52 protein-coding genes are annotated in these 55076 nt (G+C 61.1%); 29 read left to right on the top strand and 23 right to left on the bottom strand.

Annotation, left to right across the window (positions count from 1 at the left end):
* Positions 1-1066 (bottom strand): ParB/RepB/Spo0J family partition protein (locus ACWRN3_RS20785; RefSeq protein ID WP_476741770.1); only part of this gene is annotated, 1066 nt, incomplete at its 3' end.
* Positions 1067-1584: 518 nt separating this feature from the next.
* Between ACWRN3_RS20785 and ACWRN3_RS20780 the strand changes: the two genes are divergently transcribed.
* Positions 1585-2802, top strand: coding sequence for an IS110 family RNA-guided transposase (locus ACWRN3_RS20780; protein WP_476741769.1), 1218 nt, complete (start codon positions 1585-1587; stop codon positions 2800-2802).
* Between the two features lie 194 nt (positions 2803-2996).
* On the opposite strand, the gene ACWRN3_RS20775 is transcribed toward ACWRN3_RS20780, so the two are convergent.
* Both ACWRN3_RS20775 and ACWRN3_RS20770 read right to left on the bottom strand, forming a co-directional pair.
* Positions 2997-3749, bottom strand: a complete 753-nt coding sequence (locus ACWRN3_RS20775) for a MerR family transcriptional regulator (protein ID WP_476741768.1) — start codon at positions 3747-3749, stop codon at positions 2997-2999.
* A 510-nt stretch (positions 3750-4259) separates the two neighbouring features.
* Positions 4260-4409 (bottom strand): hypothetical protein, encoded by a 150-nt coding sequence (locus ACWRN3_RS20770; RefSeq protein ID WP_165838024.1) that lies wholly within the window; start codon positions 4407-4409, stop codon positions 4260-4262.
* Positions 4410-4885: 476 nt separating this feature from the next.
* Between ACWRN3_RS20770 and ACWRN3_RS20765 the strand changes: the two genes are divergently transcribed.
* Genes ACWRN3_RS20765 through ACWRN3_RS20745 form a run of 5 tightly spaced genes read left to right on the top strand, consistent with a single transcriptional unit; the run spans position 4886 to position 10044 of the window.
* A complete protein-coding gene (locus ACWRN3_RS20765; protein WP_347886743.1) occupies positions 4886-5218 on the top strand; it encodes a hypothetical protein in 333 nt (110 codons plus the stop codon).
* On the top strand, positions 5199-5468 hold the full coding sequence (locus tag ACWRN3_RS20760) for a hypothetical protein (RefSeq protein ID WP_476741767.1): 270 nt from the start codon (positions 5199-5201) through the stop codon (positions 5466-5468). Before ACWRN3_RS20765 ends, ACWRN3_RS20760 begins: the two co-directional genes overlap by 20 nt.
* A 48-nt stretch (positions 5469-5516) precedes the next feature.
* Entirely contained in the window at positions 5517-6710 is a 1194-nt protein-coding gene (locus tag ACWRN3_RS20755; RefSeq protein ID WP_476741766.1) for a tyrosine-type recombinase/integrase, read from the top strand.
* Complete coding sequence (locus ACWRN3_RS20750) at positions 6707-9418, top strand: tyrosine-type recombinase/integrase (RefSeq protein WP_476741765.1); 2712 nt, start codon at positions 6707-6709, stop codon at positions 9416-9418. The genes ACWRN3_RS20755 and ACWRN3_RS20750 overlap by 4 nt, the downstream gene beginning before the upstream one ends.
* The gene (locus ACWRN3_RS20745; protein ID WP_476741764.1) at positions 9415-10044 is read left to right on the top strand and encodes a hypothetical protein; all 630 of its coding nucleotides are present in this window, start codon (positions 9415-9417) and stop codon (positions 10042-10044) included. The genes ACWRN3_RS20750 and ACWRN3_RS20745 overlap by 4 nt, the downstream gene beginning before the upstream one ends.
* Before the next feature lie 58 nt (positions 10045-10102).
* Here ACWRN3_RS20745 and ACWRN3_RS20740 read toward each other — a convergent pair whose 3' ends face one another.
* Positions 10103-10372 carry a hypothetical protein gene (locus ACWRN3_RS20740; RefSeq protein ID WP_476741763.1) on the bottom strand — a complete coding sequence of 90 codons (270 nt, stop codon included), beginning with the start codon at positions 10370-10372 and terminating at the stop codon, positions 10103-10105.
* A gap of 179 nt (positions 10373-10551) precedes the next feature.
* Between ACWRN3_RS20740 and ACWRN3_RS20735 the strand changes: the two genes are divergently transcribed.
* The 7 genes from ACWRN3_RS20735 to ACWRN3_RS20705 all read left to right on the top strand — a co-directional run bounded on the left by ACWRN3_RS20735 (position 10552) and on the right by ACWRN3_RS20705 (position 15824).
* Positions 10552-10878 carry a DUF6572 domain-containing protein gene (locus ACWRN3_RS20735; RefSeq protein WP_476741762.1) on the top strand — a complete coding sequence of 109 codons (327 nt, stop codon included), beginning with the start codon at positions 10552-10554 and terminating at the stop codon, positions 10876-10878.
* A 120-nt stretch (positions 10879-10998) separates the two neighbouring features.
* The gene (locus tag ACWRN3_RS20730) at positions 10999-11619 is read left to right on the top strand and encodes an RNA polymerase sigma factor (protein ID WP_476741761.1); all 621 of its coding nucleotides are present in this window, start codon (positions 10999-11001) and stop codon (positions 11617-11619) included.
* The gene (locus tag ACWRN3_RS20725; RefSeq protein ID WP_476741760.1) at positions 11616-12293 is read left to right on the top strand and encodes a hypothetical protein; all 678 of its coding nucleotides are present in this window, start codon (positions 11616-11618) and stop codon (positions 12291-12293) included. The genes ACWRN3_RS20730 and ACWRN3_RS20725 overlap by 4 nt, the downstream gene beginning before the upstream one ends.
* Before the next feature lie 479 nt (positions 12294-12772).
* On the top strand, positions 12773-13231 hold the full coding sequence (locus tag ACWRN3_RS20720; RefSeq protein WP_476741759.1) for a hypothetical protein: 459 nt from the start codon (positions 12773-12775) through the stop codon (positions 13229-13231).
* A 51-nt stretch (positions 13232-13282) separates the two neighbouring features.
* Positions 13283-13915, top strand: coding sequence for a hypothetical protein (locus ACWRN3_RS20715; protein WP_476741758.1), 633 nt, complete (start codon positions 13283-13285; stop codon positions 13913-13915).
* 495 nt (positions 13916-14410) lie between these two features.
* On the top strand, positions 14411-14713 hold the full coding sequence (locus tag ACWRN3_RS20710) for a hypothetical protein (RefSeq protein WP_476741757.1): 303 nt from the start codon (positions 14411-14413) through the stop codon (positions 14711-14713).
* 13 nt (positions 14714-14726) lie between these two features.
* Positions 14727-15824 carry a HigA family addiction module antitoxin gene (locus tag ACWRN3_RS20705; RefSeq protein ID WP_476741756.1) on the top strand — a complete coding sequence of 366 codons (1098 nt, stop codon included), beginning with the start codon at positions 14727-14729 and terminating at the stop codon, positions 15822-15824.
* 210 nt (positions 15825-16034) lie between these two features.
* Here ACWRN3_RS20705 and ACWRN3_RS20700 read toward each other — a convergent pair whose 3' ends face one another.
* From ACWRN3_RS20700 to ACWRN3_RS20685, 4 genes are all read right to left on the bottom strand, one after another.
* The gene (locus ACWRN3_RS20700; RefSeq protein ID WP_476741755.1) at positions 16035-19109 is read right to left on the bottom strand and encodes a type I restriction endonuclease subunit R; all 3075 of its coding nucleotides are present in this window, start codon (positions 19107-19109) and stop codon (positions 16035-16037) included.
* Complete coding sequence (locus ACWRN3_RS20695; RefSeq protein ID WP_476741754.1) at positions 19110-20324, bottom strand: restriction endonuclease subunit S; 1215 nt, start codon at positions 20322-20324, stop codon at positions 19110-19112.
* Positions 20317-21831 carry a type I restriction-modification system subunit M gene (locus ACWRN3_RS20690; protein ID WP_476741753.1) on the bottom strand — a complete coding sequence of 505 codons (1515 nt, stop codon included), beginning with the start codon at positions 21829-21831 and terminating at the stop codon, positions 20317-20319. Before ACWRN3_RS20690 ends, ACWRN3_RS20695 begins: the two co-directional genes overlap by 8 nt.
* Before the next feature lie 229 nt (positions 21832-22060).
* Positions 22061-22654: a recombinase family protein gene (locus tag ACWRN3_RS20685; protein WP_476741752.1), complete on the bottom strand. Its 594-nt coding sequence runs from the start codon at positions 22652-22654 to the stop codon at positions 22061-22063.
* Positions 22655-24087: 1433 nt separating this feature from the next.
* Between ACWRN3_RS20685 and ACWRN3_RS20680 the strand changes: the two genes are divergently transcribed.
* A complete protein-coding gene (locus ACWRN3_RS20680; protein WP_476741751.1) occupies positions 24088-24858 on the top strand; it encodes a ParA family protein in 771 nt (256 codons plus the stop codon).
* On the top strand, positions 24855-25370 hold the full coding sequence (locus tag ACWRN3_RS20675) for a hypothetical protein (RefSeq protein WP_476741750.1): 516 nt from the start codon (positions 24855-24857) through the stop codon (positions 25368-25370). The genes ACWRN3_RS20680 and ACWRN3_RS20675 overlap by 4 nt, the downstream gene beginning before the upstream one ends.
* Before the next feature lie 80 nt (positions 25371-25450).
* On the opposite strand, the gene ACWRN3_RS20670 is transcribed toward ACWRN3_RS20675, so the two are convergent.
* Both ACWRN3_RS20670 and ACWRN3_RS20665 read right to left on the bottom strand, forming a co-directional pair.
* Positions 25451-27274 (bottom strand): MarR family transcriptional regulator, encoded by a 1824-nt coding sequence (locus tag ACWRN3_RS20670; protein WP_476741749.1) that lies wholly within the window; start codon positions 27272-27274, stop codon positions 25451-25453.
* 237 nt (positions 27275-27511) lie between these two features.
* Complete coding sequence (locus ACWRN3_RS20665) at positions 27512-27742, bottom strand: hypothetical protein (RefSeq protein WP_476741748.1); 231 nt, start codon at positions 27740-27742, stop codon at positions 27512-27514.
* 634 nt (positions 27743-28376) lie between these two features.
* Between ACWRN3_RS20665 and ACWRN3_RS20660 the strand changes: the two genes are divergently transcribed.
* The 3 genes from ACWRN3_RS20660 to ACWRN3_RS20650 are packed head-to-tail and all read left to right on the top strand — an operon-like array spanning position 28377 to position 30191.
* On the top strand, positions 28377-28829 hold the full coding sequence (locus ACWRN3_RS20660; protein WP_476741747.1) for a hypothetical protein: 453 nt from the start codon (positions 28377-28379) through the stop codon (positions 28827-28829).
* Complete coding sequence (locus ACWRN3_RS20655; RefSeq protein ID WP_476741746.1) at positions 28830-29276, top strand: hypothetical protein; 447 nt, start codon at positions 28830-28832, stop codon at positions 29274-29276. It begins immediately after the preceding gene.
* Between the two features lie 3 nt (positions 29277-29279).
* Complete coding sequence (locus tag ACWRN3_RS20650) at positions 29280-30191, top strand: hypothetical protein (protein ID WP_476741745.1); 912 nt, start codon at positions 29280-29282, stop codon at positions 30189-30191.
* Positions 30192-30199: 8 nt separating this feature from the next.
* Here the strand turns inward: ACWRN3_RS20650 and ACWRN3_RS20645 are convergent, their stop codons facing one another.
* A complete protein-coding gene (locus ACWRN3_RS20645) occupies positions 30200-31345 on the bottom strand; it encodes an alpha/beta hydrolase family protein (RefSeq protein WP_476741744.1) in 1146 nt (381 codons plus the stop codon).
* Positions 31346-31643: 298 nt separating this feature from the next.
* Between ACWRN3_RS20645 and ACWRN3_RS20640 the strand changes: the two genes are divergently transcribed.
* Genes ACWRN3_RS20640 through ACWRN3_RS20620 form a run of 5 tightly spaced genes read left to right on the top strand, consistent with a single transcriptional unit; the run spans position 31644 to position 35520 of the window.
* Positions 31644-32585, top strand: coding sequence for a CHAP domain-containing protein (locus tag ACWRN3_RS20640; protein ID WP_476741743.1), 942 nt, complete (start codon positions 31644-31646; stop codon positions 32583-32585).
* A complete protein-coding gene (locus ACWRN3_RS20635; RefSeq protein ID WP_476741742.1) occupies positions 32582-33094 on the top strand; it encodes a hypothetical protein in 513 nt (170 codons plus the stop codon). The genes ACWRN3_RS20640 and ACWRN3_RS20635 overlap by 4 nt, the downstream gene beginning before the upstream one ends.
* A 44-nt stretch (positions 33095-33138) precedes the next feature.
* A complete protein-coding gene (locus ACWRN3_RS20630) occupies positions 33139-34599 on the top strand; it encodes a MinD/ParA family ATP-binding protein (protein WP_476741741.1) in 1461 nt (486 codons plus the stop codon).
* A gap of 40 nt (positions 34600-34639) precedes the next feature.
* Positions 34640-35239, top strand: a complete 600-nt coding sequence (locus ACWRN3_RS20625) for a DUF6668 family protein (protein ID WP_476741740.1) — start codon at positions 34640-34642, stop codon at positions 35237-35239.
* Between the two features lie 11 nt (positions 35240-35250).
* Positions 35251-35520 carry a hypothetical protein gene (locus tag ACWRN3_RS20620; protein WP_476741739.1) on the top strand — a complete coding sequence of 90 codons (270 nt, stop codon included), beginning with the start codon at positions 35251-35253 and terminating at the stop codon, positions 35518-35520.
* Here the strand turns inward: ACWRN3_RS20620 and ACWRN3_RS20615 are convergent.
* Entirely contained in the window at positions 35517-35654 is a 138-nt protein-coding gene (locus ACWRN3_RS20615) for a hypothetical protein (RefSeq protein WP_476741772.1), read from the bottom strand. The two genes, ACWRN3_RS20620 and ACWRN3_RS20615, sit on opposite strands and share 4 nt — an antisense overlap.
* On the opposite strand from ACWRN3_RS20615, the gene ACWRN3_RS20610 reads away from it, so the two are divergent.
* The 6 genes from ACWRN3_RS20610 to ACWRN3_RS20585 are packed head-to-tail and all read left to right on the top strand — an operon-like array spanning position 35623 to position 42810.
* Positions 35623-36285, top strand: a complete 663-nt coding sequence (locus tag ACWRN3_RS20610) for a DUF8175 domain-containg protein (RefSeq protein WP_476741771.1) — start codon at positions 35623-35625, stop codon at positions 36283-36285. The genes ACWRN3_RS20615 and ACWRN3_RS20610 overlap by 32 nt on opposite strands.
* Positions 36282-37535 (top strand): TrbL/VirB6 family protein, encoded by a 1254-nt coding sequence (locus ACWRN3_RS20605; protein ID WP_476741738.1) that lies wholly within the window; start codon positions 36282-36284, stop codon positions 37533-37535. Before ACWRN3_RS20610 ends, ACWRN3_RS20605 begins: the two co-directional genes overlap by 4 nt.
* Positions 37522-39030: an SCO6880 family protein gene (locus tag ACWRN3_RS20600; RefSeq protein ID WP_476741737.1), complete on the top strand. Its 1509-nt coding sequence runs from the start codon at positions 37522-37524 to the stop codon at positions 39028-39030. The genes ACWRN3_RS20605 and ACWRN3_RS20600 overlap by 14 nt, the downstream gene beginning before the upstream one ends.
* Positions 39030-40595 (top strand): helicase HerA domain-containing protein, encoded by a 1566-nt coding sequence (locus ACWRN3_RS20595; protein WP_476741736.1) that lies wholly within the window; start codon positions 39030-39032, stop codon positions 40593-40595. Before ACWRN3_RS20600 ends, ACWRN3_RS20595 begins: the two co-directional genes overlap by 1 nt.
* Positions 40592-42376 carry a type IV secretory system conjugative DNA transfer family protein gene (locus ACWRN3_RS20590; RefSeq protein ID WP_476741735.1) on the top strand — a complete coding sequence of 595 codons (1785 nt, stop codon included), beginning with the start codon at positions 40592-40594 and terminating at the stop codon, positions 42374-42376. The genes ACWRN3_RS20595 and ACWRN3_RS20590 overlap by 4 nt, the downstream gene beginning before the upstream one ends.
* Positions 42373-42810, top strand: a complete 438-nt coding sequence (locus tag ACWRN3_RS20585; RefSeq protein WP_476741734.1) for a DUF4913 domain-containing protein — start codon at positions 42373-42375, stop codon at positions 42808-42810. The genes ACWRN3_RS20590 and ACWRN3_RS20585 overlap by 4 nt, the downstream gene beginning before the upstream one ends.
* Before the next feature lie 94 nt (positions 42811-42904).
* Here ACWRN3_RS20585 and ACWRN3_RS20580 read toward each other — a convergent pair whose 3' ends face one another.
* From ACWRN3_RS20580 to ACWRN3_RS20530, 11 genes are all read right to left on the bottom strand, one after another.
* Complete coding sequence (locus ACWRN3_RS20580; RefSeq protein WP_476741733.1) at positions 42905-43234, bottom strand: histone-like nucleoid-structuring protein Lsr2; 330 nt, start codon at positions 43232-43234, stop codon at positions 42905-42907.
* Positions 43235-43753: 519 nt separating this feature from the next.
* Complete coding sequence (locus ACWRN3_RS20575) at positions 43754-44587, bottom strand: inositol monophosphatase family protein (protein ID WP_476741732.1); 834 nt, start codon at positions 44585-44587, stop codon at positions 43754-43756.
* Positions 44584-45231 (bottom strand): hypothetical protein, encoded by a 648-nt coding sequence (locus tag ACWRN3_RS20570; protein ID WP_476741731.1) that lies wholly within the window; start codon positions 45229-45231, stop codon positions 44584-44586. The genes ACWRN3_RS20575 and ACWRN3_RS20570 overlap by 4 nt, the downstream gene beginning before the upstream one ends.
* Before the next feature lie 1888 nt (positions 45232-47119).
* Entirely contained in the window at positions 47120-47878 is a 759-nt protein-coding gene (locus ACWRN3_RS20565; RefSeq protein WP_476741730.1) for an SDR family oxidoreductase, read from the bottom strand.
* On the bottom strand, positions 47875-48903 hold the full coding sequence (locus ACWRN3_RS20560; RefSeq protein WP_476741729.1) for a zinc-dependent alcohol dehydrogenase: 1029 nt from the start codon (positions 48901-48903) through the stop codon (positions 47875-47877). Before ACWRN3_RS20560 ends, ACWRN3_RS20565 begins: the two co-directional genes overlap by 4 nt.
* 114 nt (positions 48904-49017) lie before the next feature.
* Positions 49018-49995 carry a substrate-binding domain-containing protein gene (locus ACWRN3_RS20555; protein ID WP_476741728.1) on the bottom strand — a complete coding sequence of 326 codons (978 nt, stop codon included), beginning with the start codon at positions 49993-49995 and terminating at the stop codon, positions 49018-49020.
* Between the two features lie 55 nt (positions 49996-50050).
* Positions 50051-51220, bottom strand: a complete 1170-nt coding sequence (locus ACWRN3_RS20550; protein WP_476741727.1) for a Gfo/Idh/MocA family protein — start codon at positions 51218-51220, stop codon at positions 50051-50053.
* Complete coding sequence (locus ACWRN3_RS20545) at positions 51217-52269, bottom strand: Gfo/Idh/MocA family protein (RefSeq protein ID WP_476741726.1); 1053 nt, start codon at positions 52267-52269, stop codon at positions 51217-51219. The genes ACWRN3_RS20550 and ACWRN3_RS20545 overlap by 4 nt, the downstream gene beginning before the upstream one ends.
* Positions 52270-52516: 247 nt before the next feature.
* Positions 52517-53284, bottom strand: a complete 768-nt coding sequence (locus tag ACWRN3_RS20540; RefSeq protein ID WP_476741725.1) for an HAD hydrolase-like protein — start codon at positions 53282-53284, stop codon at positions 52517-52519.
* Between the two features lie 93 nt (positions 53285-53377).
* Entirely contained in the window at positions 53378-54919 is a 1542-nt protein-coding gene (locus ACWRN3_RS20535; protein WP_476741724.1) for an aldehyde dehydrogenase family protein, read from the bottom strand.
* A gap of 34 nt (positions 54920-54953) precedes the next feature.
* Positions 54954-55076 (bottom strand): integrase core domain-containing protein (locus ACWRN3_RS20530; RefSeq protein WP_275181331.1); only part of this gene is annotated, 123 nt, incomplete at its 5' end.

Raw genomic sequence — 55076 nt, 5'->3', positions numbered from 1 at the left:
GACCACTACGCCTATCGCCATAAGGCCAATCTGTCCCTCGAGTAGTTTGAGCCGCACTTCGTCCACGAGAACCACCTCTCCGGAGAACCCTGATCCAGACTCTACGATGAAGTTCAGTTAACAGGACTGACTGCATCAGCTTGTTGTTCTCGATCAGGGTCTTCCGTTCGGCTTTCTGTTCCTCGGTCATGGGGCCTTTGGGGGCCGAAGAGGTGCCGTAGCCGCCGTAGTAGCGGAGTGTGAAGCCAAGGTCTTTCCAGCCGGTCACGACGGGGACGGCGGAGTGCTCGCCGCGGTAGCCGGTCTCGATGTAGACGGCGTTGCCGTCCTCGTCGGTGGCCGGTTCCCCATCTGCCCTTTTCAGCGAGGTAACGCGGAGGGTTTCGCTGTCCTCCCCGTACCCGCATTCGGGAACCACGATGGTTCCGGCGGCTTCCAGTTCGGCGGTGAGTGCGGCCAGCGCGGCGGCGCGGTCGCGCTTGTCGCGCAGCTGCTGGGTGACGTGCAGGAGCATGTCGGGTTCGTCCATGATGACCGATTCCAGTTCGGCCGTCGCGTCCTCGTCCGCCTCAAATTCGGCCAGAATCAGGGCTTCTTCGATGGTGTATCCCTTGCCCAGGGCGGCGGCTCCGGTCTCGGTGGACTTGGCTTTGAGGGCTGACTCGACGGTGGTCTTGGTCCGTCCGGTCTTTTTGGCGATCGCGGCGGCGGAGACGCCGATCAGGGACAGCTGGTGGTAGGCGTCCGCTTCGTCGGCTTCGGTGAGTTCGGCGCGCTGGATGTTCTCCACTACCTGCGTGACGATGCGTTCGGCTTCCTCGGGGGACTCGATGATCATGACCGGAATCAGGGGCCGGGCGGCTTCGACGGCGGCGCGGGTGCGGCGCTGGCCCATCAGGACGTGGACGGTTCCGTCGTCCTTGCGGTGGGCGATCACGGGTTCCATCACGCCGTGTTCCTTGATGCTGGCGACGAAGTCAGCGGTCAGGGCGGCGTCCTTGCGGACGTTGATGTCCACGGTCAGGGCTGCCGGGTCGAGCATTTCAAGCGTGGGTGTTGCGTTCATGGTGTTGCTCCTTCTTGCCGAGAAGTTGGGTGGGTGGGGCGGCTCAGGTGACCGGCCAGCTCCCCTCTCCCCCCGTTGTTTTTGGCTGCTGGCGAAGCTTGCGGAGCTGTGCACGTGCAGGCCCGTCTACCCGCAGGGCAAGACCCGGGAAATCTTCGAAAGGAAATAAGCGACGAAGGAGCGCCGGAGAAGACTTTCCGGGGCGCAGGCCCCGGGAGGAACGACAGGGGCTAGAGGGGCCCGAACGGGCACGTACAATCCGAAGGACAGCAGCCAAAAACGGTAATACTGGAACAGTCCTTGAGTCGGCGTGACCCAGCCAAAAATTGACGTACCAGGCGGCACTGTCTTCCCGACGATCTGTCCGCCGGCTCAAGGTCCGTTAAGAAGGGGTGTCGAGCCAGGCGGACATGACCTCATAGGAGCCTGATACGACCAGTCCCATTACCGTTTTGTCTGCCCACCTGGCCCGCGCCCGATCAATCAGCATTCGACGCGACTGAGGGGCAATTTCCATCTTGGCAAGCGAACCAACAAACGTCATCGCGGGTATCGACACCCACGCTGACACACACCACGTAGCCGTCATCAATGAACACGGCAAACCCCTTGCGGACAAGGAATTCCTGGCCGTGGGATCGGGATACCGGAAAATCATCGAGTTCATCACCTCCCACGGCACAGCTATAGCCGTCGGTGTCGAAGGAACAGGATCATACGGCGCCGAGCTCGCCAGAACCCTCCGCGGTGAAGGGCTCTCCGTGCTGGAGGTAAACCGCCCGAACCGGGCCGCCCGGCGACTTAAGGGGAAGTCCGACCCGCTGGACGCCTACCAGGCCGCTAAGTCTGTACTCGAGGGGCGGACGAAGGCGATCCCGAAGGCCAAGGACGGCCCCGTCGAATGTCTGCGGATCCTACGTTCGGGGCGTGCATCAGCCATCAAGGCCCGGACCGCGGCCATCAACCAGATCAAGGCGCTCCTCGTTTCGGCCCCTGACAAAGTCCGGGCGAAATACCGGGCGCTACCCACGTCCGCGCTGATTACTGCCCTGCAGCGCACGAGACCTTCGGGACATCTGGCGGACCCCGAGTACGTAACTGTTCTGACGCTCAAGGCGTTGGCAGCCCGGTGCCAGGCCTTAGGAACTGAAATCGAGGCTGCTGACGCGGCATTAAAGGAAGTCCTGGACAGCTATGCTCCGATGCTTTGTGATCTCCCAGGAGTCGGGACCGAAGTAGCCAGCCAGCTGTTGATCACCGTCGGGGACAACCCGGACCGTCTGGGGAACGAAGCCCAGTTCGCTTCGCTTGTCGGGGTCGCCCCGGTACCAGCCTCATCCGGCAAGACAACCCGCCACCGGCTCAGTAGAGGCGGGGACCGTAGCGCCAACAACGCCTTGCACCAGGTAGTCCTGGTCCGCATGGGATCGTGCCAACGGACCAAGGATTACGTGGTCAAACGGACGACCGAGGGAAAGGGCAAGCGCGAAATCATGCGCTGCCTCAAACGCTACGCAGCGAGAGAGATCTACCGCCAGATCACTAACCCCCGGCCGGCGCCCAACAACTCCGACCTCCGCCACATGCGGACAGAACTCGGGCTCACCATCACGACCGTCGCCGGCGAACTCGGCCAATGGGTCTCCATCATTTCGCGTCTGGAACGCGGGCACATCCGTAACGACGACCTGGCGGCGACCTACCGACAATGGCTCATCGAGCAAAAAGTAGCCTAGGCCCATGTCTCCTGGGCTAGCCGCCCCGGCGCTGCCACGCATGCCAGACCATTAGGCCCAGGAACGTCGAGAGTCCAACAAATACTCCCTGCGGGGCAAATGAAAACAGGACGTACGCCATATTCACCCGTCAGCCATTTGAAAAAGACAGCTGGATTTCTAGGACAGATGAATTCCCAGCCAGAGTGCCCGCTCTAGCCAGCGTCCCGGACCCTCTGGAGATACGTCACTAATTCCTGGAGCCGGTCCGCGGGCCATGGCAGCCTGGCGCTCAGCTCTGGGCTGTTGTCCTGCCACATGCTCCGCGCCGCAGTCTTGGTCGCGTCACTGCTGTGGAACTGGGAACCGAGGCCATCCCAACGCCTCGCAAAGTCCCGTGCCGCGGGGTCGTCCACAGGCGTATTTGCCGACAGATAGCCCAGGCCTTCTTCGACCAGGCTTGCAAACGTGGCCTTAGCATCGTCGACGACAGCTGGACCGAGTTCAGCTCGGCGTTGCGCCAGTTCGGTGCGCTGTTCCTCTGTGAAGTACTTCTCGTACATGGTCATCCCTTCCAGAATTGATATGAAGTGATCCACCCCCGGCATGGTGCTGCCCATGTTGTCCAGCAGGGCTCGGATCTGGTGCTGGAGGCGCCGCGCCTGTTCCGCTTGGTCCTGTAGCGCGGACAACTGGGCGGTGAACAATTGCCGCACGGCGCCGACGTCGTTCGGCGATGACGCCAGGACCTCGCGGACCTGCTCCAGAGACAGGCCCAGCGCCCGTAGCGCCCTGATGCGGTAGAGGTGGCGGACATCTTCCTCCGAATACCGCCGGTGCCCGGAGTCGGTTCGCCCTGTCGCGCGTAATAGTCCGATCTGGTCGTAGTGGTGCAAGGTCCGCACAGTGACCCCGCACAACGTGGCCAGTTCGCCAATGCTCCACAACTGCCCACCGGTCTCCAACATGTTTCCCAGCCTAGGACCTGACGCAGCGTCAGGATCAAGCTCCGTGCGCGTTGGGTCCTGATAGAACCGCCAAACCAATTTGACGCCTATAGGAGCATCGTCGTAGACAAGGCAGGTTCAGGGGGTCCGGAGCTCTGCGACGGTGCATCCTGGACCCAACAGCCGGCCGCGCCAGCGGACGCCCAACAAACTGGTTGAAGCGCAGCGGAAACCAGGGCGTCCCCAATAGGGCGCTTTGCTCCCCGCGCCTGGCTTCAGGCGTGCAGTGCCGAGAGGCGGACCCACGGACTGCGGCCCGCCTCTCGCCCGTTTTACGTTTCCTGGTCCTTCCGGGTCTTGGCGGTGGCGCGGTAGGCGGTGATGGAAGCGCCAAGTGCCGCCAGGGAGAGCACGAAGTTGATGATGGTCAGAGGCTCCATTATGGTTTCCTTATCGTTGAACAGGACTTAGTCTGGGAAGGAGCCGGTGGCCGCAGCCTTGCGGTTACGACCACCGGGTTCGTAGCTACACCTACTTCCTTGCTTTACGCTTACGCTTCCGAGTTGCCGCTCGGGAGCGTTTGCTCGTTAAGAGCGCGTTCCGCGTGGAGAGCAGAGCGATGACAGCTGTCATCAAGCTCACGACCGCTGTCGCGAGCTTGATCGCTTCGTCGATGCTCATGTAGCCACCTCCTTCCTGCCCCGCCGTGCGAGGCCCCCGCTGTCGCGGCCGGTCGAGGGTGGGCCGTCAACCCCGAAGAGTGCGCGGGGAAGCCCGCGAAATAAGGGAGCCCTGGCGACCGCGTGGGATTGTCCGTGTACGTGGGTTGATGGGTCGGGCCCCCGGCCGGCTACGATGAGCGGCCTTGTACGGAGAACAACCCAGCCAGATGTAAGGGAAAAACAAGCATTTACAGGCCGGAGCGCAGCGAAGGACCATCTCCTGGGTGCAGCGCAGCGCAAGCCCAGGGCTCTTGGCCTCCGGGTTATGCCCATTGGCGGGCAGGTGGAGCCCTCCGCACAGCTCAAAGCTGTCCCCACTGGGTAAGACCCGGGGCCTCGTTGTCGTACCCCTCGCCCATGATGGGAGCCGGCGGCCAGCACCATGGCCGCCGTTCTTTGGCGTGTCTATTCGAATATATGTCCTAAGGTTGTGCTATGTCCTCCGAGAGTTTTGCGGCCGCGCTGCAGGCGCAGTACGCGCGGCGGGCCGGCCCAATCGGGTTGACCGTGGAAGAGCTCGATTTCGAGCACTTCCCGGTCAAGAACGGATATCCGGGGATCCCGGTGAAGGCGTGGATCCGGTTCCCGAATTGCGCGGAGCTGGTGGACGGCGAGGTCTTTGCCTGGACAGCGAGGGCGGCCGAAGTGACGTGGAAGGACGGGCCGGTCACGTACCGGACCTGGGTGTGGAGTTCGGCGGTCACTCGCCGGGAGGAAATGATGAACAGGAATTTGGGAGAGCGGACCCGTGGCAAGAACAGCAAGTGATAAACCCCTGGACGTCCCGGTGCAGGTCCGGTTTACCGCCAAAGGCATTCCCCTGGCCGTCAGATATGACGACCGGATCTGGGCGGTAGCCGCCGAACCAGTGCGCTGGTTTACACGCTCGGACTGGTGGAACACCGCCAAACGGGCGCCGGTGGGCTGCGGTGACCTGGTCAGCATCGAACACTGGCAGGTCCAGGTCCGCCTTATCTACCCTCCGGTGGGGTTCACAGGGATGTGTGTTCTGAACTAGGGTCGTCTCGGAACGCACGGATTATCTACCCCGACGAGGTACGTCCGCATGGCGCATTCATTGATTACGTTTCCGTCGACCAACCACCCGGACCCCTCGATTCCACGGCACTGGATCGCGTTCAGGGTCATCCACAAGGCCGGGGGCCCGTCGTGGGCAGTTGTGGACACTTCCACCTTCGAACTACATCCTGAATCCAGCTCATACCTTCACTACCTCTTTGGTTCCTCCCGGTCGACGAATACCCTGAGGGCGTACGCGCAACGCCTCGCCGCGTTCTTCACTTGGCTCGGTCCGGCCCGGTTGAACTGGGCCGACGGCGTGCCCGTCGTTTCACGGTTTATCCGGGAACTCGCTGCTTCTCCGTTGCCCGCCACTGAATCGGACATCGAATATCGTGAGCCGCGTTACCGCAGCGGGAAGACAATGAATCAGTACGCTGCGGCCCTGACCCAGTTCTACATGTGGGCCGCCCGCAGTGATCTGATCAGTGAGAAGACGGCGGCCGGCTTCTATGAGACGCGAATCGCGTACGGGTATTCCGGTGACAGGCTCCTGCCGGGCAAGGTATCCAAGGCCAGGGCTGTGAGGGTCAAGGAAGTCGAAGAAGCCCCCAAGCTTCTCGACGAACACTCTGCCCATTCGCTGTTGTCGGCGATGGCCAACCGGCGTGACCGCTTCCTGGTGGCGCTGATGCTCGAAACAGGCCTCCGAATCGGCGAAGCACTGGGCCTGCGGACGGAGGATCTGCATCTCTTCCATGACTCCCGCGGCCTCGGCTGCGCGACCGCCGGCCCTCACATCCATGTCCGTCGGCGCCAGAACCCGAACGCCGCGTTGTCAAAGTCGGCGAATCCGCGCAGCATCCCCGTCACTGAAGCGGCCTGCACCCTGTACCACCTCTACGCTGAGGACCGCATCGACCGTCTGGACGTGGACTCAAGCCCGATGGTTTTCGTCAACTTGTACTCCCGGTCCCACGCCGGGGAGGCGATGAAGTACTCCAATGCCGTCAAGATTTTCTACCGCTCCTCAGGGCGCGCCGGTCTCCGGGTCAACCCGCACATGACACGGCATACAGCGGCGACCCGCTGGAAGCGGGCCGGAGTGCCGGGAGCGGACGTCCAGGAACTGCTCGGGCACCGCAGTCCCTCGTCCCAGCACGTGTATGAGCATGCCAGCGACCAAGATCTTCGCGACGCCATCGAAAGTGTCCGGCCAGGTTCGGAGCGGCACCGATGAGCGGTGCAGGGCAGACCGCGCCTGATGTTGCTCCTGCCCCGGCACGAACGGAACCGGTCGACGCGTCGTTGGACCTCTCCCGGTTCCAGGACATGCTGGTCCAGGAAATCCGGGAGGATTGGCGCCCGAACGAATGGGACAGCAGGACGTGGATCTTCACCGGAGTCCCAGGCCATCTGGGGACCCTCGTCAACGGCTGTAATTTCCCCGGATGCTCCCGTCCCTCATTCACCCGCCGCAGCGGACTGTGCAACATCTGCACTGGCCGCTACATCCGGCACACCAAGCGCATGGGCGCCATGAGCGCCGAGGACTGGGTCAAACAGGCAGCCGAACTGCAGAAGACAAACTGGGCATGCCGCATCGACCCGATCCTGTGCTCAGTGGCAAACTGCACGAACCGCAGTAAAGGCCTAGGCGTGCCCCTCATGGCCGCCACGGACGGAAACCCCCGACGATGGCACCAGAAAAAGGACCGGTTGCCTCCCTTATGCCTGGGCCACCACCCTGTCAGGACAGTGCCAGACATCGCAGCCTGGGTGGCTGCCCAGGAAGCCAAACCGGTTACGGCACCGGAATACTGCGCCGTCCCATGGTGCGGCTACAAACGGCAGGCAGCCAACCGGATCGGGCTCTGCAGGCGCCATTCAAAGCTGATCGCCACCCAGGGAGAGCTGACTTTGCACCTCGAGCGAGAAGCTGTCGTCTCGCTGGAACCCGACGGCTACCGGGAAATCCACGCCCCCTCCCCCACAACAGGCGGATGCGAACTCAACCTCGCTGCATTGCGCCGGCGGCACCCCGGATTGGCCACGGAACTGCTGTGGGCCCTTCAGCACCAGGACGGCATTGGTTTCCCCATCAATATCATTACGACCCGGGCTCTCATCCGTTCGGCCATGGACTTCCCGCAGGCCACGAAATCCTTCCTCAACGCGGACACCCGGGTCCTGTCCGAAAGCAAGGTCATGCGCTCGGTAAATGCCTGGTCGATGTTCCGTGTGGTGCGGGCCAGATTACTCGAACGCTACGTCCCGTGGTCCACCAACGGCGATCTTCTCCGGTCAGACCTCATCCCATTCGGTCTTCTGACGACGTCATCCAACAGATCCGGGTCGGCCCGCTCCTTGGCAGCCCTGGATTTCCGGCCTATACCCCTGGAATGGGCCCGGCAAATGGCCAAGCTATGGATCTTGGAGCGGTCCACCACGGAGACTTCCGCGACGACCCTCATCACTCACGTCGCACGGCTCTGCACGGACTTTGTCGTCCGGTGCGCGGCGCGGAACCTCCCCTCACCCACAAACGCGTCCGACCTCACACGAGAACATGGCAAGGTCCTGGCGCAGGCGCTGGCAGGTCTTGCCCGGCTCGATGGGCACCCCCTGCCCAACAGCTACAAACGGCTCCTTGGATCAACGCTTGCCGGCATGATCGACTACGCCCGGAAAAACTCGGACCTGTTCGAAAACACCACTCTCTCCTTCGCCCTGGACTACGACCTGCAGATCCCCCTCGAAGACAATCCGGGGGCAGACGAAGACGATGAGACCGGACGGGCTGTTCCCGAACCCGTGATCGAGTACCTCTTCGAGCAGCTGCCCACCGCACGAGTCTCCAATCCCGCATCAGCCTCTGCCCCCAACGCCGTCTACAAAGCAGCGTTCACCTGCTACCTGACCCTTTTGCGCGACGCCGGACGCCGACCCAGCGAAACCGCAGGTCTCCGCCGTGACTGCCTCAGCTACGACACGACCGGCCAAGCCACCCTGCTCTGGCACAACGACAAAGGAAGACGCAGGGGCAGGCGCCTTCCTATCTGGGCAGAAACCGCCCAAGCCCTGGAGACCTGGTTTACTGTCCGGGATCAACACATCACCGCGATGCCGCCCGGGCAGCACGACTGGCTTTTTCCCACGTTCCGTCCCAGGGCCCGGGACAAACACCTCAAGACAACGTGGTTCAACAAACGGCTCCGGGACTGGATCGACCTCGATCTTCCGGACCTGCCAGGCCCCAATAACGGCCCCGGCACAGGAACGCCGTTCTGCAAGACCAGTGTTTTCGCCTATGCGTTCCGCCACTCCTACTGCCAACGACTGGCCGACGCAGGCGTCCCACAGGAAACCCTCCGCCGCCTCATGGACCACCGGTCCGCTGACACGACTGCCCAGTACTACACAGTGACCAACGCACGAAAACGCAAAGCCATCGAGTCCGTCAAAAGGCTTTCCTTCGACGCTCTGGGCGCCCACTCCCCCGTTACCGAAGACCTCTACTCCATGGCCGCGGTCGCAGTACCGTTCGGCAACTGCACCGAACCGACCAACATCAAAGCAGCGGGCAAAGCATGCCCCGCACGTTTTCAATGCGGCGGCTGCACTTTCTTCAGATCTGACCCTTCCCATCTCCCAGACCTCAAGGCGCATCGGGAACGGATGAAAGAAGACCTCGCCTGGCAGGTCGCGCAGAACCTTCGACCCTCACTCATCACTGACACCCGGAACGAGATCGAAGCGTTCACCGCCCTCATCGCTGCGCAGGAAACGCGGCTGGCCGAATTGCCCGGCAGCGAAAGGGAGTCCCTCGCGGAAGCCTCCGCCGTACTGCGCCGGCTCCGTTCCAGTGTCCCGACCGCCGTCGAGAAACCCTTCATCCCAGTCGGAAGCCTCAAGGTCAAAACCCGCGTACTCGAGGACGAGGAATGAGAACCCACTCAGGCTCGAAAACGGCTGCAATGGTGCAGCACCGAAAGAAAGTCAGCAAAGCCAAAAGGCAGGCAGTCCTGGCAACAATCGATGCGATGACACGAACAAACACGCCCATCAGCGTGGCCGATGTTGCGCGCCGTGCCGGCGTCAGCCCCTGGCTCGTCCGCCAGAAACCACTCCTGGAGCACGTAAGAAAAGCGCAGTCCGTGCAATTCAGAGGTTCGTCCGAGGAAACAGCGAAATCCACTGCCGGAGTTGGGCCCGTCGAACGTGATCTATTGCGCAAGGAGAACCAACGGCTCCGTCACGAGCTGCAGAAGCACCAGCGCCGCATCTCCGAATTGCTCGGCGACCAGATTGACGGCACCGACGCCCATTCACAGAGCCTTCGGGTTCAAGAACTGACCGATCAGAACATCATCCTTTCCAAGCAAGCCAGTGACGCCATCCAAGAACTGCGTCAGCTTCGACAGAACTCTGAAGCGCTGTCATCCGACCTCGAGGCAGCTCACCGCGTCAATCGTTCCCTCATGGCCGAAATAAACCGGCCGGTACGACCCACAGGTCGGAGCGCCGCGCCTAGTTCCCGATCACTCAGCTCAGAGCCAACCCAAACTCACTAGGTTGCAGGGACGAGAGGCGGCCGGCCGCATCTAGGAAGGTCCTCCAGGAAGACGGCGGCTAGTCAAACTCAACATCGAACCCTCCGAACTGCAGCGCATCTCGGACAAATTCCCGTAGCTGCTCTAACTCATGCACCTCCGCAGCCGCCTTCGCCGCCGAGCTGTTCCGGAAATAGATGGCTATGCTCATAGGAGGAGCCAGCATTTCTGAGTCAATCTCATATTTGTGTCCACGAAAGCTCACAGATAAACCCACGCGAGCGATATGGAGTTCGCCGTCCTTAGACGCGATTGCATTAGGTCCTCTTGCCTCAAAATCGGTACTCATCTTGGGCCCTTTGCGTTCTCCATGAAAGCGAGCGTACGCGACGAAGGAAAGACCGGTCGCCGGCGCAGACCGGCAGGGAGTCGGTCCCGGGCGAGGCTAGCGTTGCCTTCGACTCTCCTGAGTGATGATCAAATGAGCCGATACGCTGTCCTGCCGTCTTCACCCAATAGGAGCCTGCCTTGCCCGGAATCCACGAACCGAACGTGATCGATCTCGTGACGCACGATCCCGTGCAGGATGAATACAAGTTGATCATGGTCGAAGAGCGTCCTTGGACAGGCGCTGCGGAACAGCTAGAACAGCTGAGGGAAAAGATCAACAATTACGCCATGTTCGTCCTCGATGAGGGCCTCCTGCACTCATACCCAGATGCTGCTGGACGTCCTGTATGCATCCAACTTGATTGCGTCAGTACGGCCCCTGCGGAAGTTCAGGAACTCATTGACTTGGCATCCGAAGGACTCCGGCATTACGGCATCCGCTTCGCCGTAAACCGCCTTGGCTGAACAACGCTTCATGGATCGCCCCTCACAGGCAAGGAGACACCGCCCGACCCCCGGGTATCGGGGCTGCGAAAACATTCTCACGACCGGGAACCTTTTCCGGGCCTGCGGACACTACAAGGTATGAGGCATATGGAGGACACCGATGAAGACCTGTGGCGCGCGTGCACAGCAGGCAATGCTGACGCTTTTGGCGTCCTGTTCAACCGGCACGCCGACGCGGTCTTCCGGTACTGTCTCTCCCGCTGCGGATCCTGGCATGACGCCGAGGAGCTCGTCTCGATCACCTTTCTGGAGGCATGGCGGCAACGACACAAGCTCAGACCCGAGAGAGACAGCCTCCTCCCCTGGCTGCTCGGGGTCGCCACAAACGCAGACCGCAACAGGGCAAGAGCATCGGGGCGGTATGCCGATTTCCTGACCAGGCTGCCGCATTCGGATCCCCGGCACGGCGGACATGAAGCAGACCATGCCGAAGCGGTGACGTCCAGGGTGGACGCGGAGCGTGAAGTCCGCGAACTGCTCGACACAACCGCAGGACTGCACGCCGGGGAACGGGACGTGGTGATCCTGTGCCTGATGAACGGGATCAGCCAGGAAGAGGCAGCCAAGGCCCTCGGTATACGGGCCGGGACAGTGAAATCCAGACTGCACCGCGCAAGGTCCAAACTGGGCCTGATGAAGCAAACGCCAGTGCCCGTCGAAGAGTTGGACACCACGATCGTTGAAGCGAGGCTGTCATGAACCTGACCGAAGTGACGTACCCCAAGGACACCAAAGACCGTGTCCGAAACCTGCTCGTCCAGGAAGCACGCCGCACTCCGAGGCGATCACGCAAATGGCTTGCCCTTCCCGTCGTGATCGCTGTTGCCGGCACCGCAATAGCTGGAACCACCGCGGCCGGGGTCTACACGGCCCTTGCCCCGGTGAACGACAAGCGCGACATCCGCTGCTATTATCGCGCCGACCTCACCACTACCTACCCCGTCAAAGCAGATCCCAAAGTCATCATGCCCCCGTACATCACCACGGGGATCTTCGTGACAGGCTTCGACGCGAAGAACAACCCGAGCCCCGGCGATCCGAACGCAGGAATGCAACAGATCACCGACCCCATCCTCCAGTGCGGCCGCAGCTGGGACCTGGGACTGATGAATCCCCAGGGCATCACCGACGACCTCGTCCCTCCGGGTTTCGTCCACACCACGCCGACGGCAGACCCCGGGCAGTCCAGCGCCAACGGCGGCATGCCCACCGACAAGTACGGGAATCCGCTCGGCGGCCCTGCCGGGTCGAACAAGCTCATTGGCCACTACGTCCCGCAATTGACCGCGTGCGTCGTCGATAACAACGTCGCAGTCATCCCTGGCGGACCCGAAATCTGCGCCCACCTCGGCATCCCCACGCTCGAGGAATAGCAGAGTGTTCACGTAAGATTGGCGGCTGTCTGTCCCGCCAGTCATGAGAGTCCTTTGCGAGAGTATTGATCTATGGGATCCTTCACGATCACGAGTCCGCCGTTGTCTATTGCGCGGGAACTGTGGCGGCTAGGCGAGCCTCATCTCGCGGCGCGCGCCGTGGAGTTAACGGCAGAGCAGGCCGTAGACATCGCCTTCAGGGCTGGCGAGCTACACGAGTCCGGGCAAGCACATGCTGTATGGCCTCAGGGCCCGAGCGGCACCACTCCCGCGCTGATGCTCGCAGCTGTGGAATACCTCGCCGGGACCCTGCGTCCCTGCGCCAGGAGCCGCCGCCTTCCGGAAAAGAACTTACCCCCATCCTTGCAGGCCACCGAGGAGGAACGTTGGGCAGCACTGACTCCAGTAGCCCGGGCACTTGATCGGGGGCGCCTGGAGACGCGCGCCTAGCCGCCGTCTTGTCTGGATATAGTTCCATCGTGGATAGTCAGCGGAGGGCACGGGCGATTTTCCTGTGTGAGCAGACAGGGATTACCCCGCCGCATGAGCTGCCTGACTTCGCCACTGAGCTGCTGGTCCTGGGTTACGACAGCCCCTCGCTCCGCGAAGTGGCAGGACTTCCGACGGGAGACAGGGCTGATGCTGCTGATTTGTGGAGCGCAGTCCGCGAAGAACTGGGCATCGAGCGCGAAGAGCCAGAGGAAGCCGCCGGCTTTCTCCTCCGATATTGGGGCGAGGAGACCGCCAAAGGGCGGATCGACGTCCTGGCTGGGTCGAGGCTAATGTACCGGGTTGGCTGGTTTCCGCTGGGACAACCGAGCGAGCTGAATGAGCTCTTGTATCTCTTGATTCTCTGGGATGAGATGCCGGAGCAACGCGAGCAAACGGCCGCGGAGCTTCTCCAGTTCGCACAGCATCTAGTGGACAGCGAAAGATGACGCAGGCCGGGGATCCAAGCAGCCGGCAGGTCCTCTGGAACAATCTTCGTCATGGAAGATGAGTGGTTTCGGTCCCCAGGCTGGAGCGAAGCGGACCGCGCCGCGTTCGAGGCACGCCTCGCCAAGTCCCGCAAATACAACCGTGCGCAGTATCTGCGTATCAAGGGGCTGGCCCTGCGCGACGCCGGCGAAGTCGGCGGGGCCAGAGAGCTCTGGACGCGCGTGCTCTCGGATGACGGAGAGTTCTCCACGATGGAGGGCTTCACAACTCTGGAGCACCTGGGGGACTCGTACGTTGACGATGACCCGACGCTCTCGGAGTATTACTATCGGCGCCTGCTCAATGACAATCCAGCGCTGAAGAGCACAACGATGACGCAGCACATCAAGCTTGCCGAACTCCTGATACGGCGGGGCGATGGGAAGGCCGTCGAAGAAGCCGCGGAGTTACTGGTCCAATGGCCGGAGGTGGCGCGCATTCCATTTCCCAGCGCCCACTTCCGGTGGAACCTCGCAGTGATCGACCTTGCAGACAAGACTGGAGACCGGCAAACCGCAGTCGAGGCTGCACGCCGGGCGCTGGAGTTGGCTGATCGAGGGCCTGTGTTCCCGCGTCACAAAACAGTGGGCGTCGTTGACGCGGAACACCAGATCCTTGCACGACTAAAGCGCCTCGCGAAGTAGTAATGGTGTCCTTGACCCGAGCTGGCGATCTCAGCTGATCCTGCTCCGAGCCGACGTGTCTTGAATCCCTGGGGTTACCAGATGGTCTGCTGCCACGTGAGCATCCGCTTCCTTAGAGGTAGTCATCGTGCGGGGAGGAACTCTCCGCTTTGACATGGCTACCGATCTGCGAGGATCTAAAACATACGTGGCTAACGTGGCTCGGCGACTGTCCCCCGCTGACCAGCACAAATGAACTATGAGGGGAGATAATCCGGCTGACCTCAACCTCCGCGCTGCGCACCTTCGAGCTGCGCAGGGACCCCCTGTCGGAGCAGTGGCTGCTGGCTGGCATCACTGATGCGGGGGTTGCCGCTGCCTGAGTCAGGAGGGGTTGGTGGCAGCTCGGTCTGCACCCAGATTCACAACGAACATCGGGAATCCTGCGCTCCGGCGGGTACGATATTCCTAGTAGATGCGCTAGACTGTAACGAGATCGGTGACACCTGTTTGGAAGTGCTATACGAGGACAAGAAGTTCGAGAAGCTGTGTACGGACGAACGGGAGATGCGTAAGAAGCGCGAAGACGTTGCTGGCAAACTCAAACTGCGCATCAAAGCTCTGGAGACGGCCGAGTCCATCGGAGAGCTACCCATACACGACCCTCTTGGCAACTGGCATCCTCTAGGAGCAAATCTGGACGGCTTGTGGGCGGGAAAGCTGAGCGCAAACTTTCGGCTCCTGGTCCGCCCTGAGGATTCTGAAAATCCGCTGTGCGCAGTGACAGTGACTGTAATCAAAATCGACGACTACCACTGAGAGAGGAGAAGTCATGACCGCCACCAACTATGCCGTTGCTCCAGGCGAGTACCTCGAGGAATGGATCGAAGATCAGGGCTTGTCCCAGCAGAAGGTCGCTGAATTACTGGGATGTAGCCGTAAGCAGGTCAACGAAATAGTTAACGGGCGCGCACCGATCACCAGTGACACCGCCATCCGTTTGGAACGTGTCGTTGGTATCCCAGCCAACTCGTGGCTCCGCTATGAGGCCGCATACCGGGCCGATCTCGCACGCGTCGCCGACCAGGAAAACCTAGCGGATCACGTCGACAAAATCGACCCGAACGCCGTCTCCTATCTCCGGAGCCTCGGGGCAACGAAGGCCACGATACGGACTCCCGGCGCACTCGTCTCTGACTTTCTGGCGTTCCACAGATGCGGGACATGGGAGGCGTACGCCCATCTTCATGAGGCAGCATCCACTGGGGATTACGCCCTTGCCGCATTGAAGGAGTCCGGCTCTAAGATCGACTCGACGGTCCTGACGACCTGGCTGCGCGCGGCGGAGCTCGCCGAGCCGTTCGAACGTGGCCGTGGCTTCGTCTACGATGCGGATCAGCTACGGGAGGCACTCCCACGGCTACGGTCAAGAGCCGCTATGCCCGATTCCATGATGCTAAGGGACATCGCGGACATGCTCGTCGGTGTCGGTGTGGTCTTCATGGTGGTCGAGCCGCCAAAAAAGTTTCCGCTGCTGGGCATGACCCGCTGGATCGACAAGCGAGTGCCGGTCATCCAACAGACGGGACGTTGGGGTAAAGATGGCTTCGTCATCTGGGCGCTCTTCCACGAGCTCGGACACGTACTCAATGATCCCAGAGGCGAGATGCACCTTGAGTACAGCACTGAGAAGAAGCGCAATGGCGCCGCAGAAAAGGCAGCCAACAAGTTCGCCATGGATCTCCTCTTCGGCGAGGCCGGCATTGAACCATTCGTCGGTCTGACCCGCGACCGTGAGATCGCGGACACGGCGAGGCAACTCGGCATCTCGCCGGGCGTGGCAGTACATCAGATGCACCGACGCAGAATGCTGGACTACCGCTTCGGTAATCAACTATGTGTGGATCTCGCCGGCACCTTCACACCCTAGAAAGGGCACGAAGGCGCTGCCCCGCGATGGTAGCAGTCGACCAAGCTACCTGGTGTCTTTTCAGGGTGAGCCCGAGCGCCTGCATAATCTAGACTCGGCAATTGTAGGGCCATGATGTGGGCGTGCACCTCGGCTCGACCAGGAGGCCCTGGTGTCTAGCCAGCCTCGAAAATCGACATACCTACGCGGTTAGTTCGCCGGGAATCGCATTTAGTAGTTCTCACGCACGTACTCATAGGTTTTATCGAAAAGTTGTCCCTTGATAGGGAGGCCGTACTCCTTCAGAGCCGTTCGAAGCTCACGGCGTACACGCTTGTCACCGGCGTCGCTTTCCGTCCATCCGGTGTAGGAAACCTGTACGACTATGGAATCGATTCGACCGACGATATCCGGCACGATCTTATGCAAACCCGGCGGCGTGTTCTCCTCCACGATCTGGGTAAGCGCTCCACTATTCGGATCAGCAAGCCTTTCCAGGCCCTCATCGTTACCTGCCTCGGCAGCCCGGTCTGCCGACACAACAACCTGAGCGATTCGCAATGCTTCCTCGAGAAATGCAAGCGAGTCTTCAACGTTTTCGATCGCCTTGGCGCGCAATTTCTCTATGCGCTCCGCGAGCGACTTGTACACGGCACTGTCCGTGTCAGCGAGACGGCGCTTGAGCCGAGCCTCGATCGAGTCGAGGACGTCCTGATAAATGTCGCCCTCGTTCTGATCCTTCCGCTCTCGTTCCGGGAGCTTCAGTTGCTCTGCGATCTTTTTCACCAGTGCCAGTCCCGCCGCGTCGAGTGTAACGGTCTTCGACGTCATTGATCTCACGCTGACATCACTCATGTGACCGTGGATCAGTTCTGTGGTCTTCGCACCAAGGCGGGCCCATAAGAACGCTTTGTTAACGTCCTTGGGCCGTATCGACTCGTATACCTTCGCGAACCAGAAATACCGTTGCTTGAACGGCAGGAGCATCGGGTGCGGGTCGAGAAATTCCCACACGGTTTGCAGGGCGACGTACGTCTCGACGAACTCACTGCGTTGTGCGCTGGCGCTCGGTATCCGTTCGTGGGCCTCGGCGAGAGACTCGAACGAGGGATCAGTCATATCAATGCCATCGAAGAGATACAGCAGGCGGGTGAGGTCAGTGACGAACTTCCCTGCAAGCTTGGAGGCGTCCGTGACGTTCAGTTCGTCTTCCTCATCGGTCTTCGCTTGCGGGCCCGCGATCGCGAGGCCGATCGCCTTCGCGAGGCCAATATAGTCAACGACGCGACCATAGTCCTTGCGCTGCCCAGTCAAGGGGTTCTTCCACGGTCGGTTGGGCCGAGTGATGGTCTGGAAGAGATTCGCGTCCTTGGCGGGCTTGTCGAGGTATAGCACGCCTTCGATGGGCGCATTGAAGCCAGTCATCCACTTGGCAGTAACTACAATGAAGGACATCGGGTCGTCGACCTTCTTGTACCGCCGTTTCAACGCCTCTTCCTGCTCTGGCGTAATTATGTACTTTCGATACTCCTTCGGAGTGTCCTTTGCGTCAGCGACGTGCATCACGACTCCGACCTCGCGTAACCGTCCGTCCGGCATAAACACAGATCGACGTTTCAGCTCAGCTTGGATGGCTTGTGCATAGGCGATGACGAGTCTCTGGTTGTACGCGACTACCTGAGCCTTCTGCCCGAGCGGCGCAACGTAGGTCAGGTAGTGGTCGACGATGTCGGCGCAGACAGCAGCGACCCGGTCCTGATTGGAAAGGATGGTCTCGAGGTGAGAAGCTTTCCCAGACAGATAAACCTTTTCGTCCTCGTCCAGATTCTCATTCGTCGCGAGTTCATCGAATGCCTCGTCCAGTGTTTCCTTGTCGAGGCTGAATCCGACCGAACGTCCCTCCACGATTACTGGTTTGGTGAAACCGTCGGCGATGGACTGCTCGGGCGTGTAGCGCGACATAACGAAATCGGGATCGGCTGGGTCTCCGAACAGCCTGAAAGTCGAACGGTCTTTGTCTTCTATGGCAGTGCCCGTCGCGCCAAAGAACTTCGCGTTCGGAACGGCTGCACGCCATGCATCGCCGAACTTACCCTCCTGCGAGCGGTGGGCCTCGTCGACCAGGACGACAATGTTCGATCGGTCGTTGAGGTGCCCGGCTTCGGCGAACTTGTGCACGGTCGTGATGATGATCCCAGGTTCGCCACTGCGCAGTAACGTCCGGAGCTCCTGCCTATTGTGGGGCACCGACATGCGAGGCATCCCTGCCGTTTCGAACATCTCGGCGGTCTGCCGGACCAAGTCCTTCCGGTCGGCAATGACAATCACCGTCGGTGCCCCGCCAAATTTCCGGTGTACAGCGTCATCGCGCAGCAACCGCGCGGCTGCGAATGCCATCAGTTCGGTCTTTCCCGAGCCCTGGTGATGCCAGATCAATCCACCCGGCCGGCCTGCGAGTACCTTCGCATGAATCGCAAGAGCAGCCTCGAACTGCGGATAGCGCGGCAAAAACTTCACGTCAACCTCGGATGCGTCCCGCGCGTGCCTGAACATCACCAAGTCCTTGAGGATTGGCAACACCGTTTCTGGCCGGAGTAGAAGCCGCGCGGCACGCTCGACGCGTGCCGGACCTGCAACCTTCTTTGGATCGTCCTGGGTGGAGCCCCATGGTGCCCACAGCTCGGAGTCAGGATCCGGCATTGCGCGGATCGTTGCCATACGGAACTCCAGGCCCTCGGTAGCAACGTTAAAGACGTTGGTAGCAAAGAAGTTCGGATACTCCTCCTCGTAAACGTCGTAGATGTCTTTCGCGGCGTTGACCCACGAGACTGCCTGCTTCACCGGCGTCTTCGTCTCGGCTACGGCCAACGGGAAGCCATTGACGTAGTAGACGACGTCGAATCTGCGCGGTTTGCTCGCACCTGCGATGCTGACCTCATCAGCAACGACGAACCGGTTATTGTCCAGATCCTCAAAGTCAATTAGCCGACGAGGAACGAACTTGCCGTCGATCGTCGTGAACGAGTGGTCGCCGCGGAGCATCACGGTCAGTCGTTCGTTGGCAGCCACGAGGCCGTTGTGAGCGTCCAGAATGGCTTGGTTGATCTCATGAAGGACCAAGTCAGCAGACTCGGAATCGTCAACGAGATCGGGGTTCAAAGCGAGCAGCGCATCACGTGCCCACAGCTCGATGACGACATCGTGCACGTCTCGAGGCAAGTCGTCTCCCAGGATGTGCTCCCAGCCGGCTTCCTCGGCCCACTCAACTAGCGACCGCTGGATGGTGCTCGCCTCTGTCCACCCCACTCAGGGAACCTCCTCAAGAAGCCGGTCGCATAACTCAGGGATCTCAATCTCCTGGCTAAGTAAAGCGGTAAGCAGGGACGATCGGAAGGCGCGTAGAGCGGTGAGCTCTGAATCCAAGCTTTCTGCTTCAAACGCGACAGCATCACAGCGGGCAGTGTAAGCAAACTGTTCTTCTAGCGATGGGATGGGCAGCCGAAGAGAACCCAGCAGGGCCTTATTGATCTTCCTCATCGATGCTGTCCCACGTGCCGATGCTGTGATCATCGCTCGCACCGATGGGGAACACAGCAGATGAGCGAGGAACGTTGATTGGCAGAGGTCGGGTTTCGTCCGAATGCGCCATATGAGGTCGGGCATGTATGTCTGGGGTGGTACGTTCCGTGCGATAGTGGCGTAACCTACACGATCGAATGACCCGCTGGCCCGGGTGATAAGTAGATCGCCCTCAGCCACGGCATGGGCATCGGTATGATGAGCCAGGTCGGCCAGACGCTTTGCCTCAGATGCTACGAATGATCCCATTTGGATCGCGCTTAGCTTCAGAACAGCTGGCTCTCCGGGCAGCGGCCTCTCGTCCGAGGTCTGAACACTCTTTCCACTGTCGATCCCCGCAATTACATCGCTGAGAGGGTGCTCGGTACCTTCCGGATATGCGTTTCGAATGAGCGCGAGCAACGTCGTTGCGGTCCGTCTCTCAGCGTCCAATGCGTCGATCAATGCGTCCACCGCGATCATTACATCGACAATCCGACCCTGCTCGCTAGGCGAAGGAAGGAAGAGTTGAGCACTGAAAAACTCCTTGAGACGAACATTCAGGAGTCCGTGAGCACGCGCTCCTTCACGGAGCATGCCACGAAGCGAGTCGAAGAAAGTTTGACCGTTGCATGCATGGAGTAAGTACTCGGGATCGACTGCCCTGCATGCACGAAAGACAATGTAGAGCGGCGTCACTACCGCTGGTGTCTCGCCGTCATATCGTGCGACGACTCCCCACGGAGCATCCTTCGATGTGCTCTTGTTATAGACGAAGTCGCCGGGCTCGACCACCCAATAGCCAGAGAGATCAGCGCTGGCGACCCGCTTGTTGAAGTATTTTTCCTGATCGACAAGACCGTGTTCAGCGGAAACGGTCAGGACGCGGTCGTAGCCAGCGGTGTTTTTGATCGCAACACGGTTGGCGACATCGGAGAGCGAGACCTTGCTCCATTCAGTCACTGGCCACTTCCAACATACTCATATCGAAACCGGCAGCGGTGAGCCGCTTGAACATGGTCGCTTCGGTCTCGATACGGTGCTGACGCGCGTCGGCATATGCCACGAGCGCCGTCCCGAGATCGGCTAGCTCTTCCGCGGCGACCTTGATATAACGGCCTATATTCAGGTCGAAGCCATTCTCCTCTATCTCAAGGAGCGGCACGAGACGGAGGTTTGCGGCGCCGTTACCGTCCGGATCCTCGCCGGTGCGATACGCCTCAACGAGCGCTGCGACGTCGCGCTCGGACATTCGGTTCTGCTTCTTGCCCTTCTCGAACCGCGACGAGCCGTCAATAAACAGCACGTGATCCTGGCGCTTAACCGGCTTCTGATCCCGAAATATTAGGAGACAAGCCGGAATCTGCGTCGAGTAGAAAAGGTTTGGCGGCAACCCGATGACGGCCTCCAGGAGGTCCTTTTCAATGAGGCACTGGCGGATCTTCGCTTCGGCTCCCCCACGGAACAAGATGCCGTGAGGCATAACAACACCGACGCGGCCAGTGCCGGGGTTCATCGAGGAGACCATGTGCTGGATAAATGCGAAGTCACCATTCTTCGCTGGAGGCACGCCGCAAATTGCTCGAGGATCGCTGGCCCATTTATCGGCACCCCAGTTTGTTAAGGAGAAGGGTGGGTTGGCGATTACCGCGTCGAAGGTGCGGACTGAACCCTTTGAGTTTTTGAAGGCCGGCGCGCGAAGCGTGTCGCCACGCTTGATGTCGAAGTCTTCAATCTCGTGCAGGAACAGGTTCATTCGTGCGATCGAGGCAGTGGTTAGGTTGATCTCCTGGCCGTAAGCCCGCAGCGTCCGGTGGTCCTTGCCCGCCTCGCGCAGCTGGTTGATTGTCGCGACGAGCATACCGCCCGAGCCGCAAGTGGGGTCGTAAACGGTCTCTTCCGGTTCAGGCTGCAGAATGCCCACCAGCAAGTTGACGACCTCACGCGGTGTGAAGAACTCCCCCGCCTTCTTCCCGGACTCATCGGCGAAGTTCTTCAGGAGATACTCATACCCAGCGCCAAGCAGATCATGTGAGACCGTAGACGGATCAAGCCGGATCTGGTTGAACGCCTTGATGAGATCAAGGAGCGCAGACTCCGGGATCCGCTCCTTATTACCCCACGAGGCGTCGCCGAATACGCCTGCAAGCGAACGGGGGTTCGCCTTTTCGATCCGCTGGAAGGTTTTCGCGATCTCTGCGCCGAGATTCTTAATCTTCCCCGTAGCTTCCGACCATAAAGTACCCTCTGGCATCTCGAAACGGTGGAAATCAGCCTCGATCTCATCGTCAAGGTCGTCACCGTACTCGTCGAGCGCCGCATTGTGCTCATGCACCCAAGTGTCGGAAATCCACTTCCAGAACAGCATTGGAAAGACGTAGGTCTTGAAGTCGGCAGGGTCCACTGGGCCGCGAAGGGCATTCGCAGCCGCCCACAATCGGGCTTCGAGCTCCTGCTGGGTAATCGTCACAGAGATAGGGTCCTTCATAGTAGGTCAATGTCCAGTTATATCGGACGGTATCGACAGCGTCGCGATTCCGTGCAGAGCAGATGACAGCGATCACACAACCGTGGCATTGACTCGATCTCATGTTCCAGTTTCTTGGAACCCGGAACAGCTACTGGGACACCCTGCAGAGCGAAGCTTCACCATTCCACGTAGTCTGTATGCCCCCAGAGCTATTCCAAAAATAGAAGGGCTAGGCGGCTTCGGATACAGCTGCTGGGGCTGCCTCAGGCAGGCTTAGGGCCCTAGTCAGTGAAGAGACGCTGACACTGAGAATCTGAGCTGTCTCCTTCAGAGTCTTTCCCTGGCTGCGCAGCTGCCGGGCAGCCTCCGTTTTGGACGGAGTCATCGTCCGAGGGCGGCCTCCAAGCCTGCCGCGAGCTTTCGCCGCCGCCAAACCTGCTTTCGTCCGCTCCGACAACCGGGATCGTTCGTACTCGGCAAGAGAAGCGAACATATCGAAAATGAGCTTTCCGTGTGCGCTGGTCGTGTCCAACCACGGTTCAGCGAGCGAACGGAAACCTATCCCCCGCTGTCCCAGCGCCGTCACTATGTCAGCCAGATCAGCAGTACTGCGACCTAGCCTGGTCAGATCAGTAACTGTCAAAACGTTGCCTGGTTGCAGGTAGTCCAGGCATTCCTTCCAGCGCGTCCTTGCTTGGGTGGCGCCGGAAGCGTACTCCTGAAAGACGCGCACGGCACCGGCAGCAACGAGTGCGTCCACTTGGGAGTCCAACGACTGCCCACGAGTACTGACCCTGGCATACCCAATCACGTTGCCGGACACGTCAAAAAGCCTCCATCGCAGGTTTTGACCAGCTTTCATTTCGAAAACCAGTTTTGACCAACAATAGGTGGACTTTTTTGAATTTTTCGGAGGCTTGCCGATATCAGGTCAGAAACGGTCGTTATCGCTGTGCCCAGACGGAACATCGCGCCGCCCCTGAACTCTGACCGAGAGGGAGACGAACGTCAACATCGCCATTGGCAAGACCTCCGACGAAGGACAGTGGTAACGCAACCCGGCAAGCCTTCCTGCCATAGGCCATGCGTTCATGCATGAATGTACGCATGCATGCGTGCATGCGTGCATGCGTGCGGGATAGCCAGAAAGCAAGCAAGACCGGCGCACACACATGTACGCACGAGTATGCAGGCCTGCTGGCGGCGCAGCCCACCCTCCCCTGCCAGCATGGACGACATCGGAAGGTCACGAGACGCGGATCGCAAGAATCTGCCAGAGGCCGGGGCAATGCCGACCGAGCGCAGGCGGGGGAAGGTGTGGTGGGCGGCAAGGGCAAGGGGGTCTTCCCGGGCCGGCTAGTAAGCATTCCTTCATTCATACCTGAATGCATGCACTCCGCTTTGGTCAGGAACATAAGCTCCGCCCGGCATGCCGGCTTTCGATGCGCGAGCTTTCTTTCATGCATGAATGAAAGAATGAAAGGGCAGGTCGGTTCCGGCATTGTGCGCATTCATTCATGCTTGAACAATTGACGAAGTTCCAAAGCTCCAGCAGGACACTTTGCCTGCATTTATGCAGGCACGTTTAGGATCCACCAGTTCGTGACCCTGTTGGGTTAAATTAGCCCCGACGTCGGAGATCACACGCGCAAGCGACGGGAAGGAATGCATTCATTCATGCATGAAGGACATGCGAGAAATAAAGCCTGAGTAAAGGCCGGACAGTGCCCGCTTACGTAAGCCAGGCCGGACAGCCAGAGAGCCAGGCTTGCAAGCTGGAATGCCAGCGTGCCTTCTCTCAGGCATCGTTGCCAGCCTTCCAGCATGCAAGCGAGCAGGCCTGTAAGCATTCATGCATGAATGCATCCTTGCATTACGCCACGTACTAAGGATCGGGTCTGGCTCCCTACTCGGTCGGGTGCCACACTCGGGTTACACCCCTTCCCACTTATCCTTCCCAAGATGGATACACCTTGCATTCGTTCATGCATGAATGCAAGCAGGAAGGATACGCAGCGGGATAAGAGGACACCCGAATTGGCAAGGGATTCGGGCCGTTGGCCCTGGGTGGGGGAGGGGAGCGGTCGGCGTACCGTTGCACCGACTCCGACCGAAACTAGTCGAACGAAGCATGCGTGCGTGCTTTCTTTCTTTCATGCATGAATGAAAGAAATCTGTCATGCCAGTTTGATCACAGCTGGAGGGTGGACGGCGTGGCTCCTTGTAACGCATATAGGCGCCCGGGAAGCTTGAACCATGCAAACAATCATGGTTTACAGCGAGTCAGGTGGCGCCACCAAGACAACGTCAGCTGTCTCTCTCGCCGCTGTAACTGCCGCCTCAGGACGCAAGGTCGTCCTCGTTGATCTCGACCCGCGTGCCGCCGCAACCAAGTGGATCGGGGTGGAGCCGAAGGAGTCTGGCCTCCACGTCGGTGCCATCCTGGGCGACGCCGACCCGGAAGGTTGGGCTGAAGACCTAGCCGTGGAGTCTAGCTGGTTCCCCAACCTCCGCGTCGTTCCGTCTGCCCGCAGCGTCTCCAACCGTGAAGCAGACCGTGCCGATCACGCAGAGCTCCGTCTGAAGACATCCCTAATGGGAATCGACGCCGACGTCGTCATCATCGACTGCCCGAACCGTCAGGGTGGGCCGCTCACTCTCTCCGCGCTCAACGCAGCGGACACCATCGTGTACGCCGCCGGCGCCACGGTGGACGGTGTCGATGGGGTAGCGGGTGCCCGCCGCAGCGTTGAACAGTTCCGCACCTCACGCAAACGCATCGGTGCGCCCGACAACCTCCATGAAGCCGGCATCATCGTCGGCGCCGTTGCCTCCACAGTCATGTCCAGAATTGCGGTCGCCAGCATTGAGGAACTGCGTGAAACCGGGATGCTACTCACCCCACTGGTCCCGCACCGTACCATCGTCCAAGAGATGCGCATGACCCAAGAGTGGTACGGGGAGTACCGAAAAGGCCTTCCGGTAGTGGAGGCCTACACCAAGCTGATGAAAGAGATCGTCCGATGACCGAGGCAAGCGTAATCAAAGACCGACCGGCACAGCTGCGCCGCAGGCCCCGGCCCGCCCCGGATGAGACGGTGGACCCTGTCGACTACAACCCGGCAACGCATACCCCGGCAGCACCGGCCGCTGCCCCGGTCCAGCCTGAGCCCGACCCCGTCAGTGGGGGAGGGGGGCAGGGGCCTGCCGTGGAAGCAGCGCCCGCGACAATTCCTGCTCCCACGGCTAAGCCCGTCTACGTGCCAGAGCCAGAGACTGCAGTCCAGGCAGCACCTGCAGCGGTCGCGGTTCCCTTCGAGCCGCAGGCACCCGCTCCTGCCCGCCAAGCGTCCAGAGCGTCAAAGGCCAAGGCCACCACGAACAAGAAGTCCCAGCGCCGCGAGGTAACGTTCCCGCTGAGCACCCGCGTCTCCCAGGAGATCCTGGACCTGCTCTACGACGCCCAGGAAAACGAAGGCGTTACCCTGCGAGACGCAATCGAGCAGGGTGTCCGGATGCGCTGGGGCTCCAATCGCTAACCCGTATATCCTCCAGCCATGCTTTCGTGCATTCATTCATGCATGAAAGCATGGCTTTCCCTTTGCCGACGGAGGAGGGGTCAGGCCGATTGTCTGAAAGCCATGTCAGATAATGACCACTCATCGGGCGGTGCGTCGAACAGCTCCCACGGGTAGTCCTCACCGGGCGAGAGAAGCTCAGCTACGGTGGTAACGTTCTTGGCCAACCATTCCCGCCAGATGATCCGGTCTTGACGGTACCTCTGCACCTGCGCCGCCACTGCCTCCACGACTCCGAACTGTTCAGCGAGCTGTCTCAATGACGTCGCGGTGACCACCGACCAGGCCCTTCCGGCGTCACGGGCGACCAGGTTCCATGCCGTAAGGACTTCGAGCGCCTCGTGCACCGCGGATCTGGAGAGGCGCGTAAAACGGACAATTTCCGATGTCGGCATCGCGGGAGATTGCTCCAGGGCCTCGTAGACGAAGGCCGCCGGCAGCCCCAACTCCCGGAACACCGGGCGCAAGGCGTGAAGCTTTCCCTTCTGCCACCTCACGTCTTCGGCGGCAGTCCTGAGCTCTTCGGGCACGGTTAGCATGTACAGATCGCCTTTAGTTCCACGAGCTTCTTCCACCAGCGTCACTAGTGGATCCTTCTCCGCACGCAACTCCCTCAAGTGGAGACCGACGGTGGTGTGGTCAAGGCCTGTGGCAACCGCGATAGACCGGACGCCGAATTCGATGAACCGGGAAGCTGTCATGTGTGCTGCCTCGCCCAGTGCTCGTAGCACCATTCGTCGTGCCATTCCCGTCCTGGATTCCTGGTAGTTCACCTCTCTGATCCTGAGCGCGTTCCGCCAGGTCCGGATGAACCGATGCTCTGCATCGGGATTTGAATTTGAGGAGGAACCCTTTACCGCTGCCCCCTGTGTATTTGGCGGGCTTGTGGGGGATCTGCGGACATTGCCACTCGGGTCGTTATCGGACTTGTTTTTGCTGAGGTAGCTGAGGGCGTTCATCCAGTCGCGGCGCAGGGACGGAAGCCTGTGACGGGCGGCGTACCGTGCGTAGAAGGAGGCGAGTCCAGGCCAGGTTCCCTGGAGCATACGGCGTTCAACATCGACCAACTCGAGGCCGGCGGCCGCCGCGGACAGGATGACGGCCTGGCGTGCGTTGGAGTCCGAGGCGTACTGATTTATGTCGTAGAGTCCGGTCTGGGCGAGCACCTGCATTGAGCGGGACATGCGTCCGACGGGCTGGTCGATGACCGGCGCGTTCGGGGTTGAGGGGGTGAAGGATTCTTCCTGCCTGAGGGCCCGGACAGCCTTGATCTCTGCGGCTAGGTCCTTGGTCATGGCGGCCCAGACGGCTGCGCTATTGGGCCGGCGGGCGATGTCGTAGGCCATGGAAAGGCTCATCGCCAGCTGCTGATGGCCGCCGCGCTTGTGCGGTGAGCCGGGGGTTCGCATGCAGCCGTGGAGCAGGTTTTGGTGCGGGGTCTTGTCGAGGGTCCGGTACCGGGTGCCCAACGCCTCGACAAGATCACGCGCTTCGGAGAAGGTGACCCGCTGCGCCAGCGGGATGTAGACATGGCGGCCGCCGTTGGGAGAGTAGTCCTCGATCCAGCGCGCCCCAACTGAGTGCAGCCAGGTCTGGACAGCCCAGACATCGGCCTGGACCCAATCCTGCCCGGCTACCCCTGAGTCGAAGTCCAGGAAGATCGCAGCGCAGGTGCCGTCCTTGCCAAAGATCCGAACTGCGGCGGGAACCGAAGGAAGTACATCGGTGAGATTTCGTTCATGTTTTTGCGGATAGGATCTGCCCGCATCCTTGGAAAGTCGGACCCGGGGCTGACCTGCGAGGACGGGTGCGAGGGCAGCCCACGCCTCTGCAGGCGAGCATGATGAAGAGGGGTTGCGCGACACGCCCGTGACAGGTATGGCTGGCGACGCCCATGGGTGTCCATGTACGATGGGAACAATCCTTTCGGGGAGAGTTGCTGTGAGAGGCAATAAAAAGGGACCGATCTTGGCGGATCGGTTTTGTTACACAAATGAAGCCCTGTCAAGGACTTCCAAACGATTCGCGGACTGTTCGCCGGCAAGCATCCCAGTTCGTGAATCAGAAGCTTCGAAGGCCCGCCTCGTGCGGGCCTTCAACTTTTAAGAAGCTAAGCGGCCAAGTGGCAACTCCTCCTGCTGAACGATTGCGTGAAGTTTGGTGTTGGCCAGGCGTTCTTCGACCACATCGGACAGCCAGTCACTGACGTACTGGTACCCCTCCGCTTTTGCAATTTCCTCCATTGCATCGGCCTTCGGAGTAGCGATGCGGAATCCGACAAATTTGCGGTCGCCCTTAGAGCGCCTGCCCGTACGAGTAGTTGGAGCCATCATCCCTGTCCTTTGAACTACGGCAACCGTGGCTGCCTTTACTTCAATAGAGTGATCGAGCCGCAGTCTTTGTGGCCCTAAGGAGCGAACGCTGGGCCTCCAGCTCCTCTGAAACTGAAACTACCACCGAGAACTTCCACGCCTCGGCATTGAAACAGAAACAGTTCCCGGCGTGTTGAAACGGAAACAGTCCTTTGCGCTCCGGCGCTTGTCCCAACCGCGGAGCCGGGACGGTACACCTGATGGCATCCTCAACGCGACCGTTGTGTGAACAAGCCTTGACGTCCTGTGATGTGATGGCCGCCGTTGACTGGGCTATTTCGCTTGTGGTTGCTGCGAACCAGCCCCATAATAGGGCTACCCCCGGCCGTTGCCATCAACTGCGGATTCGTTCCGCGCCCGCTCAGGGTGGCCCCGTCTCCTCCAATACCCTTTCCGCACTCTCCATGCTGTCAATGAGCGCTCTGGTCGTTATTTCAAAATCCCGCGCAGCGACAGACTACATACATGCTTCGCACATGTACAACTCATTGCCTATACCCGCCGGGAGTCATCGGGTAGCATTTGGTGTCAGCTGCCCGCCTGCTTTGTGTGGCGGTCTACGCAAGAGGCTGAGCTTGGCTAAGGAGCTATCTGGATGGCAAATGGGGGCCGCAGCGTGTTTCTCACGCAGCAACAGAAGAAGGAGCGGCTGGCGGATCGCATGGGCATCCTGGTGGATATCTGGGAGTCCGATAACAACATTGCGCTCACTTACCCTCATGTGGAAGAAGCACTTTCTTCTCACGGAATCCACCTGTCACGAACCCGGTGGTCGTACCTGATCAATGGCACTGGGAGCCTTGTGACGGATCAGGAACTGCTAAGGGGCATAGCAGAGTATGTTTTTGCGGTACCTGCCAGTTATTTGTGTGATCTCAACAGCGAGACTCCCCCCGAAGTGGAAGCGCGCATGGAGTTCCTGGTACAGATGCGCAAGCTGAAGGTGAAAAACTTTGCCGCGAGAAACCTGGGGGCCACCTCGCCCGAGATGCTGAAGACGATCACGAGGATCATCGATGGATCGATGAACGGCGAAGAGGAAGACTAAATGAGCCTCCCGTCGGTCGCAGAAAAGGTCGAGAAGCTATGTGGGGACGGTACGACGTCGCTGGAGGACGTTGTCGACCGCTTGACCGTCATCTGCGAGAAGCCGATCAACCTGATCGAGTACAAGGAGTCCTGGGGGGCGTTGACAGCCTTCAAAGCCGAATTTGAAGATCGCATCAACGTCTACTTCCCACCGCAGAAGTCGCAGCAGTACAAACTTCATTGCATCTATCACGAGCTTGGGCACATCTATTTGGAGAGCTTTCGGATTTCTCTGGCCCTGCCGAATCTCTCGGAAGAGATGCTGCGGGAAACCGCGGACGCAATCAGTATCACCTGCCGGTCTGTTCCGAATCATCCTGTCGAACGCTGGGTAGAGGAGTTCGCCTTCGAAATGTCGAAAAAGACCCGGACGCGGAGCTCACTCAAACCTGAGCCTTTCCTCTAAACCATGAAACTGCTGCTCTTTGTGCTGCTGACTGCCCTATGCCTCCTGCGGATCCCCTCAGTGGTCAAGGCGTCGGAAGCCCGGGCATCGTGGGTGGCATCGATGTTCGGCCTCGCGGCGCTCTATGTCCTGGGGACGGTTACACCGTTGGCGTCCATCGACAGCTATCTGGGTGGCGTCAACGTGACCAACCTTCTTCAAGCCGTCTTCGCGTTACTGGCGATCTTCTTCTTCAGCGACAGCGTTCGGCGGTTAGCGGACGTACCCGTCAGATGGACCTACTATGCTCCGCTACTGAGCATTCCCGTCATGATTGTCAGCTTCGCCCTCATCAAGGACAAGGGTCCAACCTCTGCGGACTTCATTGATTACCGCATGGACCAACTCGCAACTGCCACGTACAGCGGCACGTACATGCTCGCGTTGCTGTTCACGGTTCTCCGGATCATCTACATGCTCCGGCACAAGGCCCGGGGCCTGTACGCAACATTCTCAGCGGGCCTGCTCGTGGTTGCAGCGGCTGTCTCGTGCCACATTGCCTACGTGCTGCTGTTCCACTTCACGCCCTGGCATGCTTTCGCAGAGGCGATCGGAGCCTGGTTTGACCGGCTTTTCTATGCCGGCCTCTCGGTGACCGCTGCGGGGTGGCTGATTCTATTTCTGTCCAAGCAGTTGCCGAAGTTGCGGCTCTGGATGATCGATGCGTTTTGGCTTACTGCGCTGCGGATCCGGGTACATGCCGATCAGTCCCGCGTCAGTCCCGCGTGGGACCTGTTCAATGAAACGCTGGAGAATGGGGTCTACAAAAGCCTCATTGTGCTGCACAACTACCAACGGGGGAACATGACGACGTTCCCGGACTCTGTTCAGGGCAGAATCAGCCACATTGAGGCCAAGCTTGACGCGCAGACCTAGCCCCTTGCTCAATTCAAGATCGTTTTGCTGATCCAATTCGTGAGTTCATTGGTGAAAGTATCAGGCGAGGCATTCCATTCCTGAGTATGGTGCGCCTCGGGTAGGGGTATCAGGGTGACGGTGTCAGGATTCGCGCGTTGGAACGCAGCCGAGATCTCCCATGGAACCTCCTGATCCGCGCTGGAGTGCAGGACCAGCGTTGGAACTACTACCCGGTTAGGATTGTCGACCCATTCAAGGGCATTGAAGTTGATCGGTTCCTCCAGCCCGATCATCCTCGCGAATGGGGGAATCTGCAGCAGGGACATGACAAGGCCGGCCCCCACGGCCGGCACGCGGGCCCGCAGCGCCCCCGCTGTGATGGTTTTACGCCAGCTCGTGACGGGTCCTACTAGGACCAATCCAACGATCCGGTCCCGGTAAGCGCTGTGCTCCGCAGTGAGTAGGGCAATGGTGCCACCCATCGACCAGCCCGAAAGGATGATTCGCTCCGCTCCATGAGCCACGGCATAGCCCACAGCGCTGTCTATGTCTTGCCATTCCGATTGACCAAGGTGAATCGATTCGGCCTGCGGCGGAATAACCTCGAGGTCACTGCGGAATGAGGGGACCAAGGAAGTGAACCCCAAGGGACTGAAGGCGTGGACATCCCGGAACATGATCGCGCGATCGGTCCAGCTGCCATGGATATGGATCACCCACGTTTCCGCGTTCCGACCTTCGAAAAGCCATGCGGGCGCCTCACCGTAGGCGGTGGGGATGCGGACCTCTTCGAACCGTCCGGAGACCTCAGACGGCTCGAAGAACACGTCGGGGGTCCAGTCGACCACGGGTCCTAAAGTCGCCGGCCCGGAACCCGTCGGATGAATTAGCCGCTCAACAGACTTTTGATTCACGTCGATCAGCGCGACCTCGCCGACTCTGATGTGGCGCTGGGCCGCGGGGTCGAACACTCCAAATTCGCCGGGCGCTTTGGTGTAGTCATCCAAGTCGATGCGGACTCGGCGGCCATCATCGGTCAGTCCGGCGCGACGGTAGTCCTTTGGACCCCGTCTCACGATCTTGCGGGCCATAACAACCGCGAATCCGAATAGTGCGGCCGGCGGTACTAGGAACGCCAAGCAGGCCAGGCCACGCCGTGTCGTCAGCATCATGTCCCACCTTCCAGCACCGATCCGGGAAGAGTATCGAAGCCCAATTATCGTAAACGTTCCTCCAGCCTTGGATATGTACGATGCATGTGCACTACAAGCATTGCACATGTGCACTACAGGCGGATACCCTTGGTGAGGGCAGCCAGGGGCTCAAAGGGGGATTTACATGCAGCGGAAGTCACTTGGTCTCGTGGTACTGATCGTCCTCCCCGGCATCTTGATAGGCATGGTCTTTTCCATCCTCTTACTCCTCACCCCAGCGAGGCCCGCTGCCGCCGACTGCGGGCCAACCGTATCGGTGGCCATCAACGGCGACACTAAAGTGGAGCGTTACTCCCAGGAACAGTTGAAGAACGCCGCGGCGATTCTGGGTGCTGGGAAAACGCTGAATCTGCCCGTGAAGGGCCAGATGATCAGCGTCATGGTCGCGCTGGGGGAGTCGGGGCTGCGTGTTCTGGACCGCGGCGACGTCGCCGGGCCAGATTCCCGGGGGTTGTTTCAGCAGCGCGGCAACGGTGCGTGGGGTTCGTACTCGGACCGGATGGACCCGACCATTAGCGCGACGAACTTCATCAAGGCGCTGCAGAAGGTGGACGGCTGGGAGCTGTTGGAGCCGACCATTGCCGGCAATAAGGTCCAGCGAAACGCTGACCCGTACCACTACCAGCGGTACTGGCCCGAGGCAGTGAAGCTCGTCCAGGCACTCTCCGACGGCAAGTTCTCGCTGGAAGGCAGCGGCTGCGCGATCCCTGGGCAGTCCGGCGCCGGAGATGACTACCCGTGGAAAAACTCGCCCACTTGGATGCAGGCCGGAGCGGCGGCGGCTTCACCGCTGGGCATGTTCCATCGCGAATGCGTGGACTTTGCCCTGTTGCGGGTGAACCAGCAAATGGGATCCACCAGTGCCCCGTTCAAGTTCCTCAACGGCACCTTCCGCCCGGACGGTCAGAAGCTGGGTTCTGCGTTGACTTGGAAGGCCGGCTGGGACGCCAAGGGCTGGGCCACTGGCAGCACGCCACGGGTCGGTTCGGTCGTTTGGTACGCGCCCGGTGCCGGGGGAGCGGACCAGACCTACGGGCACGTCGCCGTGGTCAAGGAAGTCAAGGGCAACGGGACCTACGTCGAAGAGGGCTACAACGGCAATCCGCCACCGGATGACCACAACTACTACACCCGGACGGTCAGCAACACGGTCCCTTCAGCCTTCCTTTACCTGCCCATCCAAGAGGAGAAGAAGTGAAAAGATCCCTGGCACTGACGGCGGCGGTCCTGCTGTGCACGGCCTGCGCACCGGCAGTGGACACCGCGCCGGCTCCAGCGACCAGCACGGCCGCCACGGCCTCGGCACCGGTCTCCCTGAGCGCGAGCAGCGGCCCGCAGGCCCCTGACGGGACCGTCCCGGCCATTATCGGCATCAGCTGGGATCAGGCCAGCAAGGACTCGGCCGTAGACACCGCCCAGAAGGCCATGGAGGATTTCGCCCGCCCGGGTGTGGAGGACAAGCAGTGGGCCAATGACCTTGCCCGTTGGCTCACGCCGCAGGCCACCGCTGATTACTCCGCCGTGGATCCCGCCAACGTCCCCGCCACCCGGGTCACCGGCCCCGCGACGCTGACGGTCGATGAGGCCAACGGCTATGGCGTCATGGCAGCCGTGCCGACCGATGCCGGAACCTACACCCTGCAGCTGCTTCGTGCCGGCAAGGGGGCCCTGTGGAAGGTCAACCGGCTCACCCCGCCCAGCCCGTAAGCACCCGCACTTCACCAGCCCCGTCAACGTAAGGAATCAGGTTCATGAGCACCACTTCAACGGAGGTCCTGGCCTTCCCGAACATCAAGGCCATCATCAGCGACAACGGCACCGCCGAGGTCGTCGTCGCAGGAAACTCCCGCGTCGTCCCGGCAGGGGAGACCCTGCAGGACCTGCGCGACAACGCCCTGGCCCTTGTCGTGGCCGAAGCCAAGACGCTGCAGCGCCCCGTCCGGGTCCGCATCGAAGATCCCGAAGGCCACGGCGAACTGATCGTCCACCCAGGCGGCAACGTGGAATCCGTCTCCTATGAGCCCCGGCCCGCCCGCCGCAGAACTGCCGCGCCGGCCAGCACGCCCGCTGCGGCCGCCGTCGAAGTTAGCGACAGCGCTCCAGCGCCAACGCCTCCGGTGAAGCCTGAAGCTGCGCGGCCGACGGTGGAACGTCAGCCCTGGCCGCCCCTTCCAGCCGAGACGGCGTTGGCCGAGGACCTGGCTCCGGCCGACGATGAGGCACCGCAGCGGGCTGTCGCGGCCGGAGCGCCGGTGACCCGGCGCAGTTTGAAGGAGACCTCCTTCCTGGTCAGCGCCCCGGTGCTGGAGCCGGCCACGCAGGGCTGGCGCGGTACCCTGACCCGGCTGGGCTTCCGAATGGACCCCTCGGAGGAGGAACTGTCCGAGCGTGAAGATATCCGCACCGTCAGCCAGCACTGGCCCGGCCCGCGGACCATCGCCGTGGTCAACCGCAAGGGCGGGGCGAACAAGACCCCCACCGTGGTGATGCTTTCGGCGATCCTTGCCCGCTACAGCGGCGCGGCAACGGTGGCCTGGGACAACAACGAATCCCAAGGCACGCTGGGATGGCGGACCGAGAAAGGCGCCCACGACCGCAGCGTCCTGGACCTGATCGATTCCTCCACCGAACTGCTGTCCCCGTCCACGAACGCGGCAGAGATCGCCAAGTTCGTCCACCACCAGACCGCCGACAAGTTCGATGTGCTGCGCTCGGACGAAAACGAAGAAGGCGACCACGAAGTCACCGCCGAGGAAGTGGACATCGCCCACCAGGTCCTCACCCGCTACTACCGGCTGGTCATCATGGACTCCGGCAACACCGCAAGGGCAGCAAACTGGCGGCGGATGATCGACCACACCAACCAGCTCGTCGTCCCCGTCACCGCCATCGAGGACCGTGCAGAAGCCGCCCGGCTGACCCTGCAGACCCTGGAATCCCGCGGTGACCACGACGCCGAGCTGGCACGCAACGCCGTCGTGATCGTCTCAGAGTCCACCGACGCCAAGCGCAGCATGACAGGGGATGCCCTGAAGCGCGCGAAAGCCGAGGCGCAGCGGATCGCGGACGGCTTCGAGCCGTTCGTGCGCGCCGTCGTCCGCATCCCGTACGACCCCGCCCTGGTCAACGGACCCATCCGTTACGAAGCGCTCCAGCCCGCGACCCAGCGGGCGTGGCTCGCCGCGGCCGCCGCCGTGGCCAAAGGCTTCTAGAACGATCCCTACGGAACTTGAGAGTTGAGAGGAGGACCAAATGCAACAGACCCTGAACCCCTGGGTTACGCGCCCCACGGCTGATGAACCGGATGTGGAAACCCGGGCTGCGGCTGCCCCACCGGCCGCAATCATCAGCACACCGCTGCGGGGCATGGTCGAGCCAGACGCGGCAGACAGGCTGGCGACCCGCAGCATGGCTGGTACAGCCCGCCTCTGGGTTGTCGGTACCCACGGGGGAGCCGGTGAAAGCCGGATCGCCGACCTCATGGAATCGGCCCGGTCCACGGATCATTGCTGGCCTGTCCTCCCCAACGGCAGCAAGCCGCCGGTGCTGCTGGTCTGCCGCGCAGACATGCACGGCCTGACAACTGCCAGGAACGCGCTCACTGAGTGGGCGTCAGGCGCGGCCCCGCAGATCGACCTGATCGGCCTCGCCGTCCTTGCAGACGCCCCGGGAAAAACACCCAAAGCCCTCCGGGACTTCGCCGCCCTCGTAGGCGGGGGAGCGCCCCGATTCTGGTCCTTGCCCTGGGTGGACGCCTGGCGACACACGGACGCCACGGAGCTGCCAACCGTCCGCGAATACCAGCGCTTCATAACCGACGTGACCGCCCTGGCCACGGCAACCAACCACTGAAAGGTCTCACCATGAACACGTTCACTGCACCCCCCATCAGCGTCATTCCCAACCCCACCCCCGTCGTCCCGGCACAGGCCGGCGGCCTGCTGACCATCCTGAACTGGGCCTCCGGCATCGGCCTGGTCCTCGGCGTCCTGGGCGTCATCATCGTCGGCATCGGCATGGTCATCCAGCTCCAGCGCGGTGAAGGCGCACAGGCAATCGGCAAGCTCGGCTGGGTCCTCATGGGCTGCATCATCATCACCGGAGCCGCGGGCATCGTCCGCGCCTTCGTCTAAACCAGCACCACCAACGGGAGGTTCCGTATGAGCCAGTCAACAGAGACCAGCACCGAAAGCAATCCGTTTACCAAACCCGGCTTCATCATCGCGGCCGCGCTGGTGGTCACGCTGCTGGCAGCAGGAATTGTCATCTTCCTGCTCCCCAAAGGACAGAGTGATGCACAACCAGCACCACCAACTCCCGGAACCGGGAGCACGCCTGCTGCCAGCCCCAGCGCCTCTGCCGCTGACAGCAGCGTTTGCGGTCTTCCGACCGCACCGGAGACGTCCCTCGGCGCCGCACCCGAAACCAGATGGGAGCTGGTAGGAACGATGGCTGCTCCCACCGACCCACAAATCGGTCCGGGAAAGACAGATGCCCAGGGGATCAGGTCTTGCTTCGCCCACACGCCAAAGGGGGCGCTTTACGCGGCTGTGAACCTTTGGGCTCTGGGCAGCGACCCTTCAAAAGAACGTGCCATCGCCGAACAGCTCGCGGCAGAGGGACCTGGGCGCGAGGCAGGCATGAAAGCGCCCCAGACTCAGGCTCCCGCTTCAGCCGTGAAAATCCAGATCGCCGGATTCAACGTCTCCTATACGGCCAACCAAGCCGTCGTCGACTTGGCATTCAAGGCAGACAACGGTGCGCTTGCCTCCGTTCGCACAACATTGCTTTGGCAGGACGGTGATTGGAAAGGCGTCGTCTCTGATAACGGCGTACCGCTGGAAGAACCGCGACAGGTCCGGGACCTGTCCGGCTTTATCCCGTGGAGTGGGGCATGAAACCCACATGGAACCCCGTTGGGGACTGGGTTCAGGGCCTCGCCGACGATGCAATCAGCCACTTGGCGAAATCCATCATGGAGGGAATGAGCCAGATGGTGACAACCCTCTCGACCTTCTGGGTCTCCATGCCAACCGTGAACCTCATCAGTGAAGACCGCACCGGAGCGAGCCCGGTGGTCACCACCGTGAACAGCCAGCTGTGGCCCTGGACGCTAACCTTGGCCGTCCTGGCAGTCATCATCGGAGGAATCCGCATGATTTGGGAGCAGAGGGGCGCACCGTTGAAAGATCTCTTGCGCTCCCTCATCACCCTCACGGTGGTGTCCAGCCTTGGTGTGGGCGTCATCTCCATCTTGATCATCGCGGCAGACGCCTTCGCGGCCGCGATCATCCAGCGGTCCACCGACGGGAAGGGTTTCGCGGAATCGATGCACGTCCTCGTTGTAACGGGCCAGACCGGTGTCGGGGCCTTCATTCTGATCGTTCTGGGCCTCGTCGGATTGATCGCATCCCTAGTCCAGATCGTGCTGATGGTGGTGCGCAGCGGCATGCTGGTGATCCTGGCCGGCATCCTGCCCACCACCGCCGCTTTCACGAACACCGAGATGGGCAGGCAATGGTTCCAAAAGGCCGTCGGCTGGACCATCGCCTTCATCCTCTACAAGCCTGCGGCAGCCATCGTGTACTCAGTCGCATTTCTGCTGATGGGCAACACGAGCGGCCGTGACGCCCTCGTAGGCTCCATCAGCGGGTTCACCATCATGATCGTGGCCTTGTTCGCGCTTCCAGCCCTGATGCGGTTCGTCACCCCAATGGTCGGAGCCGTTGCCTCTGGGAGCGGCGCAGCGGCCGGAACGGCTGTGGGTGCTGTTGCCACCGGAGCGGTCTCCATGGGCCGCACCAGCAGCGGGCGGGGTAATGCAGCACCGATCCCAGCAAGCACCAGCAATACACCCAGCCCGAACGCAGGCAGCTCTCCCAAAGGAAGCCCCGGATCCTCCGGCCCTCGGGGCGGGGGAGGGCAGCCGACGCCCGGCGCTACAGGCCCGGGCGGAGCGGCCGGTAAGGCAGGTGCGGCGGGAGCGGCAGCACCCGCCGGAAACGCTGCAGCCACGACCGGGGCCGCGGCTACCGGCCCGGCTGGCATGGCCGTAGCCGCAGGCGTACAGGTGGCGTCCAGGACATCAGAGGCAATCAAGACGACCGCGCAGGATTCAACCGGGGAGGGCCCCAGTGGCAGCAATTAACACCGAATACAAGGAACCGTCCTACGGCAACTGGCGCGTCCCGCGCTCAGCCGGACTCGGCAACCTCGGCGCTATCGGCACCGGCATCGTCATGGTCGGACTCCTTCTGGGCATCGTCAGCTTCGCCATCTGGGGCCTGTTCGTCGGCCTGGGCGTCCTTGCCGTCGCCGGCGCCTGCGCGCTGCTGCTGACCGTGAAAGACAAGCACGGCCAGTCCGTAGTGGACCGTTTCGGTACCCGACTGGCTTTCAAGTTGTCCAAGTCCTCCGGCACCAACCTGTACCGTTCCGGCCCCCTTGGCGTGACCGAGTGGGGCATGTACCAGATCCCCGGACTGGCGGCGAAGTCCACCCTGTACGAGTTCACCGACTCCTACAAGCGACCGTTCGCCATGTTGCACGTACCGGCCACCAGCCACTTCACCGTGATCTTCTCCACCGAACCGGACGGGGCTTCCCTTGTTGACCCGGAGCAGGTCGATGCCTGGGTCGCCAACTGGGGCGGCTGGCTCGCCGGGCTCGCCGACGAGGCCGGCCTTGATGCCGCGGCCGTGACCGTTGAGACCGCCCCGGACTCCGGGTACCGGCTGCGGAACGAAGTCCTGATGAACATGGACCCGAACGCTCCGCAGTTCGCCAAGGACATGCTCCATGAGGTCGTCGACACCTACCCGGAAGGATCGGCCACGGTCCGCGCCTGGGTGTCCCTGACCTTCAACGCCTCCCTGCGCGCAGGGTCGAAGAAGCGCACCCCGGAAGATGTTGCCCGCGACCTGGCCTCCCGGATCCCCGCCCTATCGGCACGGCTGCAGTCCACCGGGGCAGGGATCGCCCGGCCCATGTCCGCGCAGGAACTCTGCGAGGTCGTACGGATCGCCTACGACCCGCCCGCAGCGCTGATCATCGACGAAGCCCACGCCGCCGGCACCCCGGTATCCCTGAGCTGGAGCGACGTTGGCCCGACCGCGACCCAGGCAAGCTGGACCGACTACCGCCACGACTCCGCATTCTCGGCCTCCTGGACCATGACCGGTGCACCCCGCGGCTCCGTGAACTCCTCGGTCCTCTCCCGGCTGCTCGCCCCGCACGGCGACATCGACCGCAAACGCGTATCCCTGCTCTACCGCCCGATGGACTCAGCCCGCGCCGCAACGGTCGTTGAGCGGGACCAGAACAACGCCAACGTCCGCATCACCTCCGGCAACCGCCCCACAGCACGGGCACTGATCGATGCCCGCTCTGCTGCGCAGACTGCCCAGGAAGAAGCCCAAGGCGCCGGTCTGGTGAACTTCGGCATGGTCGTCACCGCCACGGTGACCGATAAGAAACGCCTGCCGGACGCCGTTGCCGCCATCGAGCAGACCTCCGGTACCGCCCGAGTGCTGCTGCGCCGCGCCTACGGCTCCCAGGACACCGCGTTCGCAGGGTCCCTGCCGCTGGGTCTGGTCCTGCCCAAGCACAGCATGGTGCCCACCGAGATTAAGGACGCCCTCTAATGGCCCGCATGGGACTTTTGACAGCAAAGACAGTAAAGACAGCAAAAGCTCCGGCGAAGGAAGCAGGGCCGGGCTCGCGGGGCTGGGCCGGACGGGGCGGCGGCATGGCCCAGCTGCTCCCGTCCGTTCGGGAGTATCGGGGAACAACCGTGCAGGTCTGCGGGCTGTGGCCGTTCTCTTCCGGTGCCTCATCGCCCATGATCGGTGTCCCGCTCGGCCGGCATGAGGAAACGCAGGCAACGGTGTGCTGTGACCCGATCAGCTGGTTCCAGCGCGCACGCCTGATTTCCAACCCGTCCGCGTTCATCCTCGGCAAGCCCGGCCTCGGAAAGTCAACGGTGGTGCGGCGGATGTTCATCGGCCTCTCCGCCCAGGGCGTTCACCCGCTGATCCTGGGTGACCTCAAAGGCGAGCACGTCAAAGCCGTCAAAGCCCTCGACGGCCAGGTCATCAAGCTCGGCCGCGGCGTCGGCTACATGAACATTCTCGACCCCGGGCAGGCCGTCGAAGCCGCCCAGCTGCTGGAAGACAGCGGCCACCACGAAGACGCAGCCCGGGTCCGTGCCGACGCCCACGGCCGGCGCCTGACCATGGTCGTCTCTCTCATCACCATCAGCCGGAACAACCCGCCCACCGACCAGGAGCAGACCATCCTGGACCGGGCGCTGCGCGTCCTCGATGAACGCTTCGACGGCGTCCCGGTCCTGAAAGACCTGCTGGACGTCATCGTCTCCGCGCCCGACGAGCTGCGCCAGGTCGCGCTGGACCGCGGCGACATGAACATCTACCTGCAGGAAACCCGGGCGCTGGAAGCAACCCTGCTGGGCCTGACCGGGGGCGGAAAGCTCGGCGAAATCTTCTCCCGGCAAACCACGAACCCGATGAAGCGGGACCGCGCTGTCGTCTTCGATGTCTCCAGCATCGATGAGACCGAAACAGACTTGCAGGCCGCCGTGCTGCTGGCCTGCTGGTCCTACGGCTTCGGCACCGTGAACGTCGCCAACGCCCTCGCCGATGCAGGGCTGGAGCCGCGCAGGAACTACTTCGTGGTCCTGGATGAGCTGTGGCGGGCCCTGCGTGCCGGCAAGGGGATGGTCGACCGGGTGGACGCCCTCACCCGGCTCAACCGGTCCGTGGGCGTTGGGCAGATCATGATCTCCCACACCATGTCCGACCTGCTGGCGCTCTCCGCCGAGGAGGACCGGATGAAAGCCCGGGGATTTGTCGAACGCTCCGGCATGGTCATCTGCGGCGGGCTTCCCGCCTCCGAAATGCCGCTGCTGACCTCCGCGATACCGCTGTCCCGGCAGGAACAACAGAAACTCATTTCCTGGCAGGACCCGCCAGCGTGGGACTCCCGCGGTGTCGACGTCGAACCACCCGGGCGTGGGAAGTTCCTCATCAAGGTCGGCGGCCGCCCCGGAATCCCGGTCCAGGTCGGCCTGACCTCCGTGGAGCACGGCCCCGACGGGGTCAACGACACCGACGGGAAATGGCACGGATCCCCGGAACCAATCCTCGACCCGGCAGCACCGATCATGCCGACTGAAGGAGGCTCCCTGTGAGCGCACCAAACCGCAAAGGCATGGGCCTCGGTGACGCCATCCTCGTATGGCTGGCAATCGGCTTCATCGTCGTCTTCGGCGGCGGCACGTACGCCGCAGCACACATCGGGTCCTGGATGGCCGGCATCGACACCCCGCCGGCCCACCCCGTTGACCTGATTGCCGGCCTGATCAAGGGCAACGTGCCGTGGCCGACCCAGTCCACCGTCGTCGTTTGCGTCATGGCGGGCCTGGTCTTGGGCTTGGCCGTCGTCGTCCTGGTGGCGTGGCGGCAAGGTGCGTCCAAGCGCGCCCGCGTGGACAAAGCCGCCCGCTACCTTGGCCGTGGCAAGTCCCTGGCAGCCTTCTCCGAGAAGGGTGCGCAAGCCAAGGCCGAACGGCTGGGAATCAAGGACAACCCCGGCGTCGTCGTGGGCAAGGTGGTTGCCACCGGCCAGAAGTTCGTCCAGTCCTGGGAAGACCTCAGCCTCGACATCTGGGGGCCCCGGACCGGTAAATCCACCTCGCGGGTGATCCCCGCGATCCTGGACGCTCCCGGCGCGGTGGTCTCGACGTCCAATAAGCGTGACGTGGTGGACGGTACCCGTGGCATCCGCGAAGCCACGGCCCCGGTGTGGGTGTTCGATCCGCAGAAGATCGCCCAGGAAGAACCGGACTGGTGGTGGAACCCCCTCTCCTACGTCACCGACGAAGAGAAGGCGTACAAGCTCACCCAACACTTCGCGGCCGGCTCACGGGTTCTCGGGTCGAAGCCGGATGCCTACTTCGACCCCAAAGCCGAAGACATTCTTTCCTCCTACTTCCTCGCTGCAGCACTGGGCGGCCTGCCGATCACCCAGGTCTACCTGTGGGTGACCGAGCAGGTCAGCCAGGAACCCATCGAAATCCTCCGGGAGCATAACTACGAGTTGCAGTACAAGGGACTGGAGTCCACGCTGAAGCTGGCAGACAAGCAGCGCGACGGTATCTTCGGCACCGCCGAGAAGATGATCCAGTGCCTCAAGAGCCGCAACACGCTCCGCTGGGTCGCACCCACCCGTGGTGCCAACGTGGCCACGGATGCGCGTCGGCAGTTCAACCCGCACGCCTTCGCAGCGTCCCAGGAGACGATCTACATCCTCTCCAAGGAAGGGGCAGGCTCAGCCGCACCACTCACCACAGCCCTCACAGTCGCTATCGCCGAGGCTATGGAGGAACGGGCCGAACGCAGTGGGGGTCGCCTTCCCAAGCCTGCCCTCTTCGCCCTGGACGAGCTGGCCAACGTGGTCCGCTGGGCCGGCCTGCCGGATCAGTTCAGCCACTACGGCTCCAAGGGCCTGATCGTCATGGGCATCCTGCAGTCGTGGTCCCAAGGCGTGGAGCTCTGGGGCGAGGCGAACATGCGGAAGATTTGGTCCGCCGCGAACGTCAAGGTCTATGGCGGCGGTGTCGCCGAAGAAGGGTTCCTCCGCGCCCTCTCTGACCTGATCGGGGACTACAGCTACATCAACATCTCCGTCTCATCCGGGAAGTCCGGCTCGAGCCGCTCCCGTCAGGAAGCCAAGGAACGCATCTTCGACGTCTCCAACCTCGCCGAACTGGACCGCGGCCGCGCCGTCGTCCTCGCCTCCGGCGCTCCGGCCACCTTGGTCCGGACCATGCCCTGGTACACGGGGCCACACAAGGACGCCGTGGAAGCATCCATCAAAAAGTACAGCCCACAGCAGGAGGAAGAACCAGTACCGGTAGCAGCGGCACCAGTCGCAAATCCATGGGTGACCGGGCAGGGGAGTACGGCATGACTATCGATATCGGCCGATTCGGTGAAGCTCCCAGTTCGGACGTAGAGGACACCGGCGCTCGGGCCGATGAACAACAGCCCCCGCAGCTGGTCTACGGCTCGGCCGAAGAATTCCTGCACGAGCAGCTGTTGCCCACTTTCGTCCGGGATGTTGACGGTCGCGCCGCCAAGTGGTGCATCGAATGGTACTTCCACCCAGAAGCTGTCTCACGCCTGGAAGCACTGTGGAGGGCCTGGGAACACCTCAGACTCGACGGAGCCACCGGCATGAGCGTCTGGTTCAAAGACCACGCAGACCACCACATGAGCGTGCTCCTCGACCCGCGCGGACCGTTCTACAAATGCGACATGCAAAAGCACCGCGACCCCGAACACCTCGAACCAAAGAAGGCCCCAGCCGGCTGGTTTCCGGACGTGCGAACTATTCCCACCTGAAATCCGGCAGCTACAGGAAGACGACAGCCCAATAATATAAGTCGGGGCTGGGATCCGTTATAGATCCCAGCTCCGACTTTTCTTTATTTCGGCCCTAGTGAGCGGCTTCGTACTTCTCTACGACTTCCGCTTGAATACGACCACGAGTATTTATTTGGATGCCGTTCTCAACCGCCCACATCCGTACCGCTTTCGCGTCCGGGCCACCATGCGAAGACTTAGGACGGGATGCAGACCGGCTACGTCCACCGGATATTTTGCGTCCAGCGTTAGTAAAGCGCGCCAGAGCTTGACGCAGTTCGCCGGCGTGGCCCTCGTTGAGGTCAATCTCGTATTCACTACCATCAAGGGCGAAGGACAACGTTTCGGTCGCTTCCGAGCCATCAATATCATCTTCCAGCAACACAACTGTCTTTTTTGCCATAGATTAAGGCTAGCAGTCCGATGCCCTCCGGATTGTCCATAGTCGACGACCTGTGTCCTGGTTGAAGCATGCACCACACGAGCCTCAACAGGAACAAGATTCAGGCGTACCAGCCAACAACGTTAACCCCTCCAGCGCCTATGACCGCCTCTATCTTTTTGATTGGGCTTTAACCCGAAGATAAGGTTTTCAAATCACGGGAAAATTTGGCCGCTGACATGACCAGCGGACGTCCTGCCTCAACAAGCTAACAAGCTCGTGGACCCCACCATCGCTTATTCGATGAGGCACGAATGGCTGATGGACGGGGCCCGCGAGGCTGCTCGCCTAACAGAACTGCCCTGTGGGCTACACGGTCTGCCGAGTTCCCACGGAGCTCGAGATACGTGAAGCGTCGCCCGCTAGTAGACAAGCAAGGTGCGGGGCATCTGCTGGGACTAGCCGAGCAAATCCGCCAAATGTCTGAGGCTTTCGGGATAGGTGGCTGATGCAGAGGAAAATCGTGAACCATTACGACGTCTAAATTTTGACGTTCTTAAGTATTTCTACCGCTTCACTGTGAACACGAGAATTTGACGCAAGCACATCGAATTTTCCATGAGACTTATCCTGACCAAGTGGTGTATCAGTCCAAGTGGATACGCTGCCCCCCGCCTCGGAAAGAATCAATGCAGCGGCAGCTACGTCCCATAAACGCAAGTCCTTCTCAAAATGCCCTTCAGTGGACCCTTTCGCAATTGCTACGAGGTCAAGGGCGGCAGATCCGTTTCGACGAAGATCTTGGCATGCTTCGAACATCCGAGCGGCAGCCATAAATATCTGCCCTGACTTTTCTCTATCATAGGGAAGCCCAAAGCTAAGGAGAGAACTTCGAAGCGAATCTACCGTCGATACCCTAAGGCGTTCATCGGTCCGCTCTGGAGCGAGGGGGCTGCTCTTGAACGCTCCTAAGCCCTTTACGGAGGAGTAGGCAATGTCCTCGAATACGCTATAGACCACGCCCATGATCGTAGTCTCTCGGTCGATTAAGGCAACTGATACTGCGGCGTGCCTTACGCCGTGAACAACATTAGTCGTCCCGTCAATAGGGTCAACCACCCAGGAGAAGGGAGCATCAGTGGAACCAGAAGATTCCTCACCCAGAAAGGCAGCTTGGGGAAGAATGCTCGATAACCGGAGCTTTAAACTTTCCTCTATCTCGCCGTCCAATCGGGTTGCAAGGTCACCCTGAGATGACTTCTGCCGGTGTTGACCCCCGGAGCCCCTATCGACGTAATCCCTAACCTTGCTTGCCTCAACACTGACAATCTCAATAACACTTGCCCTCAGCTCCTGAAGTGCGGAAAGCCTCATCGCGACCGCCCCCATGGAAAGTAAAATTCGGTTTCATTAGTAGTCAACCAGGAATGTTCAGGCGCCTTCTTTCCCCTTGACGCTACCTCTGTTGTAACGATCGCTGCCGTTGTTACATTGGAGATTCCTGATTTCAGAAGCTGGGCGCGCGCAGAGACAAGAAAATCGCCACTCATAACCAAGTCATCGACCAGTAATACCGTGCCACCGGCGACAGCAGATGGTACCCGCGGAAGAAATACCCGCCACTTAGAAGTTTCTAAGCTCACATATGCCGCGGCATCCTCTTCGATCAGGGTACCGTCTTTTGGGTCGTCTTCTTTCCAGTGGCTTACGCCCACATAAACAGGTGCGCTTGACCCCAGAGCGTCACGTAAGAGGTTGGCAAACGTGGCACCGTTTAGTCCGGGGGTGACAAACGCGCTCGGCATAACGCCTTTTGCCGTCAGACTTTGAGCCAAGTCGCTTGCCGCCGTTTGTATCTCAGTCCAGTCCAGGCGCTTTCTTAGACCTTCTAAACGTTTGACTTGCTCTTGGGACCTAACCGCCTTTTTAGCGTAATAGATGGTGAGAATAACACCAATAACACCAACTAGCGTGCCAGCAACACCAATTACAAATCCCAAGACGTTCAGTGCATCCATGACGCGAGTCTATTCGGTTTCCGGACATTGGGCCGCAACGCAACGCAAGGGTCGGCAATCGGGCTAAACTTTCCGCCGAGCGTTGAAGGCGTAAGGGGATTTGACGGCAAAACGAGCGCTCATCAATCAGTTCGCCCCGCCCTAGGGAGAGGCTTTGAACCAAGACTCTGGTCGTCCAACGACTCTGGAACGCCGCGGCATCCATTTTTTAGCATGGAGACTGGAATCAGTTCTGTCAGGGTGAGACCTAGAACGTCTTGATGCCACCGTGGAGGAAGCCGCGTTTAGGCCCTAGTCTGACACGCTGACTCAGGCTACCTGACGTGGTGTTGGGGTGTGCCTCACCTCATGAAGTTCATCGCCCTGAAACTGCAGATAAGGAGTGATTAAACGTCACGGCTGTGTTCACGATTTCCGGCGGATAGTACTAACCTGCCATCCGTCCTCCCGGCTGTACGTTCGTTCACCTCTCCCATAAGAGAGCTTGAGCCGGATGAGGCTTTGATCTGAAGCCAGATCTTCGATTACTCCACGTGCAATGACAAAGCCGTTATCGAGCACCTCGATCTCATCACCGGGTCTGATCCCTTTCCAGTCGAAAATTTCGAGAGATATTGGTGTGATGAAGGCTCCCATAGTTCTTTCGGTGGTCGAGCAGGGACGTGTGAATCACGGATCTGATCTCCGAAAATGATGGCCGTCGAGGGGTGGTAAGTACTTGCGTTTTCCCGCCCAAAGCAAAGCCAAATCGCGAGCAACAGCTTTTTGAGCCTCCGTACGCTTCACGTGGCCATCGCTCTTAATATTCCTTCCATGCTCCGGGGCGCGGGGAACCTCCTTACCGTTACAGCTGGAAGACAGCGGGTCGTAGAAGACCACGTCCACGCTTTGCCGGCCTGTGACCAAACCAGGCGCTAGGGGCACCAAATCAAGGCAGGTGTTCGCTTCGACAAGCTGCGGGAGGACGCTTGGATACATCACGCCAAGGACAACCACAACACTTCCCGGCTGGAAATGCTGAGGCGATCCAGGGTTGGTGCGGGCGGAGTGCTTGTATTCGTCAGCGCGCTGGCGTCTTTTAGTAAGGGGTTCCAGTGTTTGCTCCCTCCTCAATCGCTGGATGCTCATCGCCGCTCTCACAAGCTGCAAGGGACTTCTCGCCTCGAGTTCCTCAATGACGACGGTTACCCATAAGGGTTACGTTCGTAAGGTTGGGGTGTACTTATTTGGGTGCGGTTGATCGAACATAGGTCCCCGGTTGGTTTTCGATGATGCGCCGACCTGATGCTCCATCGAGCATCAACCAGAGGACTGCGCCGTCAGGTGTGACGTCATCCACACGCCCTTGGTCAATCAACTTCCCACCGATGTGTATCTCCACATGGTGATCCTTGAGGGTGGACCAGTCATCGACTGGTCGCCACGGGGTAGGCAGGCTGGCGGGACTCTCGGTGGTGGGCGCATTCGTTGCGGACATGTCATTCCTCATGATGTCGGCGGCGTTGCGGGGTCATGCACGCGGAAGGGCTGCCTGCTTACGTCGGCCTGAGCATAGTCTCGTTCGTGGATGATTCCGTAAGGCACGGTTTCACTGAGGGAGACCGAGAACCGGGAAAAGTCGTGTCTGGTGACCAGAACTCCGTGGTTCCCTGTCGCGGCAGCTTGCATTTTGGCAGTTACGAGGGCCCGCGCGAGTTCAGTGTCCCGTTCCTCACGAGTAGTGACTACAAAGTGGGCTATGAGCATCTTTCTCCTCAAGTTTTCTGAGCGTGACCGCCCGCGCACACTCCGCCGAAGGTTTTAGCTCGACGATGTGGGACCGTGTGCACGGGCGGTTCTCCGTCCTGGTTTTGTTTCCAGGCATTTTGCCGGTGAGCTTGAGTTGGTCCTACCGGCCTAACCATCCGCCGTCGACGGGAAGCAGGATTCCGTTGATGTAGTCGGAAGCGGGAGAGGATAGGAAGACCGTTGCTCCGGCGAGATCCTCCGGCGTTCCCCATCGTCCTGCGGGGATTCGATCCAGTATTGCGGGTGCCCGGGCTGCGTCATGTCGCAAGGCGGCAGTGTTGTCGGTAGCTATGTATCCCGGCGCGATCGCGTTCACCTGTACGCCACGCCCGGCCCATTCATTGGCCAGTGCTTTCGTCAGACCGGCGATTCCGGACTTGGCCGCGGTGTATCCGGGTACGTTGATGCCGCCTTGGAAGCTCAGCAGTGACGCTGTGAAGACGATCTTTCCCCTACCTCTTTCCAGCATTCCGGCGCCGATTTCGCGGGCAATCGTGAACTGGGATGCAAGGTTGATTTGCAGGACTGCGGAAAAATCCGCGTCTGTATGCTCGGCTGCTGGACTGCGGCGGATGGTTCCGGCGTTGTTGATAAGGATGTCGATCCTGCGGTTTCTCATCGAGCTGCTGAATATCGCGACGGCTTCCGGATCGGCGAAGTCGACCTGGTGTGCTTCAAATTCCCGGCCAAGGGCGAGGATGGCCTTTTCGATGTCGCTGCCCCTGCTTTCCAGATTGGCGCTAACGGCGATGATATCGGCTCCCGCAGCCGCCAAGGCTGTGGCCATGGAAAATCCGATACCACGGCGGGCGCCCGTCACCAGGGCTGTTGTTCCGCTGATGTCGAAGAGATGGTTCACGGCGCGACCTGCGTTCTGCAGTCCACCAGGATTTTCATGGCGCCACCGGCTTCGAGAGCATCGAAGGCTTTGTATGCTTCAGCCAGGGGCACGGTGGCCGAGATGAGCGGACGTACCCGGATTTTGGCATCGGCAACGAGTTCGACGGCCCGGACGAAATCACTTCCGTTGTAAAGGCGTGCTCCGAGAAGTTGGAGTTCGCGCCAGAAGAACCGGTGCAAGTCCACAGGGCGGGGGTCTGAGTGAATTGCTACTTGGACGAGACGGCCTCTGACACCGAGGACGGAGACGGCAGTGTCCACGCCGGCTGCTGCACCGGATACTTCGAATGCAGCTGTCGCGCCGGCGCCCTTTGTCCAGGCGTTGACCGTGTCAACGGGGGATAAGGCTAGGGGATCAGCGGCCCGCAGTCCCAGTTCGGCGGCGAGCCTTCTTCGGTAGGCGTCCACTTCGAAGATCAGGACATCGGCTCCCGCCAGTGTGGCTACCTGAGCTATGAGGAGTCCAACCGGTCCGCCACCGACGACAACTGCGGTGTCGTGTCTGTCGAGCTCGGCCCGCCGGACATCGTGCACGGCGACGGCGACTGGTTCGACCAGTGCCGCAGAGGCAAGGTCCAGGCTCACCGGAAGTGCTACCAGAAGTTCGGCGGGAACGATCCAGCTGTTCTGCATGGATCCAGCGGCATCGATACCGATGAATTCCAAGCGATGACAGATGTGCGAGTGGCCGGCCAGACAGGCGGGGCACGTTCCGCACCAGCGCATTGGCATGACTGTTACCGGGTCCCCCAGGGCCCAGTTGGTAACCCCGGGTCCGAGCGCGGCGATGGTTCCGGACATTTCGTGGCCGATGACGGTGGGCGCTTGAACCCGGGAGTCCATGTGCCCGTGGTAGATGTGTAAGTCCGTGCCGCAGACACCGGTGTATGCCACGTCTATCCTGACCTCTCCCGGCCCGGGGTCGGGGACGGCCACACTTCGGGTTCTGATGGTGCGGGCTGAGTCATACACAGCGGCGAGCATGGCTTGAGGCTCCTGAGTGGGTGCGAATGTGAGGACTGGGTATCCAGGAAGGCGTTCTGCTGGTGAATGAGTGGGTGCCGACGCACCTTGCGTCGGCACCCACGGTGGACGGTGTTAGAAGCCCTTGCCGATGTAGTCCTTGGCGTTTTCGGCGTCGATCTTCAGCGACTTGAGGACGATCTTCTTTTCGACGGTCTTGCCTGTTGCGGCGTCGTAGGCAGCTTTGATGCCTTCAGGTGCGCAGAAGGGGTAGGTGAAGGTGGCAGCGAGTTTTCCATCGGCGACGGCCTGGATGGCTTCGTTCTGGCCGTCGATGCTGACGATGGTGACCTTGTCCGCGACGCCTGCCTGTTCGAGGGCGAGCCGGGCGCCGAGGGCCATTTCGTCGTTGTGGGCGTATACAGCGGTGACTTCGCCGGACTTGAAGCGCTGGATGTTGTTTTCGATGAACTTGGTGGCGTTGTTGCGCTGGTAGTCACCATCGGTGGAGGCAACGATCTTCAGACCGGGAAACTTGGAGATCGCGTCAACGAAGCCGCTGTTGCGGTCGATCGTGGCCGAGGCGCCGGCGGTGCCCTGGATTTCGATGATGTTGCCGTTGCCGCCGAGTTTTTCGCCCATGAATTTACCAGCTTCTTCGGCGATCAGTTTGTTGTCGGCGCCGATGTGTGATGTCACAGGGGTGTTGACTTCACGGTCGAGAGTGATGACGGGGATGCCGGCGTCCATGGCTTTCTTGGCCACGGGGGTCAGTGCGTCAGCGGTCAGCGGTGAAAGGACGATGGCCTTGGGATGCTGGGCGATGAGGGCTTCGACGTTGCTTGCCTGGGTTGATGCACTGTTCTGGCCGTCCGTGACCTTCACCTCAACGTTAGGGAGGTTTTCTTTGGCGTAGGCGACATTGTCGTCAACCATGGCAACCCGCCAGGGGTGGTTCATGGTGCCTTGGGAGAATCCGATGATCATGCCACCAGCGCTGCCCCCGGAGGCGGCTGCCCCCGTGTCGCGGTTGCATGCGGTCAGTGCCGTCGAGCTGAGCACGATGCCTGTCAGGGCGATGGTGGCTCTCCATTTGAGATTGCGTGCGGACATGGTTTTGCTCCTCATTGAGTGTGGTTGGGATCTTGCTGATGTGGGTTGGTGGGTGTTACTCGGGTTGCCGAAAGCTATGGATCACGGTGTCGCGGCCACCAGCCATGGCCGATTCGTGGGCCGCAAGGCAGGCTGCCGTGAGGTCGGAGGCGCGGTAGATGTCGAATTCGGGTGTCTTTTGACCGGTGACTGCATTGATGAATTCGTGGACGAGGTGAGGGTGGAATCCGCCGATCGTGTTGTACTCAAACACGTCCTCGGGATCACTCAGGCTGGTCACGCTGTGTGACCTGGTGTACTTGTGGATTTGCTCCGGGATGAGGTGCAGCTGGTCGGGCGGGTCGATGCGTTCTTCGGTTACTTCCCGGCCCATCGTGGTGTAGGTGGTCAGCTTCATGTCGGGATCGAAGACGCCGTCGTCTTTGTATTTCCACATCACGGGCAGATCAGTGTCGAGCTGCCCGGTTTCGAAGGTGATGTTGTCTCCGCCGACGGTGAAGGCTTCGGTGTAGCCCCGCGGGTTGTGAAACAGGGTCCTGGTGACCTCGGCGAGGGTGTCGTCTTCCATTTGAAACAGCGCGGTCTGCATGGGATACGGATTCCCATACGGCTCGTGAAGACGTTCCCGCATTTTTCCGGACCCGAAGCACACCACACGCTTGGCACGGGATTTCGTGGCGGCGTAGGCCGGTGCCAGCGCATGGGTGGCGTAGTACATCGGAGGCATGCCCTTCCAGTAGGCGGGCCAGCCGTCCATGTCCTGGTAGTGGGCGCCGCGCATGAACTGAATGTTGCCCATCTGGCCGGACTTCAGAAGCTGCTGTACGAAGAGGAAGTTCCTGGTGAAGATGACGGTCTCTGCGAGCATGTACACCTTCCCGGATTTCTCCTGGGCAGCGACAATCCTTGCCACGTCCTCCAGCGTCAAAGCCATCGGCACTGCGACCGCGCAGTGCTTCCCTGCGTCAAGGACCGCCACGGCCTGGTCGGCGTGCCCGGTGATGTTGGTGAGCAAGTGAACGGCGTCAATGTCGGGGTCGTTCAGGACCTCCTCAAGTGAGTAGGCGCGCTTGGTGATGCCCCAGCGGTCACCGACTTGGGTGACCAGGTCACGGTTGAAATCACAGATGGTCACCTCGCCAACGAGCGGGTGGAACTTGTAGCTGGGGACGAAAGATGCCCCGAAGTTCAGCCCGACAACTGCGATGTTCACAGTTTCCGTCACCGCACGGCTCCTACTTCGCTGCGCTGGACCAGTTCCGCGGACCCGGAGCGTGCCGATGCAAGGCAGGCATCGAGGACGCGCATGTTCCGCAGCGAATCCTCGGTGCTGTAAGCATCGTCGGGGTTGCCGTTGAGGAGGCTGCAGAACGCTTCAATCTGGGTGTCGTACTGGCTTTCGTCGGCGAAGAGTTCTTCCCGGATAGCGTGTCCGTCGTCTACTTTGAGCCGGAGCGGCCCGTCGGATTCCACGAACGGGGGTGTGGCGAAGGGCCTTTCGACCTCCACCCGGCCTGTGGTGCCCACGAGTTCGTAGAAGCTCCTGTAGGCCTGCCCCAGCCCTCCGCTGATCGTCGCCATCCGGCCGTCGGGAAATTCAAGGCTGACGGTGTGCAGGATGTCGGCGTCCGCGCCGGGAAGGTTGGCGGTAAGGGCGTGTGCCCTTGTGGGTTCGACCCCGAACATCCACCGGCACACGTTGATGCCGTAGCTGCCGACATCGTGCAGGGCACCGGCGCCCGGGTAGTCCTGGAAACGGACGTTGGTGGCCGGGTCGGGGAGCGGGACGGAGAATCCGACCCGGACAAGGCGCAGCTCACCGATTTCCCCTGATGCGGCGATCGCCAGTGACCTTTGGTGCTGGGGATTGTAGCGGTACATGAAGGCTTCCATGAGGTGGACGCCATTCTCCCTGCAGGCCCGGATCATGTCCGCCGCGTCGGCGGCGGTGACGCCCAGGGGCTTTTCACAGAGAACATGCTTACCGGCAGCAGCAGCTTTGAGCGTCCATTCCCTGTGCAAATGATTGGGCAATGGGATGTACACGGCGTCGACGTTCGGATCGTCGATGACTGCCTGGTATGCCTCCTCGCCGAAGTATTCAGCAACGGGGGAGCCGTTCTTCTGGGGCGGGTACTGCTCTCCGGTCGCCCGTGACGATCCGACGGCAGCAAGAGTGGCGACGCTCGACCGTTCGAAGGCGGGGCGCAAGGCCTTCCGGAAAACTGCGGCGTTGCCCAGGATGCCGAATCGAATCACTGTCTGTTCATGCATGCGGTAGCAAAACTTTCGTGAGTGTGATGGGTGATGTGGACCACTTTTAGCTATGGACATCAACTGTTCAATAGCTTTGACTAAATACCGTTATCCATCACCAAATACCTGAAGTGCGTGTGCAGCCCTGTAGCGGCCGGAGACACTAGGGCGAACGCCCAACCAACGCGGCCTTAGCGGGCAGCACAAAGAGCACCGCGGGTTAGCGCCTGACGCGGACCCTCCGATGCTTCTGAGTGTCTTTGTTTTAGAGGGTTTTCGCACCCTTGGGTACAGGGTGGGCGGGTTGCCGACTTACTTCCCGCAGCAGCTGGGGGGTGATGTCTTTCGCTTCGGGGAGCACGATGACGGCTCCTGCTTCTTTTAGTTCGCCGGGGCTCCCGTAGCCCCATCCTGCACCGACGCATGCGATGTTGTTGGCCAATGCGCCTTCCACGTCCTGGGCACGGTCGCCGATCATGACTGCCGTGGTGGGGGCAAGCGCGTCGAGGGCGTTGGCGATGATGTCCGCTTTGCCTGGCGTAAACCCTTGCTGTCCCGGGGCGAGGGCCTCCTCATCGGGTGCCCCCGCGATGGCGTCGAAGTAGACGTGAATGCCGTGTTTTCGGAGGATGGTGCGGGCGACGGCCTGGGGTTTTTGGGTGGCCACGCCGAGCGTGATTCCTTCGTCGACGAGGGTGTCGAGCAGGTCGATGATGTCCGGGTAGACCTTTCCCATGGCCATCCCTGTTTCGGCGTACCAGCGGCGGTAGGTGGCAACGATTTCAGGTATTTGTTCAGGAGGGGCCGGGGTGTGGGTGAGCAGGGCATCGGGGAGTTTCGGACCGACCATTGCCCGCAGGATTGCTTCATCGGGCGGGGCATGTCCGGCGGCCTGGAGTGCGTGGGCTATGCCGCCGGTGATTCCACCGGCCGGGTCGACAAGGGTCCCGTCCAGGTCGAACAGGATCGCCGGGCCGCGGCCGCGGTGCCGGACGTGGCGGGGCAGCATCCCGGGAGGCCAGGCACGGTTCACTTTGGGTCCTTTGCTTGAGCAGGGCGGATAAGCCGGTCATGGATGGCGGCAGCCACCTCTCAGTGCCAGAAAGGCGGCTGCCGCGGCGTGGAGTTAGTCCCTGGGGGTCAGCTCCGGGACCTCGGCGCTGGCGGCCAGGCTGGCGGGGATGGGGAAGGTGCCGGCGCGCTTGCCGGTCCGGATGTTGACGGACTTCACTTCGGTGAACTCTTCAAAGCCGGCCTCGCCCATTTCCCTGCCGACACCGCTGGCTTTGTAGCCGCCGAAGGGCATCTGCGGGATGCCGTCGATGGTGGTGTTGGCGTAAACGGTTCCGCTGCGCAGCGCCTTGGCGGTCTCCAGCAGGGTGTCGGTGTTCTTGCTCCACACGCTGTTGGCCAGGCCGTACTCGACACTGTTGGCAAGGCTGATCGCTTCTGCCTGTGTCTTGAACTTGGTCACGGTCAAGACCGGGCCGAAGATTTCGTCCTGGAAGGCCGGAGCCTGAGCGGTGACGTTGCCGATGATGGTCGGCGCGATGAACTGGCCGTTGCCGTATTCGCCGCCGGTCAGCCGTTCGCCGCCCGTAATAACTTCCCCTCCGTGGCGCGAAGCGCCCTCCACGAAGGAGGCGACGTGATCCAGGTGCCCGGAGTGGATGAGGGCCCCGACGTCTGAAGCGCGGTCCAGCGGCTGGCCGACCTTCAGCTGCGCGGTCCGCTTGGCGACTTCGGCGATGAATTCATCGGCGACGTCCTCCTGGATCAGCAGGCGGGGCTGGGAAACGCAGCATTCGCCATTATTGAAGTTCACGCCGAAGACCACGCCGGCGGCTGCGTCTTCGAGGTCTGCGTCGGCGAAGACGATGTTTGCTGCCTTACCGCCCAATTCGAGGGATAGCTTTTTCATGTTCCCTGCCGAAGCGGCGGCGACCTTGCGGCCTGTCGCCGTGGAGCCGGTGAAGGAGACCAGGTCAACGTCGCGGTGTTCGGAGATTGCACCGCCGGTTGATCCGTCGCCGACAACGACGTTCAGGACGCCTTCGGGGAGTCCGGCTTCGGCGGTGAGCCGGGCAATTTCCAGGGCAGTACTGCTGGTGAATTCGGAGGGCTTGACCACGGCCGTGCAGCCGGCGGCGAGGGCGAACGGCAGTTTTTGGCTCAGGATCAGGGCCGGGAAGTTCCACGGAATTATCAGGCCCGCGACGCCGATTGGTTCCCGCAGAACCAGGCCGGTGAAGTCGGGGCCGTTGCTGGTGAACGACTTGCCCTGGATGTTCAGGGCGAGGCTGGCGGCGTAGCGCCAGAGACCGGCGGCGCCGGCGATGTCGCCTTCCGCCAGCACGATCGGTTTGCCTGATTCTTCGGCGTCCAGGCGTGCCAGGCGGGCCGCGTCCCGCTCGATAAGGTCGGCGACCCGGTTCAGGAGTTTGTAACGTCCCATGCCTGACGCGTGCTGCCAGGTTCCACTATCGAAGGCGTTCCGCGCAGCGGAGACGGCCTGGTCGACGTCGTGCCCGGAGCCGCGCAGGACCCGGCTGACGACTTCGTCGGTCCCTGGGGCGCGCCGGTCGAGGGTCTCGTCTTGGGTTTCCTGAACGTCGTTGCCTCGGATGAAGTGGCCGATGAGCCGGGGCTGCTTGAGTGCGTTGGTCATCTGGTTCAGCCTTCCTTGCGAAGCCCTAGATGTACTAACCCGGTTGGTTGGTGACACGGCTGGCGGGTGAGGCGCCTTTGAGTGCAGTGTGTGGCCTGCGCTGATTGTAGTACTCGATGAAGTCGGGGTAGCAGGATTGCCGTTCGGCTTCTGAGCT

This window comes from Pseudarthrobacter sp. rb (genome assembly GCF_056389225.1).
Note: the sequence above shows the minus strand (reverse complement) of the source record. Positions and strands in the feature narration are given on the sequence as shown.

Coding starts and splice junctions, on each gene's coding strand:
- ACWRN3_RS20585 (WP_476741734.1), top strand. CDS start 42,373: ATGACTATCGATATCGGCCGATTCGGTGAAGCTCCCAGTTCGGACGTA.
- ACWRN3_RS20750 (WP_476741765.1), top strand. CDS start 6,707: ATGAGCGGTGCAGGGCAGACCGCGCCTGATGTTGCTCCTGCCCCGGCA.
- ACWRN3_RS20625 (WP_476741740.1), top strand. CDS start 34,640: ATGCAACAGACCCTGAACCCCTGGGTTACGCGCCCCACGGCTGATGAA.
- ACWRN3_RS20645 (WP_476741744.1), bottom strand. CDS start 31,345: ATGATGCTGACGACACGGCGTGGCCTGGCCTGCTTGGCGTTCCTAGTA.
- ACWRN3_RS20560 (WP_476741729.1), bottom strand. CDS start 48,903: ATGCTCGCCGCTGTGTATGACTCAGCCCGCACCATCAGAACCCGAAGT.
- ACWRN3_RS20620 (WP_476741739.1), top strand. CDS start 35,251: ATGAACACGTTCACTGCACCCCCCATCAGCGTCATTCCCAACCCCACC.
- ACWRN3_RS20705 (WP_476741756.1), top strand. CDS start 14,727: ATGACCGCCACCAACTATGCCGTTGCTCCAGGCGAGTACCTCGAGGAA.
- ACWRN3_RS20545 (WP_476741726.1), bottom strand. CDS start 52,269: ATGCATGAACAGACAGTGATTCGATTCGGCATCCTGGGCAACGCCGCA.
- ACWRN3_RS20755 (WP_476741766.1), top strand. CDS start 5,517: ATGGCGCATTCATTGATTACGTTTCCGTCGACCAACCACCCGGACCCC.
- ACWRN3_RS20715 (WP_476741758.1), top strand. CDS start 13,283: ATGGAAGATGAGTGGTTTCGGTCCCCAGGCTGGAGCGAAGCGGACCGC.
- ACWRN3_RS20615 (WP_476741772.1), bottom strand. CDS start 35,654: ATGACAATTCCTGCTGCCAGCAGCGTGACCACCAGCGCGGCCGCGATG.
- ACWRN3_RS20535 (WP_476741724.1), bottom strand. CDS start 54,919: ATGACCAACGCACTCAAGCAGCCCCGGCTCATCGGCCACTTCATCCGA.
- ACWRN3_RS20745 (WP_476741764.1), top strand. CDS start 9,415: ATGAGAACCCACTCAGGCTCGAAAACGGCTGCAATGGTGCAGCACCGA.
- ACWRN3_RS20675 (WP_476741750.1), top strand. CDS start 24,855: ATGACCGAGGCAAGCGTAATCAAAGACCGACCGGCACAGCTGCGCCGC.
- ACWRN3_RS20775 (WP_476741768.1), bottom strand. CDS start 3,749: ATGTTGGAGACCGGTGGGCAGTTGTGGAGCATTGGCGAACTGGCCACG.
- ACWRN3_RS20765 (WP_347886743.1), top strand. CDS start 4,886: ATGTCCTCCGAGAGTTTTGCGGCCGCGCTGCAGGCGCAGTACGCGCGG.
- ACWRN3_RS20570 (WP_476741731.1), bottom strand. CDS start 45,231: ATGGATGCACTGAACGTCTTGGGATTTGTAATTGGTGTTGCTGGCACG.
- ACWRN3_RS20630 (WP_476741741.1), top strand. CDS start 33,139: ATGAGCACCACTTCAACGGAGGTCCTGGCCTTCCCGAACATCAAGGCC.
- ACWRN3_RS20605 (WP_476741738.1), top strand. CDS start 36,282: ATGAAACCCACATGGAACCCCGTTGGGGACTGGGTTCAGGGCCTCGCC.
- ACWRN3_RS20725 (WP_476741760.1), top strand. CDS start 11,616: ATGAACCTGACCGAAGTGACGTACCCCAAGGACACCAAAGACCGTGTC.
- ACWRN3_RS20575 (WP_476741732.1), bottom strand. CDS start 44,587: ATGAGGCTTTCCGCACTTCAGGAGCTGAGGGCAAGTGTTATTGAGATT.
- ACWRN3_RS20660 (WP_476741747.1), top strand. CDS start 28,377: ATGGCAAATGGGGGCCGCAGCGTGTTTCTCACGCAGCAACAGAAGAAG.
- ACWRN3_RS20580 (WP_476741733.1), bottom strand. CDS start 43,234: ATGGCAAAAAAGACAGTTGTGTTGCTGGAAGATGATATTGATGGCTCG.
- ACWRN3_RS20680 (WP_476741751.1), top strand. CDS start 24,088: ATGCAAACAATCATGGTTTACAGCGAGTCAGGTGGCGCCACCAAGACA.
- ACWRN3_RS20555 (WP_476741728.1), bottom strand. CDS start 49,995: ATGTCCGCACGCAATCTCAAATGGAGAGCCACCATCGCCCTGACAGGC.
- ACWRN3_RS20730 (WP_476741761.1), top strand. CDS start 10,999: ATGAGGCATATGGAGGACACCGATGAAGACCTGTGGCGCGCGTGCACA.
- ACWRN3_RS20655 (WP_476741746.1), top strand. CDS start 28,830: ATGAGCCTCCCGTCGGTCGCAGAAAAGGTCGAGAAGCTATGTGGGGAC.
- ACWRN3_RS20650 (WP_476741745.1), top strand. CDS start 29,280: ATGAAACTGCTGCTCTTTGTGCTGCTGACTGCCCTATGCCTCCTGCGG.
- ACWRN3_RS20740 (WP_476741763.1), bottom strand. CDS start 10,372: ATGAGTACCGATTTTGAGGCAAGAGGACCTAATGCAATCGCGTCTAAG.
- ACWRN3_RS20665 (WP_476741748.1), bottom strand. CDS start 27,742: ATGATGGCTCCAACTACTCGTACGGGCAGGCGCTCTAAGGGCGACCGC.
- ACWRN3_RS20595 (WP_476741736.1), top strand. CDS start 39,030: ATGGCCCGCATGGGACTTTTGACAGCAAAGACAGTAAAGACAGCAAAA.
- ACWRN3_RS20770 (WP_165838024.1), bottom strand. CDS start 4,409: ATGAGCATCGACGAAGCGATCAAGCTCGCGACAGCGGTCGTGAGCTTG.